The 56,447-nt window shown below is 72.0% G+C and carries 49 protein-coding genes; 35 read left to right on the forward strand and 14 right to left on the reverse strand.

Annotated features, from left to right (window positions below; all coding sequences use genetic code 11):
• Nucleotides 1-91: 91 nt before the first annotated feature.
• Nucleotides 92-2,443 (reverse strand): transglycosylase domain-containing protein, encoded by a 2,352-nt coding sequence (locus Cco03nite_RS06450; protein WP_203689683.1) that lies wholly within the window; start codon nt 2,441-2,443, stop codon nt 92-94.
• Nucleotides 2,444-2,689: 246 nt separating this feature from the next.
• On the opposite strand from Cco03nite_RS06450, the gene Cco03nite_RS06455 reads away from it, so the two are divergent.
• The 3 genes from Cco03nite_RS06455 (at nt 2,690) to Cco03nite_RS06465 (ending at nt 5,144) form a co-directional block, all read left to right on the forward strand.
• Nucleotides 2,690-3,262, forward strand: a complete 573-nt coding sequence (locus Cco03nite_RS06455) for a YceI family protein (protein WP_203689685.1) — start codon at nt 2,690-2,692, stop codon at nt 3,260-3,262.
• A gap of 259 nt (nt 3,263-3,521) precedes the next feature.
• Complete coding sequence (locus tag Cco03nite_RS06460) at nt 3,522-3,911, forward strand: TOBE domain-containing protein (RefSeq protein WP_155370472.1); 390 nt, start codon at nt 3,522-3,524, stop codon at nt 3,909-3,911.
• A 120-nt stretch (nt 3,912-4,031) separates the two neighbouring features.
• The gene (locus Cco03nite_RS06465; protein WP_203689687.1) at nt 4,032-5,144 is read left to right on the forward strand and encodes a sulfate/molybdate ABC transporter ATP-binding protein; all 1,113 of its coding nucleotides are present in this window, start codon (nt 4,032-4,034) and stop codon (nt 5,142-5,144) included.
• A gap of 77 nt (nt 5,145-5,221) precedes the next feature.
• Here the strand turns inward: Cco03nite_RS06465 and valS are convergent, their stop codons facing one another.
• Nucleotides 5,222-7,756, reverse strand: a complete 2,535-nt coding sequence (valS, locus tag Cco03nite_RS06470; protein ID WP_203689689.1) for a valine--tRNA ligase — start codon at nt 7,754-7,756, stop codon at nt 5,222-5,224.
• 356 nt (nt 7,757-8,112) lie between these two features.
• On the opposite strand from valS, the gene Cco03nite_RS42215 reads away from it, so the two are divergent.
• From Cco03nite_RS42215 to Cco03nite_RS06495, 5 genes are all read left to right on the forward strand, one after another.
• The gene (locus tag Cco03nite_RS42215) at nt 8,113-8,337 is read left to right on the forward strand and encodes a TM2 domain-containing protein (protein WP_239167166.1); all 225 of its coding nucleotides are present in this window, start codon (nt 8,113-8,115) and stop codon (nt 8,335-8,337) included.
• A gap of 147 nt (nt 8,338-8,484) precedes the next feature.
• The gene (trmB, locus tag Cco03nite_RS06480; RefSeq protein WP_203690072.1) at nt 8,485-9,156 is read left to right on the forward strand and encodes a tRNA (guanosine(46)-N7)-methyltransferase TrmB; all 672 of its coding nucleotides are present in this window, start codon (nt 8,485-8,487) and stop codon (nt 9,154-9,156) included.
• Between the two features lie 239 nt (nt 9,157-9,395).
• Nucleotides 9,396-10,406 (forward strand): golvesin C-terminal-like domain-containing protein, encoded by a 1,011-nt coding sequence (locus Cco03nite_RS06485; RefSeq protein WP_203689697.1) that lies wholly within the window; start codon nt 9,396-9,398, stop codon nt 10,404-10,406.
• 267 nt (nt 10,407-10,673) lie between these two features.
• The gene (locus Cco03nite_RS06490; protein ID WP_203689699.1) at nt 10,674-10,871 is read left to right on the forward strand and encodes a hypothetical protein; all 198 of its coding nucleotides are present in this window, start codon (nt 10,674-10,676) and stop codon (nt 10,869-10,871) included.
• Between the two features lie 140 nt (nt 10,872-11,011).
• Entirely contained in the window at nt 11,012-11,500 is a 489-nt protein-coding gene (locus tag Cco03nite_RS06495) for a hypothetical protein (RefSeq protein WP_203689701.1), read from the forward strand.
• A 13-nt stretch (nt 11,501-11,513) separates the two neighbouring features.
• Here the strand turns inward: Cco03nite_RS06495 and Cco03nite_RS06500 are convergent, their stop codons facing one another.
• Complete coding sequence (locus Cco03nite_RS06500) at nt 11,514-13,127, reverse strand: hypothetical protein (RefSeq protein ID WP_203689703.1); 1,614 nt, start codon at nt 13,125-13,127, stop codon at nt 11,514-11,516.
• Nucleotides 13,128-13,262: 135 nt separating this feature from the next.
• On the opposite strand from Cco03nite_RS06500, the gene Cco03nite_RS06505 reads away from it, so the two are divergent.
• The 9 genes from Cco03nite_RS06505 (at nt 13,263) to Cco03nite_RS06545 (ending at nt 21,277) form a co-directional block, all read left to right on the forward strand.
• Nucleotides 13,263-14,096 carry an SDR family NAD(P)-dependent oxidoreductase gene (locus tag Cco03nite_RS06505; RefSeq protein WP_203689711.1) on the forward strand — a complete coding sequence of 278 codons (834 nt, stop codon included), beginning with the start codon at nt 13,263-13,265 and terminating at the stop codon, nt 14,094-14,096.
• A 117-nt stretch (nt 14,097-14,213) separates the two neighbouring features.
• Nucleotides 14,214-15,041 carry an SGNH/GDSL hydrolase family protein gene (locus tag Cco03nite_RS06510; protein ID WP_203689713.1) on the forward strand — a complete coding sequence of 276 codons (828 nt, stop codon included), beginning with the start codon at nt 14,214-14,216 and terminating at the stop codon, nt 15,039-15,041.
• A gap of 204 nt (nt 15,042-15,245) precedes the next feature.
• Nucleotides 15,246-16,823 carry a cellulose binding domain-containing protein gene (locus Cco03nite_RS06515; RefSeq protein WP_203689720.1) on the forward strand — a complete coding sequence of 526 codons (1,578 nt, stop codon included), beginning with the start codon at nt 15,246-15,248 and terminating at the stop codon, nt 16,821-16,823.
• Nucleotides 16,824-16,999: 176 nt separating this feature from the next.
• On the forward strand, nt 17,000-19,048 hold the full coding sequence (locus Cco03nite_RS06520; protein WP_203689727.1) for an MDR family MFS transporter: 2,049 nt from the start codon (nt 17,000-17,002) through the stop codon (nt 19,046-19,048).
• Between the two features lie 153 nt (nt 19,049-19,201).
• Nucleotides 19,202-19,654, forward strand: coding sequence for a TlpA family protein disulfide reductase (locus tag Cco03nite_RS06525; protein ID WP_203689729.1), 453 nt, complete (start codon nt 19,202-19,204; stop codon nt 19,652-19,654).
• Nucleotides 19,651-20,082, forward strand: coding sequence for a DUF4395 domain-containing protein (locus Cco03nite_RS06530; protein WP_203689730.1), 432 nt, complete (start codon nt 19,651-19,653; stop codon nt 20,080-20,082). The genes Cco03nite_RS06525 and Cco03nite_RS06530 overlap by 4 nt, the downstream gene beginning before the upstream one ends.
• A gap of 74 nt (nt 20,083-20,156) precedes the next feature.
• On the forward strand, nt 20,157-20,606 hold the full coding sequence (locus tag Cco03nite_RS06535) for a VOC family protein (protein WP_203689732.1): 450 nt from the start codon (nt 20,157-20,159) through the stop codon (nt 20,604-20,606).
• A 45-nt stretch (nt 20,607-20,651) separates the two neighbouring features.
• Nucleotides 20,652-20,876, forward strand: a complete 225-nt coding sequence (locus Cco03nite_RS06540; protein ID WP_203689740.1) for a type II toxin-antitoxin system VapB family antitoxin — start codon at nt 20,652-20,654, stop codon at nt 20,874-20,876.
• Complete coding sequence (locus Cco03nite_RS06545) at nt 20,873-21,277, forward strand: PIN domain-containing protein (RefSeq protein WP_203689747.1); 405 nt, start codon at nt 20,873-20,875, stop codon at nt 21,275-21,277. The genes Cco03nite_RS06540 and Cco03nite_RS06545 overlap by 4 nt, the downstream gene beginning before the upstream one ends.
• A gap of 67 nt (nt 21,278-21,344) precedes the next feature.
• On the opposite strand, the gene Cco03nite_RS06550 is transcribed toward Cco03nite_RS06545, so the two are convergent.
• A complete protein-coding gene (locus tag Cco03nite_RS06550) occupies nt 21,345-23,609 on the reverse strand; it encodes an ATP-binding cassette domain-containing protein (RefSeq protein ID WP_203689755.1) in 2,265 nt (754 codons plus the stop codon).
• Between the two features lie 482 nt (nt 23,610-24,091).
• Here Cco03nite_RS06550 and Cco03nite_RS06555 point away from each other — a divergent pair, with 482 nt between their 5' ends.
• A complete protein-coding gene (locus Cco03nite_RS06555) occupies nt 24,092-25,618 on the forward strand; it encodes a cation:proton antiporter (RefSeq protein WP_203689757.1) in 1,527 nt (508 codons plus the stop codon).
• A gap of 149 nt (nt 25,619-25,767) precedes the next feature.
• Nucleotides 25,768-26,382 carry a hypothetical protein gene (locus Cco03nite_RS06560; RefSeq protein WP_203689759.1) on the forward strand — a complete coding sequence of 205 codons (615 nt, stop codon included), beginning with the start codon at nt 25,768-25,770 and terminating at the stop codon, nt 26,380-26,382.
• Nucleotides 26,383-26,439: 57 nt separating this feature from the next.
• On the opposite strand, the gene Cco03nite_RS06565 is transcribed toward Cco03nite_RS06560, so the two are convergent.
• The gene (locus tag Cco03nite_RS06565) at nt 26,440-27,567 is read right to left on the reverse strand and encodes a lytic polysaccharide monooxygenase auxiliary activity family 9 protein (RefSeq protein WP_203689769.1); all 1,128 of its coding nucleotides are present in this window, start codon (nt 27,565-27,567) and stop codon (nt 26,440-26,442) included.
• A gap of 296 nt (nt 27,568-27,863) precedes the next feature.
• Here Cco03nite_RS06565 and Cco03nite_RS06570 point away from each other — a divergent pair, with 296 nt between their 5' ends.
• The 3 genes from Cco03nite_RS06570 to Cco03nite_RS06580 all read left to right on the forward strand — a co-directional run bounded on the left by Cco03nite_RS06570 (nt 27,864) and on the right by Cco03nite_RS06580 (nt 30,851).
• Nucleotides 27,864-28,391 (forward strand): hypothetical protein, encoded by a 528-nt coding sequence (locus Cco03nite_RS06570; protein WP_203689772.1) that lies wholly within the window; start codon nt 27,864-27,866, stop codon nt 28,389-28,391.
• Nucleotides 28,392-28,440: 49 nt separating this feature from the next.
• Nucleotides 28,441-29,352: a Gfo/Idh/MocA family protein gene (locus Cco03nite_RS06575; RefSeq protein ID WP_203690073.1), complete on the forward strand. Its 912-nt coding sequence runs from the start codon at nt 28,441-28,443 to the stop codon at nt 29,350-29,352.
• Between the two features lie 110 nt (nt 29,353-29,462).
• Entirely contained in the window at nt 29,463-30,851 is a 1,389-nt protein-coding gene (locus tag Cco03nite_RS06580; RefSeq protein WP_203689774.1) for a serine/threonine-protein kinase, read from the forward strand.
• A gap of 100 nt (nt 30,852-30,951) precedes the next feature.
• Here the strand turns inward: Cco03nite_RS06580 and Cco03nite_RS06585 are convergent, their stop codons facing one another.
• A complete protein-coding gene (locus Cco03nite_RS06585; RefSeq protein WP_203689776.1) occupies nt 30,952-32,301 on the reverse strand; it encodes a GH1 family beta-glucosidase in 1,350 nt (449 codons plus the stop codon).
• Between the two features lie 710 nt (nt 32,302-33,011).
• Nucleotides 33,012-33,608, reverse strand: a complete 597-nt coding sequence (locus Cco03nite_RS06590) for a GNAT family N-acetyltransferase (protein WP_203689778.1) — start codon at nt 33,606-33,608, stop codon at nt 33,012-33,014.
• Nucleotides 33,609-33,753: 145 nt separating this feature from the next.
• Between Cco03nite_RS06590 and Cco03nite_RS06595 the strand changes: the two genes are divergently transcribed.
• Entirely contained in the window at nt 33,754-34,509 is a 756-nt protein-coding gene (locus tag Cco03nite_RS06595) for an SDR family NAD(P)-dependent oxidoreductase (protein WP_203689780.1), read from the forward strand.
• Between the two features lie 109 nt (nt 34,510-34,618).
• Here the strand turns inward: Cco03nite_RS06595 and Cco03nite_RS06600 are convergent, their stop codons facing one another.
• The 3 genes from Cco03nite_RS06600 to Cco03nite_RS06610 form a co-directional block, all read right to left on the reverse strand.
• Nucleotides 34,619-35,578 (reverse strand): carbohydrate ABC transporter permease, encoded by a 960-nt coding sequence (locus tag Cco03nite_RS06600; RefSeq protein ID WP_203689782.1) that lies wholly within the window; start codon nt 35,576-35,578, stop codon nt 34,619-34,621.
• A 147-nt stretch (nt 35,579-35,725) separates the two neighbouring features.
• Entirely contained in the window at nt 35,726-36,745 is a 1,020-nt protein-coding gene (locus Cco03nite_RS06605) for a carbohydrate ABC transporter permease (RefSeq protein WP_203689784.1), read from the reverse strand.
• A gap of 91 nt (nt 36,746-36,836) precedes the next feature.
• Entirely contained in the window at nt 36,837-38,183 is a 1,347-nt protein-coding gene (locus tag Cco03nite_RS06610) for an ABC transporter substrate-binding protein (RefSeq protein ID WP_203689787.1), read from the reverse strand.
• A gap of 337 nt (nt 38,184-38,520) precedes the next feature.
• Here Cco03nite_RS06610 and Cco03nite_RS06615 point away from each other — a divergent pair, with 337 nt between their 5' ends.
• The 3 genes from Cco03nite_RS06615 to Cco03nite_RS06625 all read left to right on the forward strand — a co-directional run bounded on the left by Cco03nite_RS06615 (nt 38,521) and on the right by Cco03nite_RS06625 (nt 40,893).
• Nucleotides 38,521-38,724 (forward strand): cold-shock protein, encoded by a 204-nt coding sequence (locus Cco03nite_RS06615; protein WP_120320032.1) that lies wholly within the window; start codon nt 38,521-38,523, stop codon nt 38,722-38,724.
• 249 nt (nt 38,725-38,973) lie between these two features.
• Nucleotides 38,974-39,765 (forward strand): methyltransferase domain-containing protein, encoded by a 792-nt coding sequence (locus Cco03nite_RS06620; RefSeq protein WP_203689789.1) that lies wholly within the window; start codon nt 38,974-38,976, stop codon nt 39,763-39,765.
• Nucleotides 39,766-39,867: 102 nt separating this feature from the next.
• Complete coding sequence (locus tag Cco03nite_RS06625) at nt 39,868-40,893, forward strand: adenosine deaminase (RefSeq protein ID WP_203689791.1); 1,026 nt, start codon at nt 39,868-39,870, stop codon at nt 40,891-40,893.
• A gap of 95 nt (nt 40,894-40,988) precedes the next feature.
• Here Cco03nite_RS06625 and Cco03nite_RS06630 read toward each other — a convergent pair whose 3' ends face one another.
• The 3 genes from Cco03nite_RS06630 to Cco03nite_RS06640 are packed head-to-tail and all read right to left on the reverse strand — an operon-like array spanning nt 40,989 to nt 45,674.
• A complete protein-coding gene (locus Cco03nite_RS06630) occupies nt 40,989-41,483 on the reverse strand; it encodes a type II toxin-antitoxin system PemK/MazF family toxin (protein ID WP_203689793.1) in 495 nt (164 codons plus the stop codon).
• A 10-nt stretch (nt 41,484-41,493) separates the two neighbouring features.
• Nucleotides 41,494-44,469 (reverse strand): EAL domain-containing protein, encoded by a 2,976-nt coding sequence (locus tag Cco03nite_RS06635; RefSeq protein WP_203689795.1) that lies wholly within the window; start codon nt 44,467-44,469, stop codon nt 41,494-41,496.
• Between the two features lie 59 nt (nt 44,470-44,528).
• The gene (locus Cco03nite_RS06640) at nt 44,529-45,674 is read right to left on the reverse strand and encodes a class I SAM-dependent methyltransferase (RefSeq protein ID WP_203689797.1); all 1,146 of its coding nucleotides are present in this window, start codon (nt 45,672-45,674) and stop codon (nt 44,529-44,531) included.
• 147 nt (nt 45,675-45,821) lie between these two features.
• On the opposite strand from Cco03nite_RS06640, the gene thrS reads away from it, so the two are divergent.
• The 5 genes from thrS to Cco03nite_RS06665 all read left to right on the forward strand — a co-directional run bounded on the left by thrS (nt 45,822) and on the right by Cco03nite_RS06665 (nt 50,635).
• A complete protein-coding gene (gene thrS / locus Cco03nite_RS06645) occupies nt 45,822-47,858 on the forward strand; it encodes a threonine--tRNA ligase (protein WP_203689799.1) in 2,037 nt (678 codons plus the stop codon).
• 64 nt (nt 47,859-47,922) lie between these two features.
• The gene (locus Cco03nite_RS06650; protein WP_203689801.1) at nt 47,923-48,399 is read left to right on the forward strand and encodes a GNAT family N-acetyltransferase; all 477 of its coding nucleotides are present in this window, start codon (nt 47,923-47,925) and stop codon (nt 48,397-48,399) included.
• Nucleotides 48,396-48,896 (forward strand): HIT family protein, encoded by a 501-nt coding sequence (locus tag Cco03nite_RS06655; protein ID WP_203689803.1) that lies wholly within the window; start codon nt 48,396-48,398, stop codon nt 48,894-48,896. The genes Cco03nite_RS06650 and Cco03nite_RS06655 overlap by 4 nt, the downstream gene beginning before the upstream one ends.
• A gap of 66 nt (nt 48,897-48,962) precedes the next feature.
• Nucleotides 48,963-49,670, forward strand: coding sequence for a VOC family protein (locus Cco03nite_RS06660; protein ID WP_203689805.1), 708 nt, complete (start codon nt 48,963-48,965; stop codon nt 49,668-49,670).
• A gap of 173 nt (nt 49,671-49,843) precedes the next feature.
• On the forward strand, nt 49,844-50,635 hold the full coding sequence (locus Cco03nite_RS06665; protein ID WP_203689807.1) for a polysaccharide deacetylase family protein: 792 nt from the start codon (nt 49,844-49,846) through the stop codon (nt 50,633-50,635).
• 131 nt (nt 50,636-50,766) lie between these two features.
• On the opposite strand, the gene Cco03nite_RS06670 is transcribed toward Cco03nite_RS06665, so the two are convergent.
• The gene (locus Cco03nite_RS06670; RefSeq protein ID WP_203689809.1) at nt 50,767-52,929 is read right to left on the reverse strand and encodes an elongation factor G-like protein EF-G2; all 2,163 of its coding nucleotides are present in this window, start codon (nt 52,927-52,929) and stop codon (nt 50,767-50,769) included.
• A 135-nt stretch (nt 52,930-53,064) separates the two neighbouring features.
• Between Cco03nite_RS06670 and pgsA the strand changes: the two genes are divergently transcribed.
• The 4 genes from pgsA to Cco03nite_RS06690 are packed head-to-tail and all read left to right on the forward strand — an operon-like array spanning nt 53,065 to nt 56,326.
• Nucleotides 53,065-53,685 (forward strand): phosphatidylinositol phosphate synthase, encoded by a 621-nt coding sequence (gene pgsA, locus Cco03nite_RS06675; RefSeq protein WP_203689811.1) that lies wholly within the window; start codon nt 53,065-53,067, stop codon nt 53,683-53,685.
• A gap of 13 nt (nt 53,686-53,698) precedes the next feature.
• Nucleotides 53,699-54,646 (forward strand): phosphatidylinositol mannoside acyltransferase, encoded by a 948-nt coding sequence (locus tag Cco03nite_RS06680; RefSeq protein ID WP_239167167.1) that lies wholly within the window; start codon nt 53,699-53,701, stop codon nt 54,644-54,646.
• Nucleotide 54,647: 1 nt separating this feature from the next.
• On the forward strand, nt 54,648-55,802 hold the full coding sequence (locus Cco03nite_RS06685; protein WP_203689813.1) for a glycosyltransferase family 4 protein: 1,155 nt from the start codon (nt 54,648-54,650) through the stop codon (nt 55,800-55,802).
• A 32-nt stretch (nt 55,803-55,834) separates the two neighbouring features.
• A complete protein-coding gene (locus tag Cco03nite_RS06690) occupies nt 55,835-56,326 on the forward strand; it encodes a hypothetical protein (protein WP_203689814.1) in 492 nt (163 codons plus the stop codon).
• The last annotated feature ends 121 nt before the right edge of the window (nt 56,327-56,447 follow it).

Here is a 56,447-nt window from a genome sequence, read left to right on the forward strand (position 1 = left end):
CCGGCGGCTAGACACAAAGGAAGGGCACCTTCTACAACGCTCCGCGTTGTAGAAGGTGCCCTTCTTAACTCTGCCGGTGAGTAGTGGCTGTTCAACGGCCCTGCCCGGACGGCTGCGAGCCGCCCGACCAGCCGCCGCCGCGGCCGGGCCGGCCGTCGCCGCTGCCGGATCCGCTGTCGCCGGAGCCGGTGTCGCCGCCACCGTCGGAGCCGCTGTCCCCGCCGGAGCCGTTGTCGTTCCCGCTGTCGCCGTTGTTGCCGCCGTTGTCGTTGTTGTCGTCGCCGCGGCCCGGCCGGTCGTCGCCGTTGTCGTGGGAGTTGTCGCCGTTGCCGTCGTGGGACTCGTCCCGCGGCTTCTCGGGCTCGGTGGGCTCCGGCTCGGGCGAGAACGCCGACTCGCGCTGCGGGGCGGGGAAGTCCTTGACCTCCAGGCCCGCCGACCCGGTCGCCAGCGTCGAGGCGACGGCCCGGTACACCTTCGACAGCACCGCCGCGCCGACGGCGTCGGTGGGGGTGTCCGGGTTCGCCGCGATGGCGGCCGCGGCCAGCTGCGGGGTGTACGCCACGAACGACTCGGTCATGTTGTCGGTCGAGCTGCCCGTCTTGCCGGCCACGGCGCGCCCGCCGAGCAGGTCCGACACCGCCGTGGCGGTGCCGCCGTCGCAGCGGCCGAACGCGCCTTCCTGCCCGACCGGGCAGCGGGCCGCGTCGGTGGCCGCCCGCGCGATCTCCGGGGTGATCGCCGGCCCGCACGAGGGGTTCGCCACGTCGAGCTGCCTGCCGGTGCCGTCGGTGACCGCGGTGACGGGCAGCGGCGAGCAGTAGACGCCGTCGGCGGCCAGCGTCGCGTACGCGTTGGCCAGGTCCAGCGGAGTGGTCAGCGAGACGCCGAGCACGAACGAGCCCCAGCCCGCCGCGTCGGTGGCCGCGTGCGAGGCGTTGTCCGGGTGCCGGAACCGGATGCCCAGCCGCTGCGCCATCTCGATCGTCTTGTCCGCGCCGACCTGCTGCTCCAGCCAGACGAAGTAGGTGTTCACCGACCGGCCGAAGCCGGTCCACATGTCGCGCTTGCCGTCCATCCAGGCCGGGTTGGCGTTGCGCGGGCACCAGTAGCCGTCGCAGCTGGCCGGGCCGGTCGCCTCGGGCCAGGCGGTGGTCAGCTTGGTGGGCGCGTCGAAGCGGGTGTCCAGGGTCTTGCCGGCTTCCAGCGCGGCCAGCATGGTGAACATCTTGAAGGTCGAGCCGGCCTGGTAGCCGTGGATGCCGGTGCCGCCCGCGACGAGCTGGTTCATGGTGTTGCCCGCGCCGGCCGCCGCGCTGTAGCGGCGGTTGACCGCGAGCGCCAGCACCTTGCCGGTGCCGGGTTCGACGACGGCCATCGGCAGGGCGCGCTTGTTCGTGTACCCGTACACCTTGGTCACCTGGGCCTGCGCCGCGTTCTGGAGCTTCGGGTCGAGCGTGGTGACGATGCGGTAGCCGCCCTGGCGCAGTGCCTGCTCGCGGTCCTCGGCGGTGTCGCCGAACGTGTCCTGGTCGCGCCACCAGCTGCGGAAGTAGTCGCAGAAGAAGCCCCAGCCCTGCCGGGAGGCGGTGCAGTCGTTGGGGTTCGCGCCGCGCTTGACCACCGGTGTGTCGGCCTTGGCCGTCTCGGCCTGCGCGGCGGTGATCGCGCCGGTCCCGGTCATCGCGGTCAGCACGTAGTCGCGGCGGGACAGGGCGCGCTCGATGCCCCCGTTGAGCGGGCTGTCCGCCTCGGGCGACTGGAGCAGCCCGGCCAGCAGCGACGCCTCGCTCAGGGTCAGCTGCGCGGGGTCCTTGGAGAAGTACGTGTGCGCCGCGGCGTAGATGCCGTACGCGCCGGAGCCGAAGTAGGCGATGTTCAGGTAGCGCTCGAGGATCTGCTCCTTGCTCAGCTCCTTCTCCACCGCCAGGGCGTACCGGGCCTCGCGGATCTTGCGGGCGGGGGTCTGCTCGGTGGCCTCGGCGCGCTGCTCGGTGGACAGCGACGGGTCGCTCTTGAGCACGTTGCGCACGTACTGCATGGTCAGCGTCGACGCGCCCTGGGAGACGCCGCCGCTGGCCCCGTTGGCGACCACCGCGCGCAGCACGCCCTTGAGGTCCACCCCGTGGTGGGAGTAGAAGCGGGCGTCCTCGGCGGCGACCACGGCCTGCGGCACGACGGGGGCGACCTCGGCGAGCGTCACGTCGCGGCGGTTCTCGTCGTAGAAGGTGGTGACGACGGTCTTGCCGTCGTTGGCGTACAGGTAGCTGGCCTGTGCCGTGGTGGGGTGCTTGAGCACCTCGGGGAGCGTGTCGTAGGCGGGCGCGGACTGCTCCACCGCCCAGTTGGCCAGCGCGGCGGCGGGCATCGCACCGGCGGCGACCACGGCTCCCGCGACGACGGCGAGCAGCGTGAGTCGGGTCATCCGGTTGAGCGGCGGCATCGCAGCACCTTCGGGGGAGGGGGCGGGGATGCTCAAGACTGCCCGGAGATCTCCGATGTGCCAGGATTTGTGGCGTGCATCTCATCTGAAATGGGCATATGTCGACCGGGTATGCGGTCTTCCTGTTCATGGGCAGGTGTGGTGACCCGGAAAACAGGGTGGCGCTACCCGAAATATCGTTGCGATGCGTATAGTTGAACCGTCACGTAAACAGCTTCGAGCTTCGTCAACCGGAGGGCAACCGACATGACCACGCTGAACACCCGCACCTGGAACGGCCTGACCATCCCCACGGCCGGCACCTACGCCATCGACGCCGCGCACACGCGCGTCGGCTTCGTGATCCGGCACATGGTGGTGAGCAAGGTCCGCGGCTCGTTCAAGGACGTCGCCGGTGAGATCGTCGTGGCGGAGGACCCGCTGGCCTCGTCGGTCACCGCCGTGATCCAGGCGGCCAGCATCGACACCGGCGTCGCCGACCGCGACAACCACCTGCGCACCGGCGACTTCCTGGAGATCGAGAAGTACCCGGAGCTGAGCTTCCGCAGCACCGGCCTGCGTGCCGTGTCCGGCGAGGAGTTCACCCTCGTCGGTGAGCTCACCATCAAGGACGTCACCAAGACGGTCGAGCTCGCGCTCGAGTTCGGCGGCGTGGCCAAGAACCCGTGGGGCCAGGAGGTCCTCGGCTTCACCGCCACCACCGAGATCGACCGCGAGGAGTTCAACGTGACCTGGAACCAGCCGCTGGAGACCGGTGGCGTCCTGCTCGGCAAGACCCTCAAGATCGAGATTGAGGGCGAGGCCACCCGCCAGGCCTGAGCCTGACGGGCTCCACGCGGCCGCGACCGGCGGTCCCGTCGACGCCCCACCCGGTGGTACTTGGGGGAGTGCCCCGGGGTGGGAGGCGTCCGGGCCGGTCGCGGCCGCGATGTGCCGGGCGTGCGCGTGGCCGCGCGGCACGCCCGGCCGATCGGGGAACCCGCCGCCTTCCGTCTCCTCGGGGCGGCGGGTTCCCCGGCCACCGACGCCGGTGGCCGGACCGCTACGGCATCGCAGATGCCAGGGGTAGATTCGCCACATGACCGCATTTCGGATCGGTGAAGCCGCGGAGCTGCTAGGCGTCAGCGCGGACACCGTGCGGCGGCTGGTCGACTCGGGCCGGCTGCGGGCGCACCGCGACGAGCACGACCACCGGATGGTGGCCGGGGCGGACCTCGCGGCGTACGCCCGCACCCAGGCCGACGACCCCGACGGCCGTGCCGACCGGTCCTCGGCCCGCAACCGGATGCGCGGCATCGTCACCGCCATCGTCAAGGACACCGTGATGGCCCAGGTCGACATCCAGGCCGGCCCCTACCGGGTGGTGTCGCTGATGAGCCGTGAGGCGGTCGAGGAACTAGGCCTCGACGTGGGCAGCGTCGCCGTGGCCGTCATCAAGTCCACCAACGTGGTGGTCGAACGTGACTGACCCGCGGACCGCTCATCCCGTGGTCGTCCGCCGCACACGCCGCATGATCGGCAGACTTGCCGGGCAACCGGGCGAAAGGTCCGCCAAGATACGCACACCTGCGCGGCAAGTCGACCGATCATGAGCGCGTGGCGCTCGGGCCGGGCCGGCCCCACGGTCGGCGGATGGCCCGCGGGGCGGCCGCTGCTCGCCGCGCACCTGGTCGTCGAGCGGCCGGGATTCCGCCTCGACGTCGCGCTGTCGGTGTCGCCGGGCGAGGTCGTGGCGCTGCTCGGACCCAACGGCGCCGGCAAGACGACGGCGCTGCGCGCGCTGGCCGGGCTGCTGCCGCTGTACGCCGGCCGGCTGCGGCTGGGCGAGGAGGTCCTCGACGACCCCGCGGCGGGTGTCTTCGTCGAGCCCGAGCACCGCCGCGTCGGCGTGGTGTTCCAGGACTACCTGCTGTTCCCGCACCTGTCCGCGCTGGACAACGTCGCGTTCGGCCCGCAGGCGCGGGGAGCCCCGCGCCGCGTCGCGCGTGCCGAGGCGGCCCGCTGGCTGGAGCGGGTCGAGCTGACCGCGCTGGCCCGGCAGCGGCCCCGGCAGCTGTCCGGCGGGCAGGCCCAGCGGGTGGCGCTGGCCCGTGCCCTGGCCGTCGGACCCGACCTGCTGCTGCTGGACGAGCCGCTGGCCGCGCTGGACGCGCGTACCCGGATGGAGACCCGCGCCCGGCTGCACCACGACCTGCGAGCGCACGAGGGCGCGACGCTGCTGGTCACCCACGATCCGCTGGACGCCCTGGTGCTCGCCGACCGGCTCGTCATCGTCGAGGACGGCCGCATCGTGCAGGAGGGCGACGCCGCCGGGGTCACCGCCCGGCCCCGCACCGAGTACGTCGCCCGGCTGGTGGGCCTGAACCTGTACCGGGGCCGGGCTGAGGGGCACACCGTCACGCTGCCCGGCGGGTTCACCATGGTCGCCGACGACGAGGTGCACGGCGACGCCTTCCTCGCCTTCCCGCCGTCGGCGGTGGCCCTGCACCCGCGGCAGCCCGCGGGCAGCCCGCGCAACACGTGGGCGGCGACCGTCGTCGGGGTGCTGCCGCACGGCGACCACCTGCGCGTGGAGCTGGGCGGCCCGATCCAGGCCGCGGCCGAGATCACCCCGGCGTCGGCCGCCCAGCTCGGCCTGCTGCCCGGCAGCGAGGTCTGGGCCGCGGTCAAGGCCACGGAGACGCGGGCGTACCCGTACTGACCTGCTGCGGCCGTCGGTCACCGTTAAGAAGGGCACCTTCCGCTACCTATGGCGATGTGAAGGTGCCCTTCCTTTGTTCAGATTGTGGCGAGGTAGGCGGGGGACGGGTGGCGGGTGATGGAGTCGATCACGCCCGCGTCGCGGACGTCCTGCTCGATGCGGGAGAAGGCGTCGTCCTCGGGGGCGGTCAGGGTACGCAGGGGCGTGCGCATGGAGACCTTGGCCTCGGACTTGGCGCGGCGCACCGCCTCGATCGCGGCCGTCGCGGCGGCCAGCGGCGCGGGGTCGCCGGCCAGGCCGTCCAGGTCGGACGGGGCGGGCCAGGCGGCGGCGTGGATCGAGCCGGGCTGCCACCACGACCACGCCTCCTCGGTCACGAACGGCAGCACGGGCGCGAGCAGCCGCAGCAGCGCCGACAGCGCGGTGCGCAGCGCGAGCCGGGCCGAGTCCGCGCCCGCCGGGCCGTGCTGGCCGTACGCGCGCAGCTTCACCAGTTCCAGGTAGTCGTCGCAGAACAGCCAGAAGAAGCGCTCGGTGGCGTCCAGGGCCCGGCCGGCGTCGTAGCCGTCCAGCGCGGCCGTCGCCTCGGCGAGCACCGGCTGCAGTGCGGCCAGCAGGGCCCGGTCCAGCGGTTCGGTGACCGTGGCGGCCGGGTCGGGTTCGCCGAGGCCGAGCACGAAGCGCGTCGCGTTGAGGATCTTCATGGCGAGCCGCCGGCCCACCCGCATCTGGCCGGTGTCGAAGGCGGTGTCCGCGCCCGGCCGGGCCGCGGCGGCCCAGTAGCGCACCGCGTCCGAGCCGTGCTCGGCCAGCAGGCCCAGCGGCGTCACCACGTTGCCCACCGACTTCGACATCTTCTTGCGGTCCGGGTCGAGGATCCAGCCCGCGATGGCCGCGTTGCGCCAGGGCAGCGCGTCGTGCTCGATGTGCCCGCGCAGCACCGTGGCGAACAGCCAGGTACGGATGATCTCGTGGGACTGCGGGCGCAGGTCCATCGGGAACACCCGGGCGAACAGGTCGTCGTCGAAGCCCCAGCCGCCCGCGATCTGCGGCGTCAGCGACGACGTCGCCCAGGTGTCCATCACGTCGGGGTCGGCCGCGAAACCGCCGGGGCGGCCACGCTGGTCCTCGGTGTACCCGGGCGGGGTGTCCGAGCTGGGGTCCACCGGCAGCGCGTGCTCGGCGGGCGTGATCGGCCTGCCGTGCTCGGGCAGGCCGTCGGCGTCCAGCGGGTACCACACCGGGATCGGCACGCCGAAGAAGCGCTGGCGGCTGATCAGCCAGTCCCCGGCCAGCCCGGCCACCCAGTGCTCGTACCGGGTGCGCATGTGCGCGGGATGCCAGGTCAGCTCCCGGCCGCGGGCGTGCAGCCGGTCGCGCAGCGCCTCGTCGCGGCCGCCGTTGCGGATGTACCACTGCCGGGTGGACACGATCTCCAGCGGCTTGTCGCCGCGCTCGTAGAACTTCACCGGGTGCGTGATCGGCTCCGGCTCGCCGAGCAGCTCTCCGCTGCCGCGCAGCAGCGCGGTGAGGCGCTCCCGTCCGGTGTGCACCGTCGCCCCCGCCAGCCCGGCGTAGGCGGCCCTCCCGGCCTCGGACAGGCCGTCGGGGGCGTCGGGCAGGAACCGGCCGTCGAAGCCGAGCACGGGCCGCGTGGGCAGGTCCAGCTCGCGCCACCAGATCACGTCGGTGGTGTCGCCGAACGTGCACACCATCGCGATGCCGGTGCCCTTGGCCGGGTCGGCCAGCCGGTGCGCCAGCACCGGCACCCGCGCGCCGAACAGCGGCGAGCGCACCATGGTCCCGAACAGCGGGCGGTAGCGCTCGTCGTCCGGGTGCGCCACCAGCGCCACGCAGGCGGGCAGCAGCTCGGGGCGCGTGGTCGCCACGACCACCGGTCGGCTCGGTGCCGCCACCGTGATCGGCTCGGCCGCGGCGCCGTCGGGGTGGAAGACCAGCCGGTGGTACGCCCCCGGGCGGTCCCGGTCCTCCAGCTCCGCCTGCGCCACCGCGGTCCGGAACGTGGTGTCCCACAGCGTCGGGGCCTGCGCCGGATAGGCGTCCCCCCGGTCCAGCGCGCGCAGGAAGGCCCGCTGCGACACGGCGCGGGCCCGCGTCCCGATCGTGGTGTACAGCAGCGACCAGTCCACCGACAGGCCCACCAGCCGCCACACCCGCTCGAACGCCTCCTCGTCCTGCGCCGTCAGCCGCTCGCACAGCTCGATGAAGTTGCGCCGCGACACCGGCGCCTGGTTCCTGCCCGGCTTCTCCGGCGGCGTGAACCCCGGGTCGTACGGCAGCGACGGGTCGCAGCGCACCCCGAAGAACTGCTGCACCCGGCGCTCGGTGGGCAGCCCGTTGTCGTCCCAGCCCATCGGGTAGAACACGGCCTTGCCGCGCATACGCTGGAAACGCGCGATGACGTCGGTCTGGGTGTACGAGAACACGTGCCCCACGTGCAGCTCGCCGCTGGCGGTCGGGGGCGGGGTGTCGATGGAGAACACGCGCTCGCGCGGCGCGGCACGGTCGAAGCGGTACACGCGCTCGGATTCCCAGCGCTGCGACCACTTGTCTGGCAGACCGTCGATGGTCGGCTTGTCCGGAAGGTTCATGACCTCACCTCGGTGGGATGAGCGCCCCGAACGCGAGAGAGGTTGGGTGACCACCGCGCGCCCTGGGGCGCGGCGATCGAAGAGACTACGCGCGGCCCGAGTCGGCTACGCGTACGACGAACGACGTGAAGAGCACGTGGGTCATGGCTCCTCCTTCGACGTCGCTCGTTTGTGCCGATGGTAACCGGTCGGCCCGTCGCGCGCTGCCCCGTTCACCCGTGACAGGCAGACCTGGCTGTGCAGATGAGCGCGGCTCATCCGTTGTGGCGGTTGTCCACGGGTGGGGCGGTTGTTACGGTCCGTTCTCGCTGGTCGCGGCTCGGCGACCGGCCCACCCTGACAAGAAGGACACCTCTGTGACCACGACGACGACGACCGCCAGCAAGTCCTGGCTCGTCACGCTGCTGCTCTGCTTCTTCCTCGGCGCCCTGGGCGTGCACCGCTTCTACACCGGCAAGATCGGCACGGGCATCCTGATGCTGATCACCTTCGGTGGCCTGGGCCTGTGGGTGCTGATCGACTTCATCATGATCCTGATCGGCAAGTTCTCCGACAAGCAGGGCAACGCGCTCGCCAAGTGAGCCAACCTGCGCCCGCGCGCTGACGCGGGCGACCGGCGGCCCCTCGCGCCCGTTCGGCGCGGGGGGCCGCCGCTGTATCCTGATTCTCTTGTGACCACCTCTGACCTGGCCGGCGCCCTCGAAGGCACGCTTGACGACGGCCGCCACATGACGCGCATCACCACGTTCTATCCCCGCCGCGGGCGGGTGAGCGGGCGGCACGAGGACGCGCTGACCAGGCTGTGGCCCGCCTACGGTGTCGACATCGCCGACCCGTACCCACCGCTGGACACCGCGGCCCTGTTCGGCCGCAGCGCCCCGCTGGTGCTGGAGATCGGCTCCGGGATGGGCGACGCCACCGTCGCGATGGCCGCCGCCGATCCGGGCCGCGACTACCTGGCCGTCGAGGTGTTCCCGCCCGGTCTGGGCAACCTGCTGGCCGTCGTCGAGGAGCGCGGGCTGGCCAACGTACGGGTCGCCCAGGGCGACGCGCTGTACCTGCTGCGGCACATGATCGCGCCGGGCAGCCTGGCCGCCGTGCACGTGTACTTCCCCGACCCGTGGCCCAAGGCGCGCCACCACAAGCGCCGGCTGATCCAGCCCGACAACGTGGCACTGCTGCGCTCGCGGCTGGCGGTCGGCGGGGTGCTGCACTGCGCCACCGACTGGGCCGACTACGCCGAGCAGATGGCCGAGGTCCTGGACGCCGCCGAGGGCCTGGCCAACCTGCACGACGGGTTCGCCCCGCGGCCCGCCCACCGCCCCGTCACCAAGTTCGAGCAGCGTGGCATGGCCGCCGGCCGCCAGATCTTCGACCTCCTGTACACCCGAACCCCCTGACCACGCCTGCCCTGCCGCGCCCGCTTGTCATTGACGTTGGCCTATCTCATCGACTTCGATCTCGGCTGAGTCGATGAGATAGGCCAACGTCGATTTAAAGGCGGGGTGTACGGGCGAGGGGTCGGCGTAAGCTGGAGTTTAGTTTCGTAGTTGTGTTGTTACCTGTAGGTTATCGACAACATTGATATATCTTCATTAATGTGTGGCCACCAGACTCCTCTTACCCCGGGAGGCCCTTCATGGTGGCTACCGCCACACCCCTGCTGCGCCGTGCCGCGGCGTTCGCGGGCGGCGTCGCGCTGACCCTCGGCACGCTGCTGTCCGTGCCCACCGCCGCGCAGGCGAGCACCGACTACGGCCCGGCGGCCTGGGTGCCCGCGAGCACCAGCAACTACACCAACGCCAGCCGCGAGTCCGACTACAACATCAACTACGTGGTCATCCACACGATCCAGGGTTCGTACACCAGCGCCATCAACTGGTTCCAGAACCCGTCCGCGCAGGTCAGCGCCCACTACGTGGTGTCCAAGGGCGGCGCGGTCACCCAGATGGTGCGCGAGGCCGACGTCGCCTGGCACGCCGGCAACTGGACCTACAACACGCAGTCCATCGGCATCGAGCACGAGGGCTACGTCGAGCAGGACGGCTGGTACACCGAGGCGATGTACCAGGCGTCGGCGGCCATCGTGCGCAGCGTGACCAGCAAGTACGGCATCCCGCGGGACCGGGCGCACATCATCGGCCACAACGAGGTCCCGGGCGCGACCCACACCGACCCGGGTTCGCGCTGGAACTGGTCGTACTTCATGCAGCTGGTCAACGGCACGACGCCCCCGCCGTCGTGGACGTCGACCGTGGACAACACCACCGCGGGCCGGTTCACCGCCTCGGCCAACTGGGGCACCTCGACGTACTCGTCCCAGCGCTACGGCGCCGACTACCGGTTCGCCAACCCGGAGGCCGTCTCCGACGCCGCCTGGTACAAGTTCAACATCCCGGCGACGGCGAGCTACCGGGTCGAGGTCTGGTACCCGGCCAACACCGGCTACAACGCGACCACGCCGTACGTCGTCGCCACCACCGGCGGCAACGTGTCGGTGCACGTCAACCAGCAGGGCAGCGGCGGCGTCTGGGTGAACCTGGGCACCTTCAGCCTCGCCGCGGGCGACTACAACGCCGTCGGCGTGAGCCGCTGGAGCGGCGGAGCCGGGTACGTCATCGCCGACGCGGTGAAGCTCACCCGCGTCTGATCCACACCGCGGCCGCGCTCGTGCCGACCCGACGGCACGAGCGCGGCCGCGGCGCGTCCACGCCCGTTGCGCGGATGCGGATCATCGTGCGGCCTGCTAGGCTCCTGCGCATGTACATCTGAGCGTGATCCCCACGCCCGCGCCGGTGAACCCGGCGCCGCGAGCGTGCCGCGCCGGCCCACGGGCCCGCGCCGTCTGATCCGTCTTTCCCCACGCCCCTGCCCGTTCCGGCAGCCGTCGGCGTGCCCGCATCCGTAGGAGACATTCATGCGTGAAGATCACAGCTCGGAGAACCCCGCCGCGGACGAGACCGCGGAAGAGGTCGAGCAGCAGCCCATGAACCGCGCCGAGCGGCGTGCCAAGGGCAAGAAGTCCCAGCAGCAGGCGTTCGGCAAGCAGGCGTTCACGCCCAAGGGGAGCCAGGGCCACGGCCCGCGGCTGTGGGCCAACCGCCGCGCCGGCTGACCAGCAGCTCCACGATCCGCCGAGCCCGGCCGCACCAGCGGACCGGGGTCGGCGGATCTTCTTTGTCGGTGCCCCTGAATACACTCCCGCGGCATGACGATGCAGACCATTGTGGACCGTGTCGCCGGGGCGGGTGGCGGATGTCCGGCCTGGTGACGTACACCGAACTGCTCGACCGGGTGGACCGGCTGGCCGCCGGCGGCGAGTTCGAGGCGGCGGCGTCGGCGCTGGTGGCGCTGCGCCGTTCCGGCGGCGCGGCCGGCGTGGACGGGATGCGGCCGCTGCTGGACCTGGCCGGCGGGCTGCCCCCGGCGCGGCTCACCGCGGTGCTGCAGGCGCTGCTGCGCCACCGCCGCGCCGATCCCGGCTGGCACGTCGACAGCGTGATCGGGGCGCTGTGCCCGCTGCTGCCCGGCGAGCTGCCCCCGGACCTGGTCGCCGACCTGCTGACCTTCGCCGAGGACAGCTCCTACGACATACCGGTGATGACGCTGGCCAAACTGGTCGCGCTGCACCTGCGGCACGCCCCGCTGCCACCGGCGGTGCTGGCGACCATGGAGCGCCGCAAGCGGGAGAGCCTGTGGCTGCGGGAGCTGGCCGCCACGGCGGCGGCCCGCTCGGCGCGGTGACCCGTCGTGGCGATCAGGGGCGGGCCGCGGGGGACCGCCGCCGATCGGTGCACACCGGGGGCGCCATCACCGTCTGGTCGGCGCTGTACGCCAGCGTGACCGTGACGCAGTAGTCCCGGCTCGCGTCGAAGCCGGGCAGGGTGACCGTCTCCGTCCCGGCGGGCAGCGACTGCAGCGCGCGCATCGGCTGCCCGGCGGGTGCGGCCGACAGCACCACCGCCGCGGTCGCGCCGTCGGGGTAGGACCAGGTGATGCGCAGCCGCGTGCCCAGGTCGGCGACGGCCAGCCCGGTCACCGGCGGCGGCGCGGACGGGGCCGGGCCGCTCGGGGTCGCGGCGGGCGACGGCGTGGCCTCGCCCGTGCCCCGGCCGCCGGCCAGGATGAACGTGCCCACCAGCGCCACGATCGCGACCACCGCCGCGACCACGGCCAGCGCCGCGGCCCCGCCACCGCGCCGCCGCCGTGGGGGCGGCCCGCTGCGCTGCGGCACCAGCAGTCCGGGCGGGGGCGTCGTCGCGATCGGGTACGCCGGATCGACGGGCACGTACGGCCTGCCGGGCGCGGCATACAGCGCGGGGACCCGCTGATCGGCGTCGGCGTCCGCCCGGGCCGGGGCCCGTCCGGACCGGCCCGGGGCACTGAAGGCGGCCGGGTCGGCCGTCTGCGCGGGGCTGCCGAAATCGAGCAGGTCGTCGAGGTCGGTGTGGTCCGTGCGGTGCGGTGGTGCGCCCGCCGGTCCGGAGCGGCGGATCCGGGCCTGCCGGGTCGGGTCGTCGAACCGTTCGAAGATCTCGTCGTCGGGCCACTCGTCCGGCTCGGCCGACCGTGGCGCGGGCTGGTGCGGGCCCGGGATCAGGTCCTCGGCCTGCGGGATCAGCACCGGCAGCACGCCCGGCCCCGGATCGTGGGCGCGTCCGGCCTCGTCCTCGGACGGGGCGGTGCCGCAGCGGTGGTCGGTCTGCGCGCGGGCGTGCAGCGCGGCCTGCAGCAGGCGGTGCACGTCGTCGTCGGCGGGGAACGCGGCAGCTTGCGCCCGTACCCCGGCCAGCAGGTCGTGGGCCTGGTCGAAATCGCCGCAGTCGCGCCACATGCCCGCCAGCCGGATGGTCATGCGCAGGTTGACGGGGTGCCCGGGGCCGTGCCGGGACACGTGCGCGGCGAGCACCTCGGCGAGCTGCCGCCGGCCGTCGGCGCAGCTGCCACGGGCGTGCTCCACGACGGCCGCGTCGGCCCGCGCGGACAGGGTGCGGTCGGCGTCGGGCCCGTCGGCGGTCGACAGGTCGCGGATCAGATCCTGGTAGACGTCCGCGGCCCGGTCCAGGGCCCCGGTGCGGTGCAGGCACACGGCCAGCACGCCGAGCGCGTGCAGGGTGCGCCGGTCCAGGTCGCCGTGCAGGGCCTGCGCGGCGGCGTGGGCGTACGCCGCCCAGCTGCGCGCCGCGTGCGGCTCGCCCAGGTGCAGCAGCACCCCCGCGTACAGCGCGGCGGTGTCCGCCTCGGCCGCGTCGGCGTGCCGCGGATCCTGGTGGGCGAGCGCGAGCTGGTCGCGCAGCAGTTGCTGGGCAGCCGGGAAGTCGAGCCGGCTCACCAGCTCGCGGGCACGCGCCAGCCGTCCCCCCTCAGGCATGGGACTCATCGTGCCCGCTTCCGCACGATCTGTGAAGCCCCGAAGGTCAACACTCCACCCCGGACGGTCACCGCCGGCCGCCGCGCGGAGTTAGGGTGTGCCACCGCGTTGCGGGCGGTCGAAGGGATGTGCGGGATGGGGCGGGACGTCGCGGGGCTGACGGTGGCGGTGACCGGGGCGGCCCGGGGGATCGGCGCGGCGATCGCCGCCCGGCTGGCCGGGGCGGGCGCGCACGTCGTGCTCGGCGACCGTGACCTGCCCGCGCTGACGCGGACCGCCGCGGCGCTGCCCGGCACGCTGGCGGTCGAGCTGGACGTCACCGACCAGGCGAGCGTGCACGCGTTCCTCAACCGGGCCGAGGAGGCGTTCGGGCCGGTGGACGTGCTGGTGAACAACGCGGGCGTGATGTGGGTCGGGCCGTTCGCCGACGAGCCGGAGCAGGCGGCGCGGCGGCAGTTCGAGGTGAACGTGCACGGCGTGCGGCACGGGTTCCTGGCCGCCGCGCCGCGCATGCGGGCCCGCGGCCGGGGGCAGATCGTCACCATCGCCTCGGCGGCGAGCCGCATCAGCCCGCCCGGCGAGGCCACCTACGCCGCGACCAAACACGCGGTGTACGGCTACGCGGCCGCCGTCCGCCACGAGCTGCGCGGCACGGGTGTGCGGGTCAGCCTGGTCATGCCGGCGGTCGTGGAGACCGACCTGGCCGCCGGGACCAGCCACGGCGGCGTGCCGCGGCTGCGCCCGGAGACCGTCGCCGCGGCCGTGGAGCGGGTGATCCGCCGCCCTCGGTTCGAGGTGTTCGTGCCGGGCCGGCTGGACCCGCTGACCCGGCTGCTGGCGCTGCTGCCGCAGTCCGGCCGGGACCTGGCCTACCGGCTGCTGGTGCCGGACCAGGTGGCGCTCGGGGACGGCGCGGCGCGGGCGGCGTACCAGCGGGACGCGGGACTGTCCGAAGCGGACGGCCAATAGGGAATCCAGGTCTTGTGACCTAGGACACACGGACATTACCCTTCGGTAACCGCGTGCCCGCGCGGTGGTTCGTACCCCCATATCCGCGTTTTCCGTACCCCCGGAAGGCAGGCTCCCATGCGTCTCGCGCGTCCGTCCCTCGCGCTCGCCGCCGCCCTGGCCGCGGTGCTCCTGTCGGCGAACCCGGCAGCCGCCGCGACCGGCCCCATCCCCAACTCGATGGCCAGCATGGGTGACTCGATCACCCGAGGCTTCAACGCCTGCGGCTGGTACGTCGACTGCACCGACCGCTCGTTCAGCACCGGCGGCTACAGCTCGGTCAACAGCCAGTACCGGCGCATCCTGGCCAAGAACTCCGCGATCAGCGGCCGCAACTACAACCAGGCCAAGAGCGGGGCCAAGGCGGCCGACATGCCCGGCCAGGCGACGGCGGTGGTAGGCCGCAACGTCGACTACGTGACCATCCTGATCGGCGCGAACGACGCCTGCACGAGCTCCGAGTCGGGCATGACCTCGGTGGCCTCGTTCCGTGCGTCGATCGACGGCGCGCTGGCCACGCTCAAGAACGGCCTGCCCAACGCGCGGGTCGAACTGATCTCGATCCCGGACGTCAAGCGGCTGTGGGAGGTCGGCAAGGGCTCGTCGTCGGCCCGCAGCGCCTGGTCGCTGTTCGGCATCTGCCAGTCCCTGCTGGCCAACCCGACCTCGACGGCGCAGGCCGACGTGGACCGCCGCGACCGGGTGCGCCAGCGTGTGATCGACTTCAACGCCCAGCTCGCGCAGGCCTGCGCGGCGTACGGGGCCAACTGCGACTTCGACGACAACGCGGTGTTCAGCTACCCGTTCGCGCTGTCGCAGGTGAGCACGTGGGACTACTTCCACCCGAACACGGCCGGGCAGACGGTGCTGGCCCAGATCTCGTACGCCGCCGGCCACAACTGGTGAGCCGTTCCTAGCCGGGGGCGTCCCGCGGGGTGGGGCGCCCCTTCTCGCGTGCCAGAATCGACAACACTCTTTACTGTTAACCGTCTTTAAATTAGTGTGGCATTCAAGCTCATGAGCGTATGACCGTCCCACAGCTCGCCGTCGGGCGACGTGCTCCCCGCAGCCGTCGCCCGCCGCGCGCTACCTCGAAAGGACTCCCCGCTCATGAGAAGGTCCTTGCGCGCCGGCCTCGCCACGCTGGGCGTGGCACTGCTGGCCGGCGCGATCTCCCTCGTCGCGATGCCCGCGGCCCACGCCGCGACCGCGACGTTCACCAAGGTGTCCAGCTGGGGCACCGGCTACGAGGGCAAGTTCACCGTCACGAACAACACCTCGGCCACCATCACCAGCTGGAACGTCCAGTTCGACCTGCCTTCCGGCACCACCATGGGCGTGTTCTGGGACGCCGCGGTGACCACGTCGGGCCAGCACGTCACCGCCAACAACGTGGGCTGGAACGGCACCCTCGGTCCCGGCGCGTCGACCAGCTTCGGCTTCAACGCCAACGGCTCCGGCAACCCCACCAACTGCACCGTCAACGGCGCGAGCTGCGGCGGCGGCACCCCGCCGACCTCCTCCCCGCCGCCCGCGGGCGTGCCGGGCAAGCCGGGCAACCCGTCGGTCACCACGGCCACCAACAGCGCGATCTCGCTGAGCTGGGGCGCCTCGACCGGCACCGTCACCGGCTACCGGGTCTACGAGGGCAGCACCGTGCGCGCCACCGTCACCGGCACCTCCGCCACGCACAGCGGCCTGGGCGCCTGCACGTCGCACACGTACACGGTCAAGGCGTACAACAACAGCGGCGAGTCGGTGGCCAGCAACGCCGTCACCGGCACCACGACCGGCTGCCCGACCTCGAACTTCAAGGGCGCCGCGCCGTACTACTACGTCGGCTGGGGCAACCCGCCCGCGCCCGCCACGGTCATGAGCGCCACCGGCATCAAGTGGTTCACCATGGCGTTCATCCTGTCCGGCGGCGGCTGCACGCCGGCCTGGGACGGCAGCCGCCCGCTGACCGGCGGGGCCGACCAGTCCACCATCAACGCGATCCGCGCCGCGGGCGGCGAGATCGTGCCGTCGATCGGCGGCTGGAGCGGCAACAAGCTCGGCCCGAACTGCTCCTCGGCGTCCGCGCTGGCCGCCGCGTACCAGCAGGTCATCAACGCGTACAACCTCAAGGCGATCGACGTCGACATCGAGAACACCGACGAGTTCGAGAGCGAGGTCGTGCAGGACCGCATCCTCGGCGCGCTGAAGATCGTCAAGCAGAACAACCCCGGCATCAAGACGATCATCACGTTCGGCACCTCGACGACCGGTCCCAGCTACTGGGGCACCCGCCTGATCAACCAGGCGGCGGCGCTCGGCGCGAACATCGACATCTTCACGATCATGCCGTTCGACTTCGGCGGCGGCGCGAACATGTACCAGAACACCGTCAACGCCGCGGTCGGCCTGCGCAACGCGCTGAAGACGGCGTTCGGCTGGAACGACGCCACGGCCAACGCCCACCTGGGCATCTCCGGCATGAACGGCCTGTCCGACCAGCAGGAGCTGACCAGCACCGCGACCTGGACCCAGATCCGGGACTGGGCCAACGCCAACGCGATCGCCCGCCTGTCGTTCTGGTCGGTCAACCGCGACCGCGGCTGCGCCGGCGGCGGCGTCCAGTCCGCCTGCAGCGGCATCGCCCAGCCCGACTGGGAGTTCACCCGCATCACCGCGGGCTTCACCCGCTGATCCGAACCCCCGGCCCGCGGCCATCCCCCCGATGCGCGGGCCGGGTCCTCCCGTGATCCACCGACTTGCCAGGCAATCGTGGGTATCCGCGGTCAAGATACGCACAGGTGCCCGGCAAGTCGGTGGATCAGCGGCGAAGCCGGAACATGAGGCGGATACGCCATTATCGTGATCACATGGACCGCAGTGGCGAGCTGAGCTCGGTGCGGCGCAACGCCGTGTTCGCCACGGTGGCGCTCGGCCTTCTGCTGGCGGCGCTGGACCAGACGATCGTGGGCACGGCGCTGCCGACCATCGTCGGGGATCTGGGCGGGGCGTCGCACCTGTCCTGGGTGGTGACGGCGTACCTGCTGGCCGAGACCATCGCCACCGCGCTGGCCGGAAAGCTCGGCGATCTGTTCGGGCGCAAGCTGCTGTTCCAGGTCAGCGTCGCGGTCTTCATCGTGGCGTCGTTCTTCTGCGGGTTCGCGCACAACATGGCCTGGCTGGTGGCCTGGCGCGGCGTACAGGGGGCGGGCGCGGGCGGCATCCTGGTCACCGCGATGGCGCTGATCGCCGACTACATCCCGCTGCGCGAGCGCGGCAAGTACCAGGGTGCGCTGGGCGGGGTCTTCGGCGTGGTGACCGTGCTCGGGCCGCTGCTGGGCGGGCTGTTCACCGACCATCTGTCCTGGCGCTGGGCGTTCTACATCAACATCCCGCTCGGCCTGCTGGTCATGCTCATCTGCGCGTCGACCATGCCGAAGCTGCCCACCGCGGCCCGCCCGATCATCGACTACCTCGGCATCGCCATGATCGCGGTGGCGTCCACCTGCCTGATCCTGATGACCAGCTGGGGCGGCACGGAGTTCCCGTGGCTGTCCCCGGAGATCATCGGGCTGGGCGTCGGCGGGCTCGTCGCGCTGCTGCTGTTCGTGGTGGTGGAGCTGCGGGCGCGGGAGCCGATGCTGCCGATGCGGCTGTTCCGCAACCCGGTCTTCACCATCTGCGGGCTGCTCAGCTTCATCGTCGGCTTCTCCATGTTCGGGGCGCTGACCTTCCTGCCGACGTTCATGCAGTACGTCCAGGGCGCTTCGGCGACCGCGTCGGGCCTGCGCATGCTGCCGCTGGTGTTCGGCCTGCTGATCACGTCGATCGCCAGCGGCACGATCGTCGGCCGCACCGGCCGGTACAAGTGGTTCCCGGTCATCGGCGGCCTGGTCACGGCGCTCGGCATGTGGCTGCTGGCGCAGATGACGGCGCTGACCACGCTGTGGGTCGAGTCGGCGTTCCTGTTCGTGCTGGGCCTCGGGCTGGGCATGAGCATGCAGACGCTCACCATCGTCGTGCAGAACACCGTCAACTACCACGACCTGGGCGTGGCCACCTCCGGCGTGACCTTCCTGCGTACGCTCGGCAGCGCCTTCGGGGTGGCGCTGTTCGGCACGGTGTACACCCATTCGCTGAACACGCAGCTGGAGCGGTTCGGGCCGCTGCTCGGCGCGCTCGACCCGCGCCGGCTGGAGAGCCCGGCCGGGGTGCACAGCCTGCCCGCCCCGATCCGCCTGCTGGTGGTCGGCGGCTACACCGAGGCGCTGCAGACGGTGTTTCTGTCGGCGGTGCCGGTGGGCCTGCTGGCCGCGGTCATCGCCCTGTTCCTCAAGCAGGTGCCGCTGCGCGACACCGCCCGCGCCGCCGCCCGGGACCTGGGCGAGGGCTTCGGCATGCCGGAGTCACCGGACCGCACCGAGCAGCTGGAACGCGCCGTCGCCACGGTATGGCGGCAGAAGGGCAACGCCGTCGCGCCGCACGTGCTGGCCTCGGCCGGGATCGACGGCGGGGTGGGGCTGGCCTGGTGCCTGTCCCGGGTGGTGCTGTTCTCCGAGCACTACGGCCAGGCCCGGGTGGCCGACATCGCCGAGCACTACCACCTGCCGCCGCAGGTGCTGTGGCCCGCGTTCCAGCGCTACGTCGCCGACGGCTACCTCGGCGCCGTGGACGGCACGGTGGCGCTGACCCCGCGCGGCACCGCCGAGTACGACCGCATCGCGACCGCCTGGCGGCACTGGCTGTCCGGCGAGCTGTCGGACTGGCACGACACCTCCGACGAGGAGTTCGAGCAGGCGGTGCGCCAGGCCGGCCGCGAACTCGTGTTCGAGGACGAGACCCCGCCCGCCCCGGTCTCGGCGGTCCCGGCGCTCCCGGAGGCCCCCGCCCGCACGGGCCCCGGCCGCCACCGGGCCTAGGCAACCACCACGAGCGATCTTGGATCGCCGGCCGCACGCCGCCGCGGGGCGGGGTCCGGTGGGCGTGAAAACGGTGTGGCCGGAGTGTGAACCGCGTCCGATCCTCGGGATGATCATCGCCAACCGGCGGGATCGCATGTCACGCTGACGACCATGGACACGACCGGGCTGCTCGTCGGAGGAGTCGCGCTGCTCGCGGCCACCGGCTACGGCCTGGTGCACCGCCGCCGGGCGGGTAGGGTTCGCGCCGTGCCCGTCTCCGCAGACCCCGTGAATCCGGTGCCGGCCGAACTCGGCGTGCGGCCGGGCAAGGTCACCCTGCTGCAGTTCTCGTCGGCGTTCTGCGCCCCGTGCCGAGCCACCCGCGTGGTCTGCGCCGAGGTCGCCCGCTCCACGCCCGGCGTGGCCCACGTCGAGGTCGACGCGGAGCAGCGCCTCGACGCGGTACGCGCCCTCGACATCTGGAAGACCCCCACCGTGCTGATCGTCGACGCCGACGGCCGGATCGCGGGGCGGGCCCAGGGCGTGCCCACCCGCGCCCAGGTGCTGGCCGCCGTCGCGCCGCTGCTGCCCGCCGTGGCCGAGCTGACCGAGGAGAAGGCATGACCGACCCCCGTGGCCCCCGGTTCGCGGCGGCCGTGACCGCCGTGGTGATGATCGCCGTGCTGCTCACCGGCTCCGGCTGGCTCGCCCTGGCGCAGGCGCTCGTGTTCGCGCTGACGGCGGCGCAGCCCCGCCTGGGCCCGTACGGCCTGATCCACCGCACCCTGCTCGCCCCGCGCCTCAGCCCGCCCGCCGAGCTGGAGCCACTGGCCCCGGTGCGCTTCGCGCAGGCCGTCGGTTTCGTCTTCGCCGCCGTCGCGACGCTGGGTTACCTGCTCGGCTCGCCGCTGACCGGGGCGATCGCGGCCTCGTTCGCGCTGGCCGCCGCCTTCCTCAACGCGGCCTTCGGCCTGTGCCTGGGCTGCGAGCTGTTCCTGGCGTACCGCCGCCTGGTCGGCCGCCCCCTGGCCGCGCGCGTCCCCGCCTCCTGACCCGGACGGCCCCTTCCCGTCGGACCCGTCTGTTAGAACGGCGGGATTGACCCGGCATGACGAAGGAGTGGCTGATGGCGACACGGATACAGGTGACGATCGACTGCGCGGACCCCGGCCGGCTGGTGGCGTTCTGGGCGCTCGCGCTGCACTATCAGCCCCAGCAGCCACCGGAGGGGCACCCCACCTGGCGCTCGTACTGGCTGTCCAAGGGCATCCCGGACGAGGAGCTGGAGGGCGCCGACGAGATCGACTCGATCGAGGATCCGGACGGGGTCGGCCCGCGCTTCTGGTTCCAGCAGGTCCCGGAGTCGAAGGCGGGCAAGAACCGCCTGCACCTCGATCTCGCGGTCAGCGGCGGCCGCAGCGTCCCGGTGGAGGTCCGCCGCGAGCGGGTCGCCGCCGAGGCCGAGCGCTTGATCGCCGCCGGTGCGACCCGCCTGCGGGTGCTCTACACCGAGGGCGTCGACCACTACGGCGAGGTCATGCAGGACCCCGAGGGCAACGAGTTCTGCCTCCACTAATGAATCGTATTTGCTTGATGTGTCTTGGGTCGGCATACTGTATACATGTCGCGAACGATGATCGACCTTGACGACGAGCTGCTGGCCGAGGCGGCTCGGCTGTTGGGTACGGAAACCAAGAAGGACACGGTGAACGCCGCGCTGCGTGAGGTCGCCGCGCGGCTCCGGCGGATAGACGCCCTGCGTGAACTGCAGGCGATGACCGCTCGTGGAGAGATCGACGCCGACGCGTGGGAGGCCCGCCACCTGGCCGACAAGCAGGCGCGGTGAGCGCGCGGTTCCTGGCGGACACGAGCGCGGTGATCAGGGTCCTGACCGGCAAAGCCGATCAGATCTGGATCGACGCCGTGACCGCGGGCACCGTGGCGATCTGCGACCCGGTGGAACTGGAACTACTCCGGGACACGGCCACCAACACGCGCCGACCGCAGATCCAACGAATGATCCGCCTCTTGTACGGCTGGTGCCCGGTTCCGGATGACTGCTGGGACCGGGCGCTGCGGCTGCAGGACGAGTTGGCCGTCACGGGGCAGCACAGCGGGGCTTCCGCGGTCGATCTGCTGGTCGCGGTGACGGCGATGAAGAACCGCCTGGTGGTGCTGCATGATGATCGCGACTACGAGGTGATCGCCCGCACGTCGGGTGTGCAGATTCAGCGCGTGGTCACCTGACCGCCGCAGTAGCGGACAGAGCCCCGTCCCCACCTGAGCGGGGACGGGGCTCTGTGGTCCGAGCCGGTCAGGAGCGGCCGGGCTCGTGGCGGCGCAGCGCCAGGCGGGTCAGGCCGATCATGACCACCATCTGCACGCCCAGGTAGACCATGTACTTGATCCAGTTGCCTGCCTCGTGCGCCCACAGCGGGTCCTGGTAGCTCTTCGGCAGCATGGCGCCCATGTCCACGGTGGCGGCGCCGGCGGCGAAGCCCCACCGGGTCGGGAAGAACCAGGAGATGATCTCCATCGCGGTCTGCCCGGCCAGCAGGAACAGGCCGCCGGAGAAGACGAGCTGCGCCATGACCACGACCACCATGGCGGGCGTGGTCTGCTCGGTGGTGCGGGCCAGTGAGCTGATCAGCAGGCCGAGCACGGTGGAGACCAGGGCGATGCCCACCATCGCGACGATGATCTCGGCGGTCTGGCTCGGGATCACCAGCGACTCCGTCGGTGGACCCTGGAACAGCGCCAGGTACACGAACAGCGCCACCTGTGCCGTGTTGATCAGGAAGAACACGGTGATCTTCGAGCTCAGGTACGCCGCCGCCGACAGGCCCACCGCCCGCTCCCGGGCGTAGATCGGCGCTTCGGCCACGATCTCGCGCACCGCCGCCGCGGTGCCCATGAAGGCGGCGCCGGTGACCAGCACGACGAGCAGCTGCTGCGCGGTCAGGTGCACCGGCCCGAGGTTGGCCAGGCCCGAGTCGCCGGGCACGGTGTAGGACAGCACCGCCAGGATGAGCGGCATCGCCAAGAGGAACCCGGTGAACCCGCGATCGGAGAAGATCACGTTGAGCATGCGCATGCAGAGCGTGAAGTACTGCCGGATGGGCGCGCTGGGGTTGCGGGCGAACAGCCCCCACGTCTTGCGGTCGATGTTGGCCCGGCCGGGTTTGGCGGACGCCACGTTGGGCCGTGCCCGCGACAGCGCGTCGTCGACGCTGACGGAGGCGGGCTCGGCGTCGTCGACCGGCGCGCCGGGCACCGGCAGCACTGCGACGGGCTCGGTGAGGTCGGGCTCGTCGGTGCGCTGCGTCGGCACCAGCGGCTGCTGGGTCGTCGTCGGGTCGATCACCACGTCGGACGGCGCGGGCGGCACCGGCAGCACGGCGGGCTCGGTGCGGTTGGTCGGGGTGACCGCGCTGACGTAGCGGGCGTACAGCGGGGAGTTGCGGAACGCCCGGGTCCACCGCTCCGGCTCTTCGGTGATCTTCGTGAAGACGTCGGCGTAGTCCTCGGCGCCGAAGAAGCCGAGCAGCTGGTCCGGCGGGCCGAAGTAGCCCATCGTGCCGCCCAGGCACATCACCAGCACCCGGTCACAGGTGTCGAGGTGCAGCACGCTGTGGGTGACCACGACGACGGTCTTGCCCTTGTCGGCCAGCTCCCGCAGCTCGCCCATCACCTCCTTGTCCAGCGCCGGGTCCAGGCCCGAGGTGGGCTCGTCCAGGCACAGCAGCGACGGCTCGGTGAGCAGCTCCATGGCCACCGAGGCGCGCTTGCGCTGGCCGCCGGAGAGCACGTCGATGCGGGCCTTGGCGCGCTGGGTGAGCCGCATGGTCTCCATGACCTCGTCGACCTTGGCCCAGCGCACCTTGCGCGGCACGTCGTCGGCGAAGCGCAGCGCGGCCGCGAAGCGCAGCGCGGTGCGCACCTTGAGCTGCTTGTGCAGCACGTCGTCCTGGGGCACCATGCCGATGCGGTAACGCAGCTGGGCGTAGTCGGCGTACAGGTCGCGCCCGCCGTACCAGAGCCGGCCCTGGGTCGCCGGGCGCAGCCCGGTCAGTGCCTTGAGCAGCGTGGACTTGCCGCAGCCGCTGGGGCCGATCAGGGCGAGCAGGCTGCCCTCGGGCAGCGCGAAGCTGACGTCGTCGATGAGCACCTTGTTGCCCAGGCGCACCGTCAGGTCGTCGGCGATGATCGAGGCGGGGCCGGTGTCGACGTGGTCGTGCAGCTGCCCGCCGTCGAAGAGCAGCTCGTGCCGCCCGATCGAGACGATGTCGCCGGCGTGCATCAGGGTGGCCTTCTGCACCTGGCGTCCGTTGAGGAAGGTGCCGTTGCGGCTGCCCAGGTCGACGATGTTGAACGCGTCGCCGAGGCGGCGCATCTCGGCGTGGTGGCGTGAGGCCTGCAGGTCGGCCAGCACGATGTCGTTGTCGGCGTCGCGCCCGATCCGGGTGCGGATCGAGCCGTCGGTGGCTGCCGTCTGTCCGGAGGCGACCGCGGGGTCGGCCGGCGCGGCGGCGCTCTTGCGGCGTCGAGGCGTGCGGGAGGTGGAGGGGTCTGTTGACACTCGCACATCCTTGCGGCAAGACCAGTGCAGATCAAGCGCCATCCGGTCGGATCCGCCCGCCGTCGGGAACCCGATCGAGCCGCGTACGGCCCGCGCGTCCGGGTGATATTCCCGCGGCTCCGTGAAGATCGTCACGGCGATGATGTTCGGCGCGCACGGATTTCGGAGCTAAGGTGGTCGAGGTCGGTGCGTGGACAGTGTCCCCGGGCCTCAACTACAAAAGCCTTCACGGAATACCGTTCGGCTGGAGCCGTGTCGCGCCACTCGCCGCGAGGCGACCGCACGCACCGACCATAGCTTCCGATAGTCCGCCCGCTCCGGTGCCCGATCATCACCGGAGCGGGCGGTGCTTTGGTGTCCGCGGCGGTGTGTCGCCAGCGTTACTTCGGCGAGACTACCAACAAACTCCGGCGAAATCCATCACCGTCGCTTGATCGTGTCGTACCGCGGACAACGCCAGGTCATGACGTGCAATGGGCGGTATGGACCAACGCACCGTCATCCTCGTGCTGCTGGTGCTCGGTCTGCTCGGCGTGCCCGTCGGCGCCCGGCTGCGGTTGCCGGCGCCCGTGGTGGCCACGGTGTTCGGCGCGGCCCTGGGCCTGCTGCCCGGCAGCTCGCTGTCCCTGCACCCCGAGGTCATCCTGCCCGTGCTGCTGCCGCCGCTGCTCTACGCCGCGGTGCAGCGCAGCTCCTGGCGGCGGTTCGCGCGCGGCTGGAAGGCCATCCTGCTGCTGGCCGTGGCGCTGGTGTTCGTGACCACCGCCGCGGTCGCCGCCGTCGCCGCGAGCATCCACCCGGCCCTGCCGCTGGGCGCGGCCGTCGTGCTCGGCGCGATCACCTCCCCGCCCGACCCCGCCGCCGTCTCGGCGATGGCCGGCCGGCTGGGCCTGCCCCGGCGCACGATCACCCTGCTCGAAGGCGAGGGGCTGTTCAACGACGTCACCGCGCTCACCATCTACCAGGTCGCCGTCGCCGGGGTGCTGACCGGAACGCTGTCGGTGTGGAGCGCGGTCGCGTCGTTCGGATACACGGCAGCGGCCGGCGCGGGCATCGGCCTGGCGGCCGGGATGCTGTTCGGCTGGCTGTTCGACCGGCTGCCCACCGCCGAGCTGCGCGCCGGGCTGAGCCTGCTCACGCCGTACACCGCCTATCTCGCCGCCGACTCCGCGCACGCCAGCGGGGTGCTGGCGGTGCTCGCCGCCGGGTTCTGGCTGGGCGCGACCCGGGCCGATCCCGACGACGTCGCCGGGCGGCTGTCCGGGCGCAACTTCTGGGACGTGGTGGAGGAGCTGGTCACCGGCTTCACCTTCGGGCTGATCGGGCTGGAGTTCATCGAGGCGCTCGACGACCTCGACGCGGGCGTGTGGCCGTACACCCGCTTCGCGATCTTGATCTGCCTGACCCTGGTGGCGGTGCGGTTCGCGTGGATGTTCGGCGTCGGCGGGCTGGCCCGGCGGATGCGCGCGCGCGAGCCCGCCGACGTGCCGGTCGGCTGGGGCGAGACCCTGGTCGTGGCGTGGGCGGGCATGCGCGGCGTGGTCACCATCGCGACCGCGCTGGCGCTGCCACGGGACTTCCCGGCCCGCTCGCAGATCGTGTTCGTGGCGGCAGTGGTCGCCGTGGTCACCCTGCTGCTGCCCGGCGTGACGCTGCCGTGGCTGGTCGGCCGCCTCGGCCTGAGCACCGGCGCGCAGCGCCGCCGCCAGGCCGAGCGGGAGGTCATCGCGGTCGCCCAGGACGCCGGCCTGGCCCGGCTGGAGCAGCTGCGGGCCGACGGCACGGTCAGCGCGGAGACGGCGCACCGGCTGGGGGAGTGGCAGCGCGCCATCCTGCTCGACGAGGAGGCCGAGGACGACGACTGGGTACAGCAGCGCCGGCGCCTCGGCGACGTGCGCGCGCAGCTGCTGGCGGCCGCGCGGGCCGCGGTGCTCGAACACCGGGCGCGCGAGCCCGAGGCGGTCGACGACGTGCTGCGCCGGCTGGACCTGCACAGCGCCGTCTACTAAGCGCACCGCCGCCGAGCCTGAGCCGGGCGGCCGCGGTGCGCCGGTGTTCGTCGGCGTGTCCCACCGGGCCGCCGGGCCGTCCGAAGCGATGCTGTTCTAGCCGCGTGACCTGCGGTTATGTATTCGATTCGAGAGCAAAGGCGGTCTCGATGAGACCATGGCGAATGTTCGCCGCCCTGGCCGGCGTCGCGCTGGCGGCGGCCCTGTCCGGTGGCGCGCAGGCGGCCCCACCGCCCGGCCACGACTGCATCTCGCCCTCGGGCGAGAACCTCAACCAGCTCTACGGCATCAAGGAGCGCATCGTCGGCCCGCCCTCCTGCCGGAGCGTGCGCGTGGGCAAACCCTTCGTGCTGGTGACGCCGTCGTGGACCACGGCGGCCGGCCCGGACGGAGCCGTCTACCCGCCCGGGTACGTGCCCGAACTGCCCGCCCCGATCGACGACTTCAACGCCAAGTTCACCAGCGCGACGTACACGATCGACGGCGGCACCGACCGCGAGCGGGTCGTCACGGTCGGCCCCGAGGTGCTGCGGACCATGGTGGACGCGGCCGGACTGCCGTTCTCGGGCTTCCCGTCACCGCTCCTCAAGCCGCTGCGGGCGGGCACGCACACGTTCGCGGTGTCCATCGTGCTGTCCGCGCAGCACTGCGACGGCCTGGGCACGGTCGTCGCGCTGAACTGCCTGCCCGCGGGAGAGTCCGAGTGGTTCCCGCAGACGCCGTTCGAGGCGGTCGAGAAGTACGGGACGCCAGGACGGCCCTGAGCCGTGCCCGGTGGGTGGCGCCCCCGCGGACGGGGGGCGCCACCGGTCATCGGGGTGTCACGGACTCGTGCAGGACAGCGTCGGCGGGTTGTTGGTCCCGCTGTGGTTGCCCAGGAATCCGAACGTGGTGCTGCCACCCGAACCGAGGCTGCCGTTCCAGGACACGTTCTTGAACGTGGTGGAGCCGGTGGCGTTGGTGTAGGTGCTGCTCCAACTCTGGTTCACGGACTGGCCGTTGGCCCAGGTGGCCTTCACCGTCCAGCCGTTGATCGAGGTGCCGCCCGCGGTCACCTTGACCTCACCCTGGAAGCCGTTGTTCCAGCTGCCGATCTGGGTGTACGTCGCCGAGCACGCGCCCGGCGGGATGGACGGCGCCGGGGACGACGGCGCCGGGCTGCTCGGCCGCGGTGAGGCGGCACTCGGCGACGCCGACGCCGGCCGCGACGGCGACGGCGACACGGGGTTGGTCGGGGCCGGTGACGGCGGGTTGTTGATGCCGGTCACCTGGCCGTTGCCGCCGTCGAAGATGACGTCCGAGCAGCCGTAGAAGGTCTCCTGGCTGTCCGAGCGCTTCCACACGGAGTAGATGACGTGCCGGCCGGACTTGCCCGAGGGCAGGTTGCCGTTCCAGTAGTAGTAGCCGTCCGGGGCCGGGCCCGACATCGGCGGGTGGTCGATGCTCAGGAACGGCTGCTCCTCCATGTCCGCCCAGGTGAGAGCCTGGTTGGGGTTGTAGCCGTCCTTGGTGATGTACAGGTAGAACCAGCCCGGGTGGGCGGCCCAGTTGCTGTAGCGCCAGCTGTGGTTGGCGCCGGAGGTGAGGTGGGTCAGCGGCCAGTCGCTGCGCGGCGCGTCGAAGCCCGCGTACTTGGTGAAGCCGCCGCTGCACAGCGCGCCGTCGGGGATGAAGCCGCGGGTGCGGCCCTGCCCGTCGGAGCGCAGCACGCCGAACCAGTCGTAGAACGGCTGGGTGCCGCCCACGGCCGCCGCGTTCTGGCAGGCCCCGTTGGTCGGCTTGACCTCACCGGTGCTGGACTTGCCGTCCAGATAGCACAGGTACGTGCGGCTGCCCGGGGTGAGCAGCGCGCCGTGCGCCGCCGCCGTACCCGGGTTGATCATCGTGATGGCGAGGCCGGCGGCCAGTGTGGCGGCCGCCGCCAGAGCGGCGGCCTTGAGCTTGTTCATGTGCTGTCCTTTCCAGCACGGGCACGCGTCGCCGCTCCGGAGGAGGAACCCGCGGGCTGCGGGGGAGTACGGGGCGGGCGGAACGAGCCGTGCTGCGGATGCGGGATCACCCCTGCCGCGGCCACGGTGGGCCGGGGACAGGGGTCGAGGACGGTCCGTCGCGTCGGCGCGGCTCACGCACTGGCCGGGGTGCGCTCACGGCTGCCCTCGCAGCACCACGGCATCGATATTCCACCATGTGATCAACCGCGTCGGCAATGGTTGCGTCGTGCCATCGCGGGTGCGAGCATGTGCCCGTGTCGATGACCGCGGTGCGCCGCAACGCCTGGTGGCTGCTGCCGGAGCTGCTGGCGCTGGCGCTGGTGGCCGGGCTGTTCGCGGTGGCCGGGCCGGTGGACCTGAAGGACACCATGGCCGAGCGCGTCGCGGCGATCCTGGCCGCGTCGTCCCCGGCCGAGCACCACCAGCACGGCCACGACGTCGCCGCCGCGGACACGGTGCTGTGCACCGCGGAGACCATGGGCCTGGAGCCCGCCGACGCCCGGCGGGCGCAGGACGTGCGGGTGGTGTACGCGTACTTCTTCTGCGCGGCCGGCGAACCCGGGCAGCCGTGGGACTTCGCGGCCCGCATCTCCGGCCCGGCGGTCGTCGAGCTGACCGACCCGCCGAAGGTGCGCATCGCCGAGGCGGGGCTCGGCTATCCCGACCGGGTCAAGGCGATGCTGCCCGACCAGTACGAAGCCTGGGCCTTCGGCGGATTCCACGACCCGAGCCTGCCCACGGCCCTGCAGCAGCGGTACCTGGACGAGGTCGCCAAGGGCTGAGGCCCGGCGACCGGCGGCGGGGCCGCCGCCGCGGGCGACTAGGCTGATCATCATGCGATTCGGATTGTTCGGCACGGGCTACTGGGCGGAGCAGACCCAGGGCGCGGCGCTGGTGGCCCACCCCGAGGCCGAGCTCGTCGGCGTGTGGGGGCGTGACCCGGCCAAGGCCGCCGCGCTCGCGTCCCGGCTGGGCGCCCGGCCCTACGACGACGTCGACGCGCTGATCGCCGACGTGGACGCGATCGCGGTCGCGCTGCCGCCCGACGTGCAGGCGCCGATCGCGGAGCGGGCCGCCCGCGCTGGCCGCCACCTGCTGCTGGACAAGCCGCTGGCGCTGACCACCGCCGACGCCGACCGGGTCGTCGACGCCGTTGCGGACACCGGCGTGGCCAGCGTCGTCTTCTTCACCTCGCGCTTCGACCCGGACGTCACCGCGGCGCTGGAGCAGGCATCGGCCGCGGGCGGGTGGAGCTCGGCCCGGGTCACCATGTACGCCTCGATCTTCGCGCAGGGCGGTCCGTACAGCGGCTCGGCCTGGCGGAAGGTGCACGGCGGGCTGTGGGACATCGGCCCGCACGCGCTGTCGCGGCTGCTGCCCGTGCTCGGCCCGGTGACCGAGGTGACCTCGCTGGCCGGCGCGCACGCCACCAGCCATGTGCTGGCCCGGCACGACAGCGGTGCGATCAGCGTGCTGATGCTGACGCTGGACGCCCCGCCGACGGCGCTGCTGTTCGAGTACCAGCTGCACGGCGAGGCCGGTGTGCTGGACCTGCCCGGCGGCTCCGGCGACCCGGTGGCCAACTTCGGCCGCGCGATCGACGAGCTGCTCGCCGAGGCCCGGCACACCCGCGAGGGCGGCCCGGCGCACCCGTGCGACGTGCGCTTCGCCCGTGAGGTGGTCGCGGTGCTGGAGGCGGCGCAGCTGTCCCAACAGGAGGGACGTACGGTCGCCCTGCGGTGACCGGGTCCGGCAGGTCCCGGACCAGGTGGGCACTGGATCGTTCAAGCGATCTGGAATCGTGTCCGGGCAACCGTTGACACCGCAGCGGATCATGCAGCAACGTGCCGTTCATGACCGAGTACGCCTATCCGCTGCGCGCCGGCGACCTGATGGTCGAGCGGTACCGACTGATCGACCGGATCGGCGTCGGCGGCATGGCGGTCATCTGGCGGGCCCGGGACGAGACGCTCGACCGCCTGGTGGCGCTGAAGGTGCTCGACCCGCGCCTGTCCGGTGACGAGCGGCTGCGCGAGCTGGCCCGGCGGGAGGCGTGGGCGGTGGCCCGCCTCAACCATCCGGACGTGGCCGGGGTGCACGACTTCGTGCGCACCAGCACCCCGGACGGCCAGGAGATCGCGCTCATCGTGCTCCAGCTCGTGGCGGGCGAGCCGCTGGCGGACCGGATCGCGCTCGGTGCGCTGCCCTGGCGGGAGGCGGTGCGCGTCGGCGCGCGCATCGCCGCGGTGCTGGAGGTGGCGCACCGGCGGGGCGTGGTGCACCGCGACATCACCCCGGACAACGTGATGGTGCACGGCGAGCAGGTCACCGTCCTCGACTTCGGCATCGCGGCCCGCATCGGCGAGCCCGACGACGACAGCACCGGCGCCAGCTTCGGCACCCCGGCGTACGTCGCCCCGGAGCGGCTGGACGGCATGCCCGCCGAATCCGCCACGGACGTGTACGCGCTGGGGGTGGTGCTGTACGAGATGCTGACCGGTCGCCCGCCGTTCCGGGTGCGCGGCTGGGACGACGTCGCCGCCGACCACGGCCCCGTGGTGCCGCCGGATGTCGCCGAGCTGCCCCGCTCCGTGGTGGCGCTGGTGACGGCGGCGCTGAGCCGCGAGCCGGCGGCGCGTCCGACGGCCGCCGAGTCGGCCCGGGTGCTGCGGGCGGCGCTGGTGCGCGCGCCGCGGCGGCTGCTGCCGGTGGCGGCGGTCGCGGCCGGCGTCGCGGTGCTCGGGGTGCTGGCCTGGACGCTGCCCATGCGCGACTCCCCGGACGACCCGGGCCAGGCGGTCGGCACGACGCCCGCGAGCACCCCCGGGTTCGGCACACAGCCCGCGTCGGGCAGTCCGTCCGCCGGGCCCGCCACGCCGCCCGCAGCGTCCCCGGCCGCGACCGGGACCAGGCCGACGCCGGGCCCGTCCACCCCGGACGGGCCGACGGCCGGCCCGTCGGCAGCCCCAGTCCTCAGCGTCAAGCAGGCGCAGGACGCCGCGCTGAAGACGGTCGACGACGCCTTCGCCGACGGCAAGGTGCGCGTCGACGTCGCGACCGACCTGCGCAACACCGTGAACAACCTGGTCCAGGCCAGGCCGAAGGGCACGACGCTGGCCGAGCAGGTGCAGGCGGCCCACCTGAAGATCGACCAGCGGGTCGGCGAGGGCACGCTCGCGTACGAGGTCGGCGAGCGGTTGCACGACGACATCGCGGCGCTGGGGCGGGCCCTGGCGGCCTGATCGGGGCCGGAAAAAGCTACGGGCCGGGCGACCTGGAAAGGTCGCCCGGCCCAGTCACCCGGCGGCGTGGACGCGTGGGTCACCCACCGCCGGGGAGGCTCTACAGGCCGTTGGCGCGGATCACGTCGCGGTACCAGTGCGCGCTGGCCTTGGGCGTGCGCTGCTGGGAGGCGTAGTCGACGTAGACCAGGCCCCACCGCTCGTCGTAGCCTTCCTGCCACTCGAAGTTGTCCATCAGCGACCACACGTGGTAGCTCTCCAGGTTCACCCCGTCGGTGATGGCCCGGTGCGCGGCGGCGAAGTGGTCACGCAGGAAGACCATCCGGCCGGTGTCCTGCACGGTCCCGTCCGCACCCAGCACGTCCGGGCACGGCAGCCCGTTCTCGGTGATGGTCAGCGCGATGTCGCCGTAGTCCTTCTTGACGCGGGTCAGGATGTCGTACATGCCCTCGGGGTAGATCTGCTGCCAGAACGCCTCGCTGGTGGGGTGCTTGCGCACCGTCTCACCGGCGCCGGTGACGTAGATGGGGCAGTAGTACTGCACGGCCAGCAGCTCCACCGGCGACGAGATGACCTCGAGGTCGCCGTCCTTGATGTGCTGCTGCATCGGCGAGAAGCGGGCCACGTCGTCGAGCACGTCCTGCGGGTAGTGGCCCTTCAGGATCGGGTCGAGGTACAGGCGGTTCTCGTAGCCGTCGTACAGCACGGTGGCCTGCTGGGCCTCGGGGGTGTCGTCGGCGGGGTAGCACGGGTGCAGGTTCAGCGCGGGGCCGATCCGGGTCTGCGGGCTCAGGTGCGGGCGCATCGCCTGCACCGCGAGGCCGTGTCCCAGCAGCTGGTGGTGGGCCACCACGTACGCGGCGGCCTCGTCGCGCTTGCCGGGGGCGTGCGACCCGTACAGGTAGCCGTTCTGCACGATGGTCTTGGGCTCGTTGAGGGTGAGCCAGTTGGGCACGGCGTCGCCGAGGGCCTCGGCCAGCACGGCGGCGTACTCGGCGAAGCGGTAGGCGGTGTCGCGGTTCTCCCAGCCGCCGATGTCCTGCAGCTCCTGCGGGGTGTCCCAGTGGTACAGGGTGACCATCGGGGTGACGCCGCGCGCGTGCAGGCCGTCCACCAGCCGGCGGTAGAAGTCCAGGCCCTTGCGGTTGACGGGGCCGCTGCCACCGGGGACGACGCGGGGCCAGGAGATGGAGAAGCGGTACGACCGCAGGCCCAGCTCCTTGATGAGGTCGAGGTCGGTGGACCAGCGGTGGTAGTGGTCGGCGGCGACGTCGCCGTGCTCACCGTTGCGCACGCGCCCCGGAGTCTTGGCGAACGTGTCCCATACCGACGGTCCGCGGCCGTCGATGGCGGCGGCACCCTCGATCTGGTAGGCCGACGTCGCGGCGCCCCAGATGAAGCCCTCGGGGAACTGCAGCCCCATCGAGGTGGGCGACGGATGACCTGGCATGCGGTGCTCCTCAAATACTGGGAAAAGGACTGATCATGGATGGGAACGCTCCCATGATCAGGTACAGTTGTCCTCATCCCGGTGACGGGTGGAGATGTGGTGGTAAGACTTTCGCATATGTGGCGCAAGTCTGGTGCTGATGGGCGCTGAGGCGGAGAATGCCGATTGGTATGGGGACGGGGAAGGGCAGTCCCCGCCCCCATCGGGTGCTCACGCCCTGTGTCTGCCGAGCGGCAGGGTCACGAGGCAGCGTGACGCGCGGGAGCCGTTGGCACGCGACGTAGTCGCGAGCTTCACCTCCTCTCCGGCACCCGGAGGGAGGTCGGTCGCCGGTCGTAGGGAGATCGGCGACCGACCGCCTCTGGGAGCGGCCGGCGATGGCGTCCGGGCGGGCCATCGACGGGACGAATTCTTACATTGATGAACATCCGTGGAAGCGTTCCCATGGACGTTTGTTGGAACGATAGCGACATCTGAGCCGGAGGGGAAGACCCTTCATCGCCCCAGAATCTCTAGGCAACCACCAGGAAATCCTTGGCTGGTAACCGAATCGGCCCCGACCTGCGGAAGCGCTCCCACGGGCCGGGCGTCGATGTGTCGGGCGTGTTTCCACATTGACACGAACGAGCGCCGCGGACGGCCTCGGGCGGGCGTCGTGGCCCGGTTCGGCCGCCGCTGCGCCCGCCCCGGCGGCACCGCTCGGGGTGAAGCTACCGTGCGGCGGGATCCCGCCACAGCGTCCACTGTGGCGGGCCGGAACGCATCGGCGGCTGCCCGGTCACGGTGAAGCCGTGGCGGCGGTAGAAGCTCAGATTGCGCTCGTTGGACGACTCCAGGTAGACCGGCAGGCCGGCGGCGTCGAAGCGGGCCAGCCCGTCGGCCAGCAGCGCCGAACCCCGGCCGGTGCCGCGCGCGGCGACGGTGGTGCCGATGAATTCCAGGTACCAGTGCTCGGCCGGCTGCCGCTCGTGCAGGCGGTCGATCTCGCCCATCCGGCCCAGCAGCCGGGGCAGCCGGGTGCCGGTGGCGCGGAGCAGCGGCAGGGCCGCCCGGACGACGGCGGGAGTGGGCAGCTTCCACTCGTGCGGCGGGGCCCACATGGTGACAGCCTGCCGGTCCGCGGTGGTGAAGACATGGCCGCGCGGGATCGCGTACCGCAGCAGGGCCGCGAAGATGCGCTCCAGGCGGCCGTGGCGGCCACTGGGGGGAACCATCCAGCACCACACCGGGTCGTCGCCGAAGGCCTCGGCCAGGGTGGTGGACAGGACCGGCAGATCGGCCGGTACGGCGACGCGAATGTCATTCACATCCGGCATCCTGCCCCACTTCCCGCCCCCGCACGACCCCCGCCCGGCATCGCGTCCTGCAGTTTCGGGGAAAGCGGCTGAACCCGGATCGTGATCCGTGCGATCTCCCGGGGTGCGGCGGCGTTCCTGCCGATAGGGTCGCCGCATGACCGATCATGGGCAGGACAGGCCGCTGGCGGTGGTCAGCGGCGCGGGCACGGGCATCGGGTCGGCCACCGCGCTGGCGCTGGCCGAACGGGGACACGACGTCGTCGCGATCGGACGGCGGGCGGACGTGCTGGAACGCGCCGCCGAGGGCATCCGCGCGGCGACCGGGGCGGCGGTGACGGTGATCGCCGCCGACCTCAGCGAGCCCGACGGAGCCGGACGCGTCGCCGAGGCGCTGGCCGGGCGGGCGGTGGACGTGCTGGTGAACAACGCGGGCGGGTACGTCGGCCGCGACAGCGACGGGCTGACCGCGGTGGCCGACCAGTGGCGGGCCACCTTCGAGACCAACGTGCTCACCGCCGTGCTGCTCACCGAGGCACTGCTGCCGCTGCTGCGCCGCCCCGGCGGCCGGGTGGTGCTGCTGAGCTCCATCGCCGCCCAGCGCGGCGGCGGCGGGCCGTACTCGGCTGCCAAGGCCGCGCTGCACGGCTGGGTGCTGGACCTGGCGGCACAGCTCGGGCCGGACGGCGCCACGGCCAACGTCGTCTCACCCGGCTACGTCGCCGAGACGGAGTTCTTCGCCGGCCGGATGACGCCCCAGGGCCACGCCGCACGGGTGGCGCAGACCCTGGTCGGACGAGCCGGACGGCCGCGGGACATCGCGGACGCGGTGTGCTGGCTGGCGGGTGAGTCGGGGGGCTACGTGACCGGCCAGATCATCAACGTGAACGGCGGCTCGGTCCTCGGCCGCTGACCGCGCCCACGTACCTGTTCGCCGGCATCCCGCCTGGTCAAGCCCGGCGGATGTTAAGAAGGGCACCTTCTACAACCCGGAGCGTTGTGAAGGTGCCCTTCCTTTGGTTTCAGCCCTTGACGCTGCCGGCGAGCAGGCCGCGGACGAAGTAGCGCTGCAGGGAGAGGAAGACCGTCAGCGGGACGATGATCGAGACGAAGGCGGCGGCGGTGAGCCGCTGCCACTCGTTGCCGCGGTTGCCGGCCAGCTCGGCCAGGCGCACGGTGAGCGGGGCGTTCTTCGGGCCGCCCGCGAAGATCAGGGCCACCAGCAGGTCGTTCCAGACCCAGAGGAACTGGAAGATGGCGAACGAGGCCAGGGCGGGCACGATCAGCGGCAGGATGATCGAACGGAAGATCTTCGCGTGGGTCGCGCCGTCCACCCGGGCCGCCTCGACGAGGTCGCCGGGCAGCTCCGCCATGAAGTTGTGCAGCAGGAAGATGCCCAGCGGCAGGGCGAAGCAGGTGTGCGCGAACCAGACCGTGATGAACTTGGCCGGGCCGTCCAGGTCCCACGCGGGCAGCAGCTGGAACCCGCCCAGCGAGACGCCGTAGTTGAAGAAGGACAGCAGCGGGATCAGCGCCATCTGCAGCGGCACGATCTGCAGGGCGAAGATGCCGATGTAGATCCAGTCGCGGCCGCGGAACCGCGTCCAGGCCAGGGCGTACGCGGCCAGCGCGCAGAACGCCAGCGGGAACAGCACCGACGGGATCGTGATGACCAGCGAGTTGACGAAGTATCCGGCCAGCCCGCCCGAAGCCGAGCGGGAGCCGAACAGCACCTGCTCGTAGTTCTCCAGGGTGAACTGGGGATTGCTGAAGAAGTTCCACCAGCCGTTGGACTTGATCTCGTTCTCGGGGCGGATCGAGGAGATCAACACGCCGAGCGTGGGCACGGTCCACAGCAGCGCGATCACCAGCGAGATCGCGCTCGCGGTGCGGCTGGTCAGCTTCTTGCGCACCCGCCCCGCCACGGTGGGCGGAACCTCGGCGTCCGGCGCTGCCAGAACGGTCTCCGTACCGGTGCTCATCGTTCCTCCTCGCTGCGCTCGTCGTCGCGATGGGCTGCCCTGAACTGCTCGATCCGCTCGCAAAGCTCGCTCATCGTTCCTCCTCGCTGCGCTCGTCGTCGCGATGAGCTGCCCTGAACTGCACGATTCGCTCGCAAAGCTCGCTCATCAGCGGGCCCCCTCCAGCCGGCGGCGGCGCATCAGGCGCACCTGGTAGATCACGATGGGGATGACGAACAGGAACAGCAGCACCGCCAGGGCGGCGCCCTTGCCCCTCTCGTCGGCCCGGAACGAGTACGTGTACATCTCGTTGGCCACCACGCTGGTGCCGAACTGGCCGCCGGTCATGGTGCGCACGATGTCGAAGACCTTCAGGGTGCCGATGGAGATGGTGACCAGCACGACGACCAGGGCCGGGCGGATGCTCGGGATGGTGACGCGCCAGAACATCTGCCCCGCGGTCACGCCGTCGATGCGGGCGGCCTCGACGATGTCGGCGGGGATCGCCTTGATCGCCGCGGAGAGCACCACCATGGCGAAGCCCGCCTGGATCCAGACCAGCACCACGATCAGGAACAGGGTGTTCCAGGGCCCGTCCAGCAGCCACTGCTGCGGCGTGCCGCCCATCGCGACCACGAGCTGGTTGAGCAGGCCGATCTGGTCGGCGCCCTCCTGGCGGTACTCGTAGACGAACTTCCAGATGATGCCCGCGCCGACGAACGAGATGGCCATCGGCATGAAGACCAGCGACTTGGCGAACGACTCGAACCGGGAGCGGTCCACCATCACCGCGTAGACCAGGCCGACCGCGGTGGAGACGGTGGGCACCAGCAGCACCCAGAGCAGCGTGCTCAGCAGTACGCCGTACTGCACGGGGGTGGCGCCGAAGTCGGGCAGCATGCCGGAGTTCTTGTCGGTGAAGATCCAGAGGAAGTTCTCCAGGCCCACGAACTCGGTGGAGTCGGCGTTCATGAACGCCAGGATCATGGTGCGGATGGCCGGCACGACGAGGCCGACCAGCAACAGCAGGCCGGCGGGCGCGAGCAGCCCCAGCGCGATCCACCGGTCCTTGCGTGCCGGCAGCACGTCCAGCACCAGCAGCAACAGGCCCACCACAGCGGCGAAGGCGATGACGCCGTACAGCAGCATCATCAACTTCGGGGCTTCGGCGGTGAAGTCGAAGTTCACGCGTGTCTCCTCGGGGACCGGTCGGGAGGAAGACTACGCCGTGTGAGCCCCGGACCGGGACCCACACGGCGTAGAAAGATCGACTACCGGCTCACTTGGGCCAGGTGCCCTCGATGAAGTCGAGGGTGGCCTTGGTGTCGGTGCCGTTGATCCAGTTGGTCATGCCCTTCCAGAAGGAGTTCGCGCCGACGGCGGCGGGCATCAGGTCGGAGCCGTCGAAGCGGAAGACCGCCCCGCTGTCCTGCAGGATGCCGACCGCCACCTTGTCGATCGGGTTGGACACGTTCGCGACGTCCAGGCCCTTGTTGGCGGAGATCCAGTTGTTCAGCTTGGCGCGGCTGTTGGCGAAGTCGGCGCTGGCCAGGTAGGTCTGCACCGCCTGGGTGGCCGGGCTGTCGGTGAACGCGCCGACGAACTCGCCGCCGCCCAGCACCGGCTTGCCCTTGGCCGGGTCGATCGCCGGCAGGTAGAAGGCGAACGCGTCGCCGTCCTCGGCGACCTTGGTGCCCTTCGGCCACTGGTTGGCGTAGAAGGACGCCTGGCGGTGCATGCCGCACTTCTTCTGGACGACCGGCAGGCCGCCGTCCTGGAAGGTGGTGGTGGCGATGGACTTCACGCCGCCGATGCCGCCGTTGACGTACTTCTCGTTCTTCAGGATCGAGCCCACCCGGTCGGTCGCCGAGACGATCCGCGGGTCGTTGAACGGGATGGCGTGGGTGACCCACTGGTCGTACACGTCCGGGCCCTGCTCGCGCAGCAGCACGTCCTCGATCCAGTCGGTGGCCGGCCAGCCGGTCGCGTCCTGCGAGCCGATGCCCGCGCACCACGGCTTGATGCCGGCGGTGACCATCTTCTCGCTGAGCGCGATCATCTCGTCCCAGGTGCCCGGGACGGTCCAGCCCTTCTCCTTGAACAGCGAGGGGGAGTACCACACGAACGACTTCACGTTGGCGCCCAGCGGGGCGCCGTACAGCGTGCCGTTGACGGTGCCGTATTTGAGCCAGTCGGGCGAGAAGTTCTGGGTGGCCATGGCCTTGGTCTTCTCGCCGGCGGCCTTGAGCTTGCCGCCCTTGGCGAAGAACTCCAGCAGACCCGGCTGCGGGATGAAGGCCAGGTCGGGAGCGTCGCCGCCCTCGACGCGGACCTTCAGCTGCGCCTCGAACTCGCCGCTGCCCTCGTACTCGATCTTCACGCCGGTGCAGTCGGCGAACGCCTTCCAGGCGTCCTCCAGCAGGCCCGCCTCGGCGTCACGGATGGGGGAGTAGATGGTGACGGTCTCGCCGGCGATGCCGGTGTAGTCCTTGTAGGCGGCGCACTCGGGGGTGTCGAGCTTGCCCTCGGCGGTGGGTTCGGACGTGCCGCCGCATGCCGCGACGGTGAGAGCCAGAACGACCGCACCGGAGAAGGCGAGCAGACGCCGCTGTCTGTGGGATGCCATGGAGTTTCCTCCTCGTGAGCTTGTCGGAGCGCAGCCCCAGGAACCGGACTACCGCAAGGTGACGCAAGCCATGCAAGCGCTTTCGGTCTCGAACTGTCCAGCGCTGACAACAGTAAGGTTCGTAACGATTCGGAAACCACCCCCGAACCTGTAATGACGATCATCCGGGTTCCCCACGGCTTGGTGTTGTGGGCTACACTGGCCCCTGGTTTTTGTGTACGTGGTCTGCTCGCGTTGCCCTCCCTGAGAAGTGAGGACCGCCGGTTGCCGCTACTCAGTGGCCAGCCCCCGCACGAGGTGTGCGGCGCGGTTCAGTTTGTGCAAGGAAATGGTGAAAATGGCTCAGGGAACCGTTAAGTGGTTCAACGCCGACAAGGGCTTCGGCTTCATCTCCGTCGACGGTGGTGGCGCTGACGTCTTCGTGCACTTCTCCGCGATCCAGGCCAGCGGCTTCCGCAGCCTCGAGGAGAACCAGCGCGTCGAGTTCGAGATCGTCCAGGGCGCCAAGGGCCCGCAGGCCGACGCGGTTCGCCCGCTCTGATCTTCCCAAGGTGACGCCACCGGAGCCATGTGCTCCGGCGGCGCTCGTCTGACCCTGAACGGGCCGGTGTCCTACCGGCCCGTTCGTCATTCCGTCGCGCGGCGCGAGCCCGGCGGAAAGCCCATCGAGCCCCGCATCATGCCCTGTATGCGGGGCTCGATGCTGTCCTGGGCCGGGTTGCGGGATCTCCGCGGAGCGCGCTACCGTCAAAGCAAGACGTACGTACGGTTTGTGAGCTGGAGGCCCGTCATGTGGAACCCCGAGACCTACCTGCGCTTCGCCGACGACCGTGGCCGGCCCTTCCACGACCTGGTGGCCAGGGTGGCGGCCGACCGGCCCAGGCAGGTCGTCGACCTGGGCTGCGGGCCCGGCAACCTCACCGCCACGCTGACCACGCGCTGGCCGGACGCGCAGGTCAGCGGCATCGACTCGTCGCCGGAGATGATCGAGAAGGCGCTGGCAGACCAGGGCGGACCCGGGCCGGTGGCGTACCGGGTCGGTGACGTGCGCGACTACCTGCCGGGGGCCGAGGTCGACGTGATCGTCACCAACGCGGTCCTGCAGTGGGTGCCCGGCCAGGAGGAACTGGTCGGCCGCTGGGCGCGGGCGCTGCGTCCGGGCGGCTGGCTGGCGCTGCAGGTCCCCGGCAACCACGACTCCGCGGCCCACCAGGCGCTGCGCGGGCTGTGCGCATCATCACGCTGGTCGGCGCTGCTCGGGGAGATCGCCGAGCAGCCGCGCTCGGCGCCCGGCCCGCAGGAGTACGCCGCCCTGCTGCGCGCCGCCGGCTGTGCCGCCGACACGTGGGAGACCACGTACGTGCACCAGCTGCCCGTCACCGGTGGCCCGCATCCGGTGCTCATCTGGCTCACCGGCACCGCGCTGCGTCCCGTGCGGGCCGCCTTGGCCGGCGAGCCCGGCGCGTGGGAGCGGTACTGCGCCGAGCTGGAGCCGATCCTCGCCGCGGCCCACCCCGCGGACGGCGGCGTGGTCGACTTCCCGTTCCGCCGCGTCTTCGCGGTCGGCCACCGGGTCTCCTGAGTCACCGGCCGGGTCCGCCCGATCCTCCGGGCCGTGCCGCCGCGGCCGCGTGCCGCCGCGACCGGAACCGGCTGAGCGGCATCGGAAAGGTAAGGTTCCGGCATGGCTAAGGACGATCTTGCGAGTTTCGTGGCGGGGCTGCCCAAGGCCGAGCTGCACGTGCACCACGTGGGTTCGGCCTCCCCGCGCATCGTGGCCGAGCTGGCCGCCCGGCACGAGGGCCGCAGCCCGGTCCCGGCCGACCCCGCGCTGCTCGCCGAGTACTTCACCTTCACCGACTTCGCGCACTTCATCGAGGTCTACCTGAGTGTCGTGGACCTGATCCGCGACGCCGAGGACGTGCGCACGCTGACCTACGGCGTCGCCCAGGACCTGGCCGCGCAGCAGGTGCGGTACGCCGAGCTGACCGTCACGCCGTACTCCAGCGTCAACCGGGGCATCCCGGCCGAGGCGTTCTGCGAGGCCATCGAGGACGCGCGGATCGCGGCCGAGAAGGAACTCGGCCTGGTGCTGCGATGGTGCTTCGACATCCCCGGCGAGGCCGGCCTGGCCTCGGCCGAGCAGACCCTGCGCATCGCGCTTGACCAGCGCCCGGACGGCCTGATCAGCTTCGGCCTCGGCGGTCCCGAGATCGGCGTGCCCCGGCCGCAGTTCAAGCCGTACTTCGACCAGGCCCGCGCGGCCGGGCTGCGCAGCGTCCCGCACGCGGGCGAGACCACCGGCGCGCAGACCGTCTGGGACGCGATCCGCGAGCTCGGCGCGGAGCGCATCGGCCACGGCATCCACGCCGCGCAGGACCCCGAGCTGCTGGCGTACCTGGGCGAGCACGGCATCCCGCTGGAGGTGTGCCCGACCTCGAACCTGCGTACCCGGGCGGTGGCGGACCTGGCCGAGCACCCGCTCGCCGCGATCGTGGCCGCGGGCGTGCCGGTCAGCGTCAACTCCGACGACCCGCCGATGTTCGGCACCACGCTGAACAACGAGTACGTCGTCGCCGCCCGGCTGCTCGACCTCGACGCGGCGGGCGTGGCCGAACTGGCCCGCCAGGGCGTCCGCCACTCCTTCGCGAGCGAGCAGGTCAAATCCACCCTGCTCGCCGAGATCGACTCCTACGCCGCCATCGCCTGACCCCGCCCCCCAGCTGATAGACGTTGGCCTATCACATCGACTGACACGAGATCGAAGTCGATGTGATAGGCCAACGTCTATGAAAAGGCCGCGGGTCAGACCTGGTGCAGCGCCTTGACCTTGCGCCAGGTGGGGGTGTCCAGGGCGCCGGCGCGATTGGCGAACGCGGCCGTGGTGATGGTGATCGGGTCGCTGAGGTCCAGGAAGCTGTTGTGGTCGGCGTCGGCGTCCCACGACTTCGTGGCGATCTCGATGTGGTCGCGCCGGTGGCTCTGGTCCTGGCTGGTGATCTTCAGGATCTCGTACGAGCCGCCGCTTACCCGCAGCACCACGCACGGGCGTACCTTCGAGCCGGGGCCGTCCTCGTACGGAACGTCCGCCCACCAGATCTCCCCGGGCTGCGGCCCGCCGGCCGGGGCCGGCTGCTTCTTGGCGCCGGTCGGCCGGCCCGGCGGGCGCTTGCCGGCGGGGGGCTTGGGCACGGGGCGCCTGCCGGCCGTGCCGGGTGCCTGGCGCGACGTCTTGCGCCACCGCCACCAGATCGCGAGCGCCAGCACGGTGACCGAGAACAGGGTCAGGAACAGCCACATGATCGGCAGTCTAGGCGGGCTCGCCGAGCAGGGTGCAGGCCACGTCGGCGGGCACCGGCCGGGAGAACAGGAAGCCCTGGCCGTACCCGCAGCCCAGCCGGATCAGGAAGTCGCGCTGCTCGGGCGTCTCGATGCCCTCGGCGATGAGGTCGAGCGACAGGTTGCGTCCCATCAGGACGATGGTGCGCACCAGCTCGCCGCTGCGCCGGTCGGTGTCGATCTGCCAGACGAACGACCGGTCGATCTTCAGCGCGTCGATGGGCAGCCGGTGCAGCGCCTCCAATGAGGAGTACCCGGTGCCGAAGTCGTCGATGTGCAGCTGGCAGCCCAGGTCGTGCAGGGTGTGCAGGATGTCGCGGGCCGGGGCGACGTTCTCCATCACCACCCCCTCGGTGATCTCCACGGCGAGGCTGCCCGGCGGCGGCTGGTGCCGGTCCAGCGCCCCGGTGATGTCGTCGATGACGTTGCCGCTCCAGAACTGGCGGTTGGACACGTTGACCGCGACGGTCAGGCCCGGGGTGGCGATCCCGGCGGCGTACCAGGCGGCCAGCTGGCGGCAGCACTCGTCGACGACCCAGCTGCCGATGGGGATGACCAGGCCGGTCTCCTCGGCCACGGGCATGAACGCGGCCGGCGACAGCAGCCCGCGCAGCGGGTGCCGCCAGCGGATCAGCGCCTCGAAGCCCTTGGTCCGGCCCGAGCGCAGCGCCACGATCGGCTGGTAGTGCACCTCGAACTCGCCGTTGTCCAGCGCCTGGCGCAGCTCGGTCTCGATCTGCAGCCGGGTCACCGCCCTGGCGTGCATGGCCACGTCGAAGACGGCGTGGCGGCCCTTGTGCCGGGACTTGGCCGAGTACATCGCGATGTCGGCGTCGCGCAGCAGGTCCTCGGCGTTGCTGTAGCGGCGGCTGCTCATCGTGATGCCGATGCTGGCGGTCACCACCACGTCCTGGCCGTGCAGCTGGAACGGCTGCGCGAGCACCCCGTGCAGGCGCTCGGCGACCTGGGCGGGGGTGTGCGGCGCGGTCACGTCGTCGAGCAGCACCAGGAACTCGTCGCCACCGAAGCGGGCCACCGTGTCCGACTCGCGCAGCGTCGACTTGATGCGTTTGGCGACCTGTTTGAGCAGCCGGTCCCCGGCGGAGTGGCCGAGGCTGTCGTTGACCACCTTGAACCCGTCCAGGTCCAGGAACAGCACGCCGAACGGACGCCCGGTGCGCCGCCGCGACTGGCGGATCGCCTGGCGCAGCCGGTCCAGGAACAGCGAGCGGTTGGGCAGGCCGGTGAGTTCGTCGTACAGGGCCGCGATGCGCAGCTGCTCCTTCTGCCGCAGCGACTCCTTCAGCAGCGCCTGCCGGTCCAGCGCCACCGCCAGCAGCGCGGCCCACTGGTTGAACGGCTCCCGCCCGGTCGCGCCGCCGGTGGACACCGAGTCCACGACGGCCAGGAAGCCCCAGTCGCTGGCCCCGCCCTTGACCGGCACCACGAAGACGATGAGGTTGGCCGCCGGGTCGGCCAGTTCCCGCAGCCGCAGCGGGGGGAACGCGCTGACCGGCACCGACGGCTCGGCCGACGGCGGCTCGCCGGGCAGGAACCGGCCCGTGATCTCCAGCGCGGCGTCGGCCAGCGAGGGCGGCAGGCCGCCGGCCCACAGCCCGAGGCAGCCGCCCCGGACCCAGGTGCGGCGCATCCACTCCAGCCTGGCCGGCTCCCGGTGCCCGCGCAGCAGCTCCATGCCGACCTCGTACTGCGCGGTCAGCGTCTCGCGCAGCAGGGAGCTGTCCCGGAACAGCGTCCGCCCGCGCATCTCCATGAGCAGCAGCAGCACCCCGTTGGCGGGCCGGCCGTAGTCGCGGATCAGCTGCGCGATCTCGTACAGCGCCTCCGGGCGCCCGCCGGACAGCCGCAGCAGCAGCTCCAGCGCCAGCCGCACCTCCTCGCAGGCCGGCCGCCGCACGGGCGTGTCGGCCGGTGCGGGCTCGACTGCACGCGCCACCGTCGCGGCGGCGTGGACCAGATCGGCGGCGTCGGCCGGCGACAGCGAGCCGTGCACCGGCGCGACGGTCGTGGCGATCAGGTCGGCCAGGCGGCGGTGCGGCGCGGGCGGGTCGCCGTCGGAGTGGAACGCCAGGTCGCCGGTGCACCCGCAGGACTCGCGCACGATGAGCGAGGTGGGCACGAGGATGCGCGCCGGGGGTGCGGGGTCGCCGCGGATCAGGCCGAGCAGCGTGGTGACGGCCGCCCGGCCGATCATCTCCGTCGGCTGGCGCACGGTCGTCAGCCGGGGGATGAGGTACGCGCTGGAGCGCAGGTCGTCGAAGCCGATCACCGCCTGGTCGGCGGGCAGCCGGAGCCCCGCCCCGGCCAGGGTGTGCATGATGCCGGTCGCGTTCTCGTCGGTGCCCGCGATCACCGCGGTCGAGGGCATCCCGGCGGCGAGCATGCGCCCGGCGGCGTGCTCGCCGCCGTCGAACTGGTTGGTGGGCGCGGCGAACAGCAGCGCCGGGTCGGCTTCGATGCCGTGCACGGCCAGGGCCTCGCGGTAGGCCTCGTAGCGCTCGCGGATGTCGTCGGTCTCCAGCCGCCCGGCGAAGGCGATCCGGCGGTGCCCGTGGGCGACCAGGTGGTCGACGGCCTCGGTGACGCCGGTGCGGTTGTCCGGCATCACCAGCGGGTGGGCCAGGCCGGGCAGCTCGTGGCTCACCGACACGAACGGCCGCCCGCTCTGCTCGATCGAGTCGAGGTAGCGGGCCGAGACCGCCCGCAGCACCATCACGAATCCGGACACGTGCTGCCAGGCGACCGGGTACGACAGCTCCGGCGGCTCGGTGACCTCGATGTGCTCGGTGCCCGCGTCGAGGGTCTGGATCGCGATGACCCCCACGCCCGCCTCCGCCGCGGCGCGCGCGATCCCGGCCAGTACGCCGCCGTAGTACCAGCCCCCGAGGAACGGCGACAGGACCCCGAGCGTGAGGTCTGGTGTCACCTACAGACGGTACCGCGCAGACCGGTCCGCACCGGGCGAAACGGTCGTGCAGGGGCCGCTCAGGGCAGCCGCAGCACCCAGCGGTACGCCTGGACCAGCCCGGTGTCGAAGCTGGCCGCCGAACCCCACAGGAACAGCCGGAACCGGCGGTACAGCGGGTCGCCCCAGCGGCGGACCACGTCCTCACGGGCCGCGTCGAGCCGCCGTGCCCATTCCGCGCAGGTCAGGTGGTAGTTGTGCCGGTCGTCGTCGACGCTGACCAGCTCGAACGGCGAGCGGGCCACCTGGCGCAGGTACGAGTGCAGCACCAGCGGCGAGGACTTGCCCGGGTAGATGTAGCGGCTCATGAACGTCGACACCCGGTGCTTGGCCCGCATCGCCAGCGCGTCCAGGTAGACGTGCCCGCCCGGCTTGACCAGCTCGGCGTACTTGCGCAGGGTCGCGGCGTAGTTGGGCAGGTGCTCGGTCACGCCCATGTTCACGATCGCGTCGTAGCGGCGCGGCGCCTCGTAGCGCAGCAGGTGCCGGCGCACCACGGTGGCGGGCAGCTGCTCGCGGGCGAACAGGTCCGACAGGTAGCGCTCGGACTCCTGGGCCAGGGTCAGCGTGGTGACGTGCACCCCGCGCCGGGCGGCGAACTCGGCGAACGCGCCCCAGCCGCCGCCGACCTCCAGGATGTGGTCGCCGGGGGAGACCTTCAGGGCGTCGAGGGCCAGCTCCATCTTGCGGGTCATCGCGTCTTCCAGCGGCTCGTCGTCGCGGGCGAACACGCCCTGGGTGTAGCAGCGGTGCCGGGAGTCCATGAAGGTCAGGAAGAACTCGGACTCGTTGTCGTAGTGCGACGAGATCGCCCGGCGGTCGTGCTCGGCCCCGCCCATCCGCAGCGCGGGGGCGAACCGGGCCAGCCACGCGATCGGGTGCCGGTCGTGGAACATGCCGCGCACCTTGAGCGCGGCCATCAGGTCGCCCTCGATGTCGAGCCAGCCGCGCAGGTACGCCACGCCGATCTGGAACTGGTCGAGCCCGGCGAGGGCCTTCGCGCCGCGCGGGTCGCTGATCACGACGGTGAAGGCGGGGTCGCCGGAGCCCAGGACGCTGGGCGGCGTGCCGTCGCCGCTGCGGACCGCGAACGGCACCGCGGCGCGGTCGGCGAAGTAGGTCTGATAGCGACGATCGAGGGTCCTTGCCAGGTCAGCGCTCGCCATGGCGCCAATCTAACGCCGTCGAAGCCTCGGTGAAAGGAGCATGCGGATGAACCGCAGGCGGCCGGAACCGGTAACCGGCATGATCGGCGCGCCCGATAGCATGGCCGGAGCCGGACAAACCGCAGCAGAGGACTTGAGGAGATCACCGTGAGCGTTTCGATCAGCCCGCCGCAGGCCGACCCCGTCGTCGTCCGGGCCGGGACGACGGGCGCGGAGGCGATCGCCGAGGCCGGCCTGCCGGTGCACGGCCCCAAGGCGATCGTGGTGGTCCGCGACCCCGAGGGCCGCCTGCGCGACCTGGACTGGTCTCCCGCGGTCGACACCGCGGTCGAGCCGGTCGGCATCGACAGCAAGGACGGCCTCGACGTGCTGCGCCACTCCACGGCGCACGTGCTCGCCCAGGCGGTGCAGGACATCTTCCCCGAGGCGAAGCTGGGCATCGGCCCGCCGATCGACAACGGCTTCTACTACGACTTCTCGGTGGCCAAGCCGTTCCACCCGGACGACCTGGACAAGATCGAGAAGCGGATGCAGGAGATCGTCAAGTCGGGGCAGCGCTTCCAGCGCCGCCGCTTCGAGACGCTCGACGAGGCCAAGGCCGAGCTGAAGGACGAGCCGTTCAAGCTCGAACTGGTCGACATCAAGGGCGACGCGGGCGACGACGTCATGGAGGTGGGCGGCGGCGAGCTGACCATCTACGACAACCTCGACGCCAAGACCGGCGAGCGCTGCTGGGGCGACCTGTGCCGGGGCCCGCACCTGCCGTCCACCCGGCTGATCGGCGCGTTCAAGCTGATGCGCTCCGCGGCGGCGTACTGGCGCGGCTCGGAGAAGAACCCCCAGCTGCAGCGGGTGTACGGCACCGCGTGGCCGACCCGCGACCAGCTCAAGGACTACCTGAAGCTGCTGGAGGAGGCGGCCCGCCGCGACCACCGCAAGCTGGGCACCGACCTCGACCTGTTCAGCTTCCCCGACGAGATCGGCTCCGGCCTGGCCGTCTTCCACCCCAAGGGCGGTGTGATCAAGCGCGAGATGGAGGACTACGTCCGCCTGCGCCACATCGAGGAGGGCTTCCAGTACGTCGGGACGCCGCACATCACCAAGGAAGGCCTCTTCCACACCTCGGGTCACCTGCCTTACTACAAGGAGACCATGTTCCCGCCGATGGACATGGAGGGCAGCGACTACTACCTCAAGGCCATGAACTGCCCGATGCACAACCTGATCTACCGGTCGCGCGGGCGTTCCTACCGTGAGCTGCCGATCCGGCTGTTCGAGTTCGGCTCGGTGTACCGGTTCGAGAAGTCGGGCGTGATCCACGGCCTGACCCGGGTGCGCGGCTTCACCCAGGACGACTCGCACTCCTACGTCACCAAGGAGCAGGCGGCCGCCGAGATCAAGCACCTGCTGGACTTCGTGCTCGGCCTGCTCAAGGACTTCGGCATCACGGACTTCTACCTGGAGCTGTCGACCCGTGACGACAGCAAGCCGGAGAAGTTCGTCGGCTCGGAGGAGGACTGGGTCACGGCGACCGCGGTGCTGGAGCAGTGCGCCCTGGAGACCGGGCTGACCCTGGTGCCGGATCCGGGCGGCGCGGCCTTCTACGGCCCGAAGATCTCCGTGCAGGCCAAGGACGCCATCGGCCGGACCTGGCAGATGTCGACGATCCAGTACGACTTCAACCAGCCGAAGGGCTTCGAGCTGGAGTACCAGGCCGCGGACGGCACGCGCCAGCAGCCGGTCATGATCCACTGTGCCAAGTTCGGCTCGATCGAGCGCTTCATCGGCGTGCTCACCGAGCACTACGCGGGCGCGTTCCCGGCCTGGCTGGCCCCGATCCAGGTGGTCGGCATCCCGATCCGCAGCGACGACGAGGCCGGGCACACCGCCTACCTGTACGACTTCGTGGCGAAGCTGCGCAAGGCGGGCATCCGGGCCGAGGTCGACAGCTCCGACGAGCGCATGCAGAAGAAGATCCGCACCGCGCAGCAGCAGAAGATCCCGTTCATGGCCATCGTCGGTGACCAGGACCTGGCCGACGGCACGGTGTCCTTCCGCTACCGCGACGGCTCGCAGCGCAACGGCGTCAGCCTCGACGAGGCCGTCGCCCACGTGACCGAGATCGTGCGCTCCCGCGTCAACACCGGCCCGTCCGCCGCCGTGGCGGAGAACGCCGAGGCATGAGCGAGCGCAGCGAGCGAGCCGTGTCGGACTCCCGCGCTGACGACGAGCGTAGCGAGGAGGAAGCGTGAGCACTCGTACCAACGCGGCCGGGTTCGTGCTCGACACGGACCCGGCCCGGCTCGACCTCGACACCGTCGAGCGCTGGCTGGCCACCGAGAGCTACTGGGCCAACGGGCGCGAGCGCGCGGTCATCGAGCGCTCACTGGCCGGCTCCACCGTCTACGGGATCTACGCCCCGGACGGTACGCAGGTCGGCCTGCTGCGGGTGGTCACCGACGGGGCCACCTTCGCGTGGCTGTGCGACGTGTTCATCGAGGCCGCGTACCGGGGACAGGGCCTGGCCCGGTGGGCGGTGGCGGCGGTCCGCGACGACGTGCTGGCGCTCGGCGTGTACCGGATCATCCTGGCGACCGCCGACGCGCACGGCGTCTACGCCGAGGCCGGGTTCACCCCGCTGGCCGAGCCGGACCGCTGGATGCAGCTGACCACCCGGGTCATCGGCCGCCCCGACGTGCCCTTCACCGCGGCGGCGCCGGCATGAGTTCCCCGGACCCGGACGGCCTCGAACGGCTCTGGACCCCGTGGCGCATGGCGTACGTCAGCGGCGGCCCGAAGTCCACCGACTGCCCGTTCTGCGTCGCCCCGGTCGCCGACCCCGACGGGCTGGTGGTCGCGCGCGGTGAGGCCGTGTACGCGGTGCTCAACCGGTTCCCGTACAACCCGGGGCACCTGCTGATCTGCCCGTACCGGCACATCGACGACTACCCGGAGCTCGACGACGCCGAGACCGCGGAGCTGGCCGAGTTCACCAAGACGGCGATGCGGGTGGTCCGCAAGGTCTCCAACGCGCACGGGTTCAACATCGGGCTCAACCAGGGCCACGCGGCGGGCGCCGGCATCGCCGCGCACCTGCACCAGCACGTGGTGCCGCGCTGGGGCGGGGACAACAACTTCCTGCCCGTGGTCGCCCGCACCAAGGCCCTGCCGCAGCTGCTCACCGACACCCGCGACCTGCTCCGCGAGGCCTGGCCGGCCTGATCCCGGCACGGCGGCGCGCCGCGCGGGTGACCGGTGGTGTCGGACCCCCGCGGAAGGATGGTTGCCATGATTGGCACCCTGCGCACCGTCGTGCTCGACACGCCCGACATCAAGGGCCTGGCCGCTTTCTACAGCGAGCTGGCCGGCCTGGACGAGCACTACGCCGACGACGAATGGATCACGCTCAAGGCCGCCGACGGCACCCGGCTCGGCTTCCAGCACGCGCCTGACCACGTGCCGCCGCGCTGGCCCGACCCGGCATACCCGCAGCAGATGCACCTCGACCTGCGCGTGCCGGACATGGCCGCGGCCGTCGAGCACGCCGTGAAACTCGGCGCGACCCGGCTGCCCGGCGGCGGCGAGACCTTCACCGTGCTCGCCGACCCGGCCGGGCACCCGTTCTGCCTCTGCCAGGGCGAGGTGGACGGCACCGCGCTCGCCGACGTGGCGATCGACTGCACGTCCGCCGGGCCGCTCGCCCGCTTCTACAGCGAACTGCTCGGCCTGCCGGTCACCTGGGAGGGCGAGGGCGGCGCGATGATCTCCACCGAGGGGCGGCTGCCGGTGATCTTCCAGGAGATCGCCGACCACCGGGCCCCGCGGTGGCCCGACCCGGCCCACCCGCAGCAGTACCACCTGGACATCGAGGTGGCCGAGATCGCCGACGCCGAGCCGAAGGTGCTCGCCCTCGGCGCGACCCGGCTGCCCGGTCAGGGCGAGAACTGGCGGGTGTACGCCGACCCTGCCGGGCACCCGTTCTGCCTGGTCTGGTGACCTGCCGGCGAGCCCGCGCACGCCGGGCGCGGGCTCGCCGCACCGTCACGCACTGTGACGTGATCGTGCAAAGGGAACCGCGGAGGGGCCTTCGCACGTCACCATCGGCGTAGACGGCCCGTCTGCACCGCCCGGCCCCTCGGCGCGGTGGGACGGGGGACGGGGGTCCCATCATGGTTTCTCGGCGCGAGTTGGTGCGCCTGCTCGCCGCGGGCGGGGTCGGCGCGGCCGCCGCGGTCGCGGCACCGAAGGTGCGTGCCCTGTTCGGCCCGGACCGGCTGCCCCTCGACGGCGGGTACGCCCCGGCCGGCAACGAGCTGGGCTGGCACAGGGGCGCGGTGCGGGTGCTCTGGCACGTCACCACCGACAAGCCGCTGATCGCGCTGACCTTCGACGACGGCCCCGAGCCCGACTGGACGCCGCGGGTGCTCGACGCCCTCGACGCCCTCGACGCCAAGGCGACCTTCTTCGTCGTCGGCGAGCGGCTGGAACGCAACGCGGCCCTGGTCCGCGGCCGCTACGCCCGCCACGAGGTCGGCAACCACACCTGGGCGCACAAGGACCTGGCCCAGCGCGACGAGAAGCGGGTGCGCGACCAGTTGCGCCGCTGCCACGACGCCATCGCCGAGCATGTCGGCCGGCCGCCGACGCTGCTGCGCCCGCCGTGGGGCCACCTGGGCGGCAGCACGCTGACCGTCGCCGAGGAGTTCGGCTACGACGTGGTCATGTGGTCGCAGCGGATGCGCGAGAACCTGTTCGTGAAGGATCCCGGCGGCATCGTCGCCGACACGGCCGAGCAGGCCCGCCCCGGCGCGGTGATCCTCGCCCACGACGTCGGCCCCGAGGACCGGCTGGTGTGCATCGCCAACCTCAAGGGCATCGTGACCGGGCTGCGCGATCGCGGCTTCGAGCTGGTCACCGTCTCCGAGCTGCTCGCCGCCGGCCAACCCGCCACCACCGCCTGACGCCCCGCGACCACCACTCGCGAGCCGCGCCCACCCGTCCGGCGACCCGATTTTGATCGACGTTGGCCTATCTCGGCGAAAATCCGCGCCGCGGATTCGATGTGATAGGCCAACGTCGATGGCAAGGCGGGTCAGCGGGTGGGGGTGTGCTCCTTGCGGGCCTGGTCGGCTAGGTGGCCGGGCATGGGCTCGTAGCGGGCGAACTCGCGGGTGAAGGTGCCTGCGCCCGCCGTCATGGAGCGCAGGTCCACCAGGTAGCGCAGCAGCTCCACGGCGGGCACCTCGGCGCGGACCTGGGTGCGCTCGCCGCCGCCCGGGTCGGACTCCGAGCCCAGCACCCGGCCGCGGCGGCCGGACAGGTCGCTCATCACCGCGCCGACCGCGGAGTCGGGCACCGTGATGACGACCTCGTCGACCGGCTCCAGCAGCGTGATCTGCGCCTTCTCGGCGGCGTCCTTGAGGGCCATGCTGCCCGCGGTCTGGAACGCCGCGTCGGAGGAGTCGACGCTGTGCGCCTTGCCGTCCACCAGGGTCACCCGGAAGTCGACCACGGGGTAGCCGGCCACGATGCCCTTCTCGGCCTGGGCGCGTACCCCCTTCTCGACGCTGGGGATGTAGTTGTGCGGGATGGCCCCGCCGACGATCTTGTCGACGAACTCGATGCCGGTGCCGCGGGGCAGCGGCTCCAGCTGGATCGCGCAGACGGCGTACTGGCCGTGCCCGCCGGACTGCTTGACGTGGCGGCCCTGCCCGGCGGCCGGGGCCGCGAACGCCTCCCGCAGCGCCACCTTCGCCGGCTCGGTGGACAGCTCGACGCCGCCCGCGCGCAGCCGGTCGAGCACCACGTCGGCGTGCGCCTCGCCCATGCACCACAGCACCAGCTGGTGGGTCTCCGGGTTGCGCTCCAGGCGCAGCGTCGGGTCGCCCGCGACCAGCTTGGCCAGGTTCTTGGCCAGCGCGTCCTCGTCGGAGCGGGTCTTGGGCACCACGGCGACCGGCAGCAGCGGCTCGGGCATCTGCCACGGGGCCATCAGCAGCGGCCTGTCCTTGCCGGAGATGGTGTCGCCGGTCTCGGCGGCGGTCGACTTGGTGACCGCGCAGATGTCGCCGGCCACGCACTTGGCGACCTCGCGCAGGTTCGCGCCGAGCGGGGAGTAGATGTGGGTGACCCGCTCGTCGGCGTCGTGGTCGGGGTGGCCGCGCTCGGCCAGGCCGTGGCCGCTGATGTGCACGGGGGTGTCCGGGCGCAGCGTGCCGGAGAAGACGCGGACCAGGCTGACCCGGCCCACGTACGGGTCGATGGTGGTCTTGACGACCTCGGCCACCAGCGGGCCGTTCGGGTCGCAGTCCAGCGCGTCGCGCGGCGAGCCGTCGACGCCGGTGACCGCGGGCAGCGGGTGCTCCAGCGGGGTCGGGAAGGCCCGGGTGAGCAGCTCCAGCAGCGCGTCCAGGCCGACGCCGGTGTCCGCGCACACCGGCACGGCCGGGTGGAAGTGGCCGCGCGCGACGGCCTTCTCCAGATCGTCGATGAGCACCTGGGAGTCGATTACCTCGCCGGCGAGGTACCGGTCCATCAGGGTCTCGTCCTCGCTCTCGGCGATGATGCCCTCGATCAGCTCGCCGCGGGACTCCTCGATCGCGGGCAGGTGCTCCGGGTCGGGCTGGCGCACCTGGGGCGGGTAGCCGCCGGAGTAGTCGTAGACCTGCTGCGAGATGAGTCCGATCAGGCCCTCGACGGAGTGGCCGTCGTCGCCGTGCATCGGCAGGTACAGCGGCTGCACCTCCTCGCCGAAGACCCGCTGGCACAGCGCGAGGGCCTCGTCGAAGTCGGCCCTCGGGTGGTCCAGCCGGGTGATCGCCACGGCGCGCGGCATGCCGACCGCGGCGCACTCCTCCCAGAGGGTCGCCGTCGCCGCGTCCATGCCGTCCCAGGCGCTGACCACGAACAGGGCCGCGTCGGCGGCGCGCAGGCCGGCCCGCAGCTCGCCCACGAAGTCGGCGTAGCCGGGGGTGTCCAGCAGGTTGACCTTCACGCCCTGGTAGGACAGCGGCGCGCAGGCCAGGGCGACGGAGCGCTGCTGCTTGACCGCGGCCGGGTCGTGGTCGGTGACCGTGGTGCCCTCGGTGACCGAGCCCGCCCGGCCGATCGTCCCCGTGGCGGCGAGCAGCGCCTCGACCAGCGTCGTCTTGCCGCTGCCGGCGTGCCCGACCACCACCACGTTGCGCACGTCTGACGGCTGCTCGGCGACCTGCGCCGGAGCCTGTGAGACCTTCTCCTTGTCGCCGCGCGCCATGTCCGCCTCCTGTAGCCGTGTCGGTTACTGCATTGTTTCCGATCCCACACCCATCGGGCGTACGGATACAACCCCGGCGTCCGCGTGTCGCCGCTGTCGAGCGTGCCAACCCGCACCGCTATCGTTAGCGCCATCATGGCGAAGATCCTCAGCGTGGTGGGCAAGGCCGGCACGGCCCGCCTGCTCGATCCCCTCAGCCGGGCCCTGCTGCGCGCGGGCGTGAGCCCGAACGCGGTGACCGTGGTCGGCACCCTGGGCGTGCTGGTGGGCGCGTTCGGCTTCGCAGCACGCGGCCACTGGATCGCCGCCGTGGTGATCATCTTAGTGTGCGGCCTCACCGACGTCATGGACGGGGCGATGGCCCGCGCGCGCGGCAGCGCCAACCGCTACGGCGCGCTGCTGGACTCGACCATGGACCGCATCGCCGACGGCGCCATCTTCGCGGCCATCGCCTGGTGGTACGCGGGCACCGGCGACCGCTGGTCGCTGGCCGCCGCCCTGATCTGCCTGGTCACCGGGCAGGTCGTCTCCTACGTCAAGGCGCGAGCCGAGGGCCTGGGCATGTCCTGCCACGTCGGCCTGGTCGAGCGCGCCGAACGCCTGATCATCGTCGGTGTCGGCGCGCTGCTGACCGGCTTCGGCCTGGCCTGGGGCCTGCCCGCCTCGCTGTGGCTGCTCGCCGCCGGTTCGGTGTTCACCGTCTGGCAGCGCATGTGGCACGTGCACAAGCTCGAGTCGGCCGGGGAGTCGGTATGAGCGAGGAGGCGGCGTGAGCGGTCGCGAGCGGCTCGTGGAGTTCGGCTACGCGGCCGGGTGGCGGCTGGTGCGGGCGCTGCCCGAGTCCGCGGCGTCGGCGCTGTTCCGGGCCGGGGCGGACCGGGCCGCCGCGAAGCGGGGACCGAGCGTGCAGCGGCTGGCCCGCAACCTGCGCAACGTGCTCGGCCACGACCCGTCCGACGAGCTGGTCCGCGATGCGATGCGCTCGTACGCGCGCTACTGGCTGGAGGCGTTCCGGCTGCCGTCGAAGTCGAAGGCGCAGCTGCGTGCCGGCTTCCGGCTGCACGGCGTCGAGAAGCTGATCGGGGCGCACGAGGCGGGCACCGGCGCGATCGTGGCGCTGCCGCATGCGGGCAACTGGGACGCGGCCGGCGCGCTGGTCACCGCGCACGGGGTGCCGCTGACGACGGTCGCCGAGCGGCTCAAGCCGGAGGGGCTGTACCGGCGGTTCCTGGAGTACCGCGAGAACCTGGGCATGACCATCATCCCGACCGTCGGCGGGCAGGGCTCGCCGATCGACGCGCTGGTCAAGGCGCTCGGGCAGGCGCACGTCGTGCCGCTGCTGGCCGACCGCGACCTGTCCGCGCGGGGTGTCGAGGTGGAGTTCTTCGGCGGGCGCACCCGCATGCCGGCCGGTCCGGCGATGCTGGCGCTGCGCACCGGCGCGCCGCTGTTCGTGGTGGACATGTGGTACGAGCCGGACCTGGCCTGCGGCCGGGTGATCGGCCCGCTGCCGGTGCCCGACGCGTCCGCCGGACCGCTGGACGTGCGGGTCCGGCTGCTCACCCAGCAGGTCGCCGACGGCCTGGCCCGGGGCATCGCCGCGCACCCGGCCGACTGGCACATGCTGCAGAAGCTGTGGCTGACCGAGCCGCCCGCGGGCGACGCGGCGGCCGCCCGCGCCACGTCGGCCGCGGGCGTCCCCGACCCCGAGGAGTGACGTGCGGATCGGAATCGTCTGCCCGTACTCGCTGGACGTGCCGGGCGGGGTGCAGTTCCACGTACGCGACCTCGCCGAGACGCTGATCGCGATGGGGCACGAGGTCAGCGTCCTCGCGCCCGCCGACGACGACCAGCCCCTGCCGCCGTACGTGGTGGCCGCCGGGCGGGCCGTGCCGGTGCCGTACAACGGCTCGGTGGCCCGGCTCAACTTCGGCCCGATCTCGGCCGCGCGCACCCGGCGCTGGCTGCACCAGGGCGACTTCGACGTGCTGCACGTGCACGAGCCGCTGACGCCGAGCCTGTCGCTGCTCGCGGTGATGTCGGCGCGCGGCCCGGTGGTGGCCACGTTCCACACCGCGATCACCCGGTCGCGGGCGCTGGCGGCGGGCGCGCCGGTGGCCCGGGTGGTCCTGGAGCGCATCACCGGCCGCATCGCGGTCAGCGAGCTGGCTCGCCGGGTGCAGGTCGAGCACCTGGACGGCGGCGCGGTGGAGATCCCGAACGGGGTGTCGGTGGCGCACTTCGCCGACGCCGAGCCGCTGCCCGGCTGGCCGGGGGAGTGCCGGCCCGGGTACGGCGGCACGGTCGGTTTCCTGGGCCGCTTCACCGAGCCCCGCAAGGGCTTCGACATCCTCGCCCGCGCGCTGGCCGAGGTGATGCCGCAGCGGCCCGGCATGCGGCTGCTGCTGGCCGGGCCCGGCGACCTCGACGAGGTGGACCTGCCGCCGGTGGTCGCCGAGCGCACCACGTTCCTGGGCAAGGTGTCCGAGGAGGACAAGGCGCGCATGCTGCGCAGCGTCGACCTGTACATCGCGCCGAACACCGGCGGGGAGTCCTTCGGCATGATCCTCACCGAGGCGATGGCGGCGGGCGCGCCGGTGGTCGCCACCGACCTGGACGCGTTCCGCCGCGTGCTGGACGGCGGCCGGGCGGGCGCGCTGTTCCCCAACGGCGACGCCGCGGCCCTGGGCGAGGCCGTCAGTACCCTGCTCGACGACGGCGAGCGCCGCCGTGAGCTGGCCGAACACGCCGAACGGGTGGTCGCCGCGTACGACTGGCCGGTGGTCGCGGCGCGGGTGCTGGAGGTCTACAACAGCGCCATCGAGGCGCTCGGCGAGACGGTCAGCGGGGACGAGACCCCCGCTCAGTGGTGAGGCCGTAACAGCGCACCACTACGATGCCCGGCATGGGTTGGGTGATCGGCGTGGTGGCCTTGGTGGTCGTGATCGCGTCGTACGTCACCTGGACCGCCGGGCGGGTGGACCGCCTGCACCTGCGGGCCGCCTCGGCGGGCCGGGCGCTGGACTCGCAGCTGGTGCGCCGCGCGGCGGCCGCCGCGGTGCTGGCCGAGCACGAGCTGGCCGGCGATCCCGCGGGCGCGGACCTGTACGCGGCCGCGCGGGCCGCGCTGGACGCCCGCGAGGACGACCGGGAGGCGTCGGAGAACGACCTCACCCGGATGCTGCGCAAGCAGGCCCTCGACCCGCAGGAGCCGGACGGGGCGGCCGTGATCGCGGCCAGCCGCCGGGTGGCGCTGGCCCGGCAGATGCACACCGACCTGGTCCGCGCCGCGCTGGCGTCCCGCGAGCGGCCGCTGGTGCGCCTGCTGCGGCTCAACCGCAAGCACGCCCGCCCGTCGTACTTCGACATCGACGACCCGACCTTGAGCGCGGTCTGAGACCTCGGGTACATTTGCGGCTTCCGCTGAGTTGTCGCAGGTCACACCTGTGACTCAGGTCACAGGCCGGGCCACAGGGTGCTGATTGGCCGTCGGGTGGCCTGCTCGCCCCCGCGTAGAA

It is taken from the genome of Catellatospora coxensis, from assembly GCF_016862635.1.
In the GTDB taxonomy this organism is placed as follows: Bacteria; Actinomycetota; Actinomycetes; order Mycobacteriales; family Micromonosporaceae; genus Catellatospora; species Catellatospora coxensis.

What these genes read in the sequence shown, in the direction of transcription:
- Cco03nite_RS06525 (WP_203689729.1), top strand. Translation starts at nt 19,202, where the DNA reads ATGGACACGACCGGGCTGCTCGTCGGAGGAGTCGCGCTGCTCGCGGCC.
- Cco03nite_RS06585 (WP_203689776.1), bottom strand. Translation starts at nt 32,301, where the DNA reads ATGCCAGGTCATCCGTCGCCCACCTCGATGGGGCTGCAGTTCCCCGAG.
- Cco03nite_RS06560 (WP_203689759.1), top strand. Translation starts at nt 25,768, where the DNA reads ATGAGACCATGGCGAATGTTCGCCGCCCTGGCCGGCGTCGCGCTGGCG.
- Cco03nite_RS06630 (WP_203689793.1), bottom strand. Translation starts at nt 41,483, where the DNA reads ATGTGGCTGTTCCTGACCCTGTTCTCGGTCACCGTGCTGGCGCTCGCG.
- Cco03nite_RS06450 (WP_203689683.1), bottom strand. Translation starts at nt 2,443, where the DNA reads ATGCCGCCGCTCAACCGGATGACCCGACTCACGCTGCTCGCCGTCGTC.
- Cco03nite_RS06535 (WP_203689732.1), top strand. Translation starts at nt 20,157, where the DNA reads ATGGCGACACGGATACAGGTGACGATCGACTGCGCGGACCCCGGCCGG.
- Cco03nite_RS06580 (WP_203689774.1), top strand. Translation starts at nt 29,463, where the DNA reads ATGACCGAGTACGCCTATCCGCTGCGCGCCGGCGACCTGATGGTCGAG.
- Cco03nite_RS06600 (WP_203689782.1), bottom strand. Translation starts at nt 35,578, where the DNA reads ATGAGCACCGGTACGGAGACCGTTCTGGCAGCGCCGGACGCCGAGGTT.
- Cco03nite_RS06565 (WP_203689769.1), bottom strand. Translation starts at nt 27,567, where the DNA reads ATGAACAAGCTCAAGGCCGCCGCTCTGGCGGCGGCCGCCACACTGGCC.
- Cco03nite_RS06610 (WP_203689787.1), bottom strand. Translation starts at nt 38,183, where the DNA reads ATGGCATCCCACAGACAGCGGCGTCTGCTCGCCTTCTCCGGTGCGGTC.
- Cco03nite_RS06620 (WP_203689789.1), top strand. Translation starts at nt 38,974, where the DNA reads ATGTGGAACCCCGAGACCTACCTGCGCTTCGCCGACGACCGTGGCCGG.
- Cco03nite_RS06540 (WP_203689740.1), top strand. Translation starts at nt 20,652, where the DNA reads ATGTCGCGAACGATGATCGACCTTGACGACGAGCTGCTGGCCGAGGCG.
- valS (WP_203689689.1), bottom strand. Translation starts at nt 7,756, where the DNA reads ATGAACCTTCCGGACAAGCCGACCATCGACGGTCTGCCAGACAAGTGG.
- Cco03nite_RS06520 (WP_203689727.1), top strand. Translation starts at nt 17,000, where the DNA reads ATGGACCGCAGTGGCGAGCTGAGCTCGGTGCGGCGCAACGCCGTGTTC.
- Cco03nite_RS06455 (WP_203689685.1), top strand. Translation starts at nt 2,690, where the DNA reads ATGACCACGCTGAACACCCGCACCTGGAACGGCCTGACCATCCCCACG.
- Cco03nite_RS06595 (WP_203689780.1), top strand. Translation starts at nt 33,754, where the DNA reads ATGACCGATCATGGGCAGGACAGGCCGCTGGCGGTGGTCAGCGGCGCG.
- Cco03nite_RS06625 (WP_203689791.1), top strand. Translation starts at nt 39,868, where the DNA reads ATGGCTAAGGACGATCTTGCGAGTTTCGTGGCGGGGCTGCCCAAGGCC.
- trmB (WP_203690072.1), top strand. Translation starts at nt 8,485, where the DNA reads ATGACGCGCATCACCACGTTCTATCCCCGCCGCGGGCGGGTGAGCGGG.
- Cco03nite_RS06505 (WP_203689711.1), top strand. Translation starts at nt 13,263, where the DNA reads ATGGGGCGGGACGTCGCGGGGCTGACGGTGGCGGTGACCGGGGCGGCC.
- Cco03nite_RS06530 (WP_203689730.1), top strand. Translation starts at nt 19,651, where the DNA reads ATGACCGACCCCCGTGGCCCCCGGTTCGCGGCGGCCGTGACCGCCGTG.
- Cco03nite_RS06655 (WP_203689803.1), top strand. Translation starts at nt 48,396, where the DNA reads ATGAGTTCCCCGGACCCGGACGGCCTCGAACGGCTCTGGACCCCGTGG.
- Cco03nite_RS06515 (WP_203689720.1), top strand. Translation starts at nt 15,246, where the DNA reads ATGAGAAGGTCCTTGCGCGCCGGCCTCGCCACGCTGGGCGTGGCACTG.
- Cco03nite_RS06690 (WP_203689814.1), top strand. Translation starts at nt 55,835, where the DNA reads ATGGGTTGGGTGATCGGCGTGGTGGCCTTGGTGGTCGTGATCGCGTCG.
- Cco03nite_RS06660 (WP_203689805.1), top strand. Translation starts at nt 48,963, where the DNA reads ATGATTGGCACCCTGCGCACCGTCGTGCTCGACACGCCCGACATCAAG.
- Cco03nite_RS06665 (WP_203689807.1), top strand. Translation starts at nt 49,844, where the DNA reads ATGGTTTCTCGGCGCGAGTTGGTGCGCCTGCTCGCCGCGGGCGGGGTC.
- Cco03nite_RS06465 (WP_203689687.1), top strand. Translation starts at nt 4,032, where the DNA reads ATGAGCGCGTGGCGCTCGGGCCGGGCCGGCCCCACGGTCGGCGGATGG.
- Cco03nite_RS06615 (WP_120320032.1), top strand. Translation starts at nt 38,521, where the DNA reads ATGGCTCAGGGAACCGTTAAGTGGTTCAACGCCGACAAGGGCTTCGGC.
- Cco03nite_RS06670 (WP_203689809.1), bottom strand. Translation starts at nt 52,929, where the DNA reads ATGGCGCGCGGCGACAAGGAGAAGGTCTCACAGGCTCCGGCGCAGGTC.
- Cco03nite_RS06490 (WP_203689699.1), top strand. Translation starts at nt 10,674, where the DNA reads ATGCGTGAAGATCACAGCTCGGAGAACCCCGCCGCGGACGAGACCGCG.
- Cco03nite_RS06555 (WP_203689757.1), top strand. Translation starts at nt 24,092, where the DNA reads ATGGACCAACGCACCGTCATCCTCGTGCTGCTGGTGCTCGGTCTGCTC.
- Cco03nite_RS06485 (WP_203689697.1), top strand. Translation starts at nt 9,396, where the DNA reads ATGGTGGCTACCGCCACACCCCTGCTGCGCCGTGCCGCGGCGTTCGCG.
- Cco03nite_RS06500 (WP_203689703.1), bottom strand. Translation starts at nt 13,127, where the DNA reads ATGCCTGAGGGGGGACGGCTGGCGCGTGCCCGCGAGCTGGTGAGCCGG.
- Cco03nite_RS06510 (WP_203689713.1), top strand. Translation starts at nt 14,214, where the DNA reads ATGCGTCTCGCGCGTCCGTCCCTCGCGCTCGCCGCCGCCCTGGCCGCG.
- Cco03nite_RS06640 (WP_203689797.1), bottom strand. Translation starts at nt 45,674, where the DNA reads ATGGCGAGCGCTGACCTGGCAAGGACCCTCGATCGTCGCTATCAGACC.
- Cco03nite_RS06460 (WP_155370472.1), top strand. Translation starts at nt 3,522, where the DNA reads ATGACCGCATTTCGGATCGGTGAAGCCGCGGAGCTGCTAGGCGTCAGC.
- Cco03nite_RS06495 (WP_203689701.1), top strand. Translation starts at nt 11,012, where the DNA reads ATGTCCGGCCTGGTGACGTACACCGAACTGCTCGACCGGGTGGACCGG.
- pgsA (WP_203689811.1), top strand. Translation starts at nt 53,065, where the DNA reads ATGGCGAAGATCCTCAGCGTGGTGGGCAAGGCCGGCACGGCCCGCCTG.